Below are 57,671 nucleotides of genomic sequence, written 5' to 3'. Positions count from 1 at the left end.
CTACCAGGGAGTCGCCGAGGACCCGCTGCTGCGGCCGATGTACCCGGAGGAGGATCTGGGCCCGGCCGAGGAGCGGCTTGTGCTGTTTCTGATGCAGTACTGGGGCGGCCCCCGCACCTACAGCGACAACCGCGGCCATCCGCGGCTGCGGATGCGCCACGCTCCCTTCACCGTCGACCGCGCCGCGCACGACGCCTGGCTGAAGCACATGCGCGCGGCCGTCGACGAGCTCGGCCTCTCCGAGGAGCATGAGCGGCAGCTGTGGAACTACCTCACCTACGCGGCGGCCTCGATGGTCAACACCGCTGACTGACCCTGCCCGCCGCCATGGCGGCGGGCAGCGCTCAGCCCCCGTACCCCATACGGCGCGACAGCTCCTCCGCCGTCGCCGTCACCCGCTTGGCCAGCCTGGGCAGTGATTCCTCCTCCATGCGGTACGCGGGTCCGGAGACGCTCAGCGCGCCGAGCACCTCGCCGTCGTGGGCGTACACCGGGGCGGCGACCGCGTTGAGCCCGATCTCCAGCTCCTGGACGGCGAGGGCGAAACCCTGCTCGGCGACCGCCGCGAGCTGCTCGCGGAGCTCGGCCGCGGCGGCCGCCGTACGGTCGGTGAAGCGGGGCAGCGGACCGTCCAGCACGGCGTCGCGGGCGGCGGGTGAGGCATGGGCGAGGAGGACTTTGCCGCTGGAGGTGGCGTGCAGGGGGGTGCGGCGGCCCAGCCAGTTGTATGTGGTCACCGAGGCCGCGCCGCGCGCCTGGGCGACATTGACCGCGGCGTCGTCGTCGAGGACGGCGATATTGACGGTCTCCCCCACCTCGTCGGCCAGTTCACGGCAGAGCGGGGTGCCTTCCTGGGAGAGGTCGAGCCGGACGGCGGCCGCTCCCGCCAGGCGCAGCATGCCCGCCCCCAGGGTGTATTTCCCGCGTTCCCGGGACTGGCTGACGAGGCCGCGGTTCTCCAGAGCTCCGAGCAGCCGGAAGGCGGTCGACTTGTGCACGCCCAGTTCGTCCGCGATCTCCGTGACGCCCGCCTCACCGTGCCGGGCGAGGGTTTCGAGCACGCTCACGGCGCGGTCCACCGACTGCACGGCGGTCCCGGCCCGGTCCGTCGACGCCATCCGCACCCCACATCCCCAGCGCCGTGGCTTTGGCCTCCGCTCGCTTCCGCTCGCAACAGCTCGCTTCCGCTTGCTCGTGCTCGCTTCCGCGTTGCGCATGGCGCTGCCGCATGCACGATGCGCCATGAGCCGCGTCTGCCCCGTCGGGCGCGGCTTAAGCAGGCGCTCGCGCGCTCACGCGGGGCGCACGGGGGTGACGCTGAGCCCGCCGATTCCGTTGGTGCGGACGGCGACCGACCCGAAGGGGGTGCGCAGCCGCAGCCAGGAACCCGAGGACAGCAGCGCCACCGGCACGCCGGGGCGCAGAAAGCCCAGCGACTGCGCGGCGTGCACGGCGCGCAGCGGCAGCCCGGTCGAGCCGATGCCGCGGGACCAGATCTCCCGGCCGATGCGATCGCGCTCCGCGCGGGTGCGGCGCTCGGCGGGCAGCGCCTCGTCGCGCCTGCGGAACTCGGCGACCGCGGCCGTCACCGCCCCGCGCATCTCGGCCACACCGGGCAGCCCGGGCAGCTCACGCCAGCCGCCGCGCGGCGGCAGCACCCCCGCCCACGCCGGTCCGGTGACAGCGGCGGGCACGGGGATCTCCCGGCCGCCGAGCGACTCCAGCAGTTCGCCCGCCGACACGGTGACGTCCAGTTCCACGGGGTGGCTCAGGCGTGCCGTGCGGATCGCCAGCACCTCGAAGGACGGCGGCCGGCCGAAAACGGCGAGCGCGCCGCCCCCGGCCTGGAGGCGGACGGCGGCGGCGCGATCGTAGTGGAGCAGCCGGGCGAGGAAGGCGGACAGGTCCTCCGCCTCCCTCGCGTCGGCGAAGTGCAGACTCTGCACGGGTGCGGTCATGCGGCGAAAGCACCCTCGGCGGCAGCGGCGTCGTCGGCGGCAGCACCCTCGGCGGCGTCATCGACGAACTCCTCCAGGAACGACCGCTCCTCCGCGGAGATCCGGCGGGGCCGCCCGGCCTGCAGGTCGTACGGCACGACGACGGTCGAGGCCCTCACGTACACCTGGTCCGGGTCCTTGATCTCGTACGCGATCGTCAGCGACGCCGCGCCGATCTTCGTCACCCATGACTCAATGGTGACCGGCTCATGCCGGTGGACCAGCGGACGCAGATAGTCGATCTCGTGGCGGGCCACCACGGACCCGCCAGAGAACGACGGACTGCCGTTCCCCGGCGCCAGCCGGAACATGAAGTCGATCCGCGCCTCCTCCAGATAGCGGAGGAAGACGACGTTGTTGACATGCCCGAAGGCGTCCATGTCCGACCAGCGGAGGGGGCAGCTGTAGCGGTGTCTGGCCACGTGGTTCAGCCTCGGGTCAGCTTCTTGTACGTCGCGCGGTGCGGACGGGCCGCGTCCGGGCCGAGGCGCTCGATCTTGTTCTTCTCGTACGACTCGAAGTTGCCCTCGAACCAGAACCACTTGGAGTCGCCCTCGTACGCCAGGATGTGCGTGGCGACGCGGTCGAGGAACCAGCGGTCGTGGGAGACGACGACCGCGCAGCCGGGGAAGTCCAGCAGCGCGTTCTCCAGCGAGGAGAGCGTCTCCACGTCGAGGTCGTTGGTCGGCTCGTCGAGGAGCAGCAGATTGCCGCCCTGCTTGAGGGTGAGCGCCAGGTTGAGGCGATTGCGCTCGCCGCCGGAGAGGACCCCGGCCGGCTTCTGCTGGTCCGGGCCCTTGAAGCCGAAGGCGGAGACATACGCGCGGGACGGCATCTCGACCTGGCCGACGTTGATGTAGTCCAGCTCGTCGGAGACCACGGCCCACAGGGTCTTCTTCGGGTCGATGTTCTCGCGGCTCTGGTCGACATAGGAGATCTTGACCGTGTCGCCGACCTTGATGCTGCCGGAGTCGGGCTGCTCCAGGCCCTGGAGCATCTTGAACAGCGTGGTCTTGCCTGCGCCGTTGGGGCCGATGACGCCGACGATGCCGTTGCGGGGCAGGGTGAAGGAGAGGTCGTCGATGAGGACCTTGTCGCCGAAAGCCTTGTTCAGGTTCTCGACCTCGACGACGACATTGCCCAGACGCGGACCCGGCGGGATCTGGATCTCCTCGAAGTCCAGCTTCCGGGTCTTCTCGGCCTCGGCGGCCATCTCCTCGTAACGGGTCAGACGTGCCTTGGACTTGGCCTGCCGCCCCTTCGCATTGGAGCGGACCCAGTCCAGCTCCTCCTTGAGCCGCTTCTGCCGCTTGGCGTCCTTCTGGCCCTCGACCTTGAGGCGGGTGGCCTTGTTCTCCAGGTAGGTGGAGTAGTTGCCCTCGTACGGGTGGGCGCGGCCGCGGTCGAGCTCCAGGATCCACTCGGCCACATTGTCGAGGAAGTAGCGGTCGTGGGTGATGGCGACGACGGTGCCGGGGTACTTGGCGAGGTGCTGCTCCAGCCACTGCACCGACTCGGCGTCGAGGTGGTTGGTGGGCTCGTCGAGCAGCAGCAGGTCGGGGGCCTCCAGCAGCAGCTTGCAGAGCGCGACGCGGCGCTTCTCACCGCCGGAGAGGTTGGTGACCTGCCACTCCCCGGGCGGGCAGCCCAGGGCGTCCATGGCCTGCTCCAGCTGGGCGTCGAGGTCCCAGGCGTTCGCGTGGTCGAGCTCCTCCTGGAGCTTGCCCATCTCCTCCATCAGCGCGTCGGTGTACTCGACGGCCATCTGCTCGGCGATCTCGTTGAACCGGTCGAGCTTGCCCTTGATCGCGGCGACGCCGTCCTGGACGTTCTCCAGGACCGTCTTGGACTCGTCCAGCGGCGGCTCCTGCAGCAGGATGCCGACGGAGTAGCCGGGCGAGAGGAACGCGTCGCCGTTGGAGGGCTGCTCCAGACCGGCCATGATCTTGAGCACGGTGGACTTACCGGCGCCGTTCGGGCCGACCACACCGATCTTCGCACCGGGCAGGAAGCTCAGCGTCACGTCATCGAGGATGACCTTGTCGCCGTGCGCCTTGCGCGTCTTGCGCATCGTGTAGATGTACTCAGCCAAGAGAAACCGTCCGGCAGATAAGTGAGTGGGCAGAGATACACCCATCTTGCCTGACGCCCGTCCCCTGACGAAAACCGGTTCCGCGCCGGTGGGTGCGGCGCGGCCCCGGCGCGCCTGTGCGGGGCGTGCCGGGGCCGTCACCTTGTGTGCGGGGCGCTTACTCCCCGGCGACCGCCTTCTTCTTGCGGAGGAAGAAGACCGCTCCGCCGCCGGCCAGCACCATGACGATCGCGATGCCCGCGATCACCGGCGTGGCGCTGGAGCTGCCGGTCTCGGCGAGGTTGTCGCCCTGCGGGGCGCCGGAGCCGCCGCCGGCCGTGGCCGGGCTGGGCTGGGACGACGGTGTCTCGCCGCCCGGCTCGGGGGTGCCGGCCGTCTCGCAGTCCAGGACGCCCTTGAACGTCTTGCTGAAGCCGGCCGGGCCGGTGATCGTGAAGTCGTACGCCTGGTCCTCGGCGACCGGGATGGTCACGGTGCGGGAGTCGCCGGCCGCGATGGAGTGCTTGACGCCCATCAGCTCGAACTCGAACGGCTCGTCGCCCTTGTTGGAGGCGGTGATGTCCACCCCGCCCTCGGTGCAGTTCTTCTCTGCCGACAGCGCCGGGATCGGGCCCGTCTTCGCCCAGGTCGCGGTGGCATGTGCGGAGACCGTGGACTGGCTGGACCCGGCCAGGATCTGCGTCTGGCTCTTGGTGACGCCGGCGAACGCCCGGCCCACCGGCACTGAGGTGGTGGCCTGGACCGTCAGCGTCGCCGAGCCGTCGGCCGCCCCGGCGGGGACGTCGAAGTACAGCTTGGAGCCGTCGACCGCGGAGGTGACGGGCTTGCCGGCCTCGTCGGTGACCTTGACGCCGCTGGCGGCGGCGTCGGCGGGAGAAGCCACCGCGACCTGCCCGGCGTCGGTGCTGACCGTCACGGGCCCGAGCCGCTCGCCCGGCTTGCCGGAGACGGCGTTCGGCTCCAGGCTGAGGGAGGCCTTGGGCTCTTTGACCTCCTTGGCCTCCTTCTCCAGCCAGTCGGCGAGCGCCTCGGCCTGCGTGTCGACGGCCGTGACGTCCGCGTCGTCCGAGAAGCGCCAGATGGCCACCTGGGTGCCGGCCGCGGCGGTCTTCTCCGTCAGCGGACCGGTGCCCGCCTTCTGGGCCAGCGCGGCCAGGTCGTCAACCTGCGGGTAGGAGTTCTGCAGGATCCACAGGATCTTGCCCGCGTCGCCGTTGTCACCGAGCGACGTCTGGCTCCAGGGGGTCTCCAGGTACTTCGCCTGGTCCTGGGTGGGGTTGTGGATGTCGATGCAGTACGTCTTCAGCCGGCCGCCGCCGTCCACCGTCATCTCGAACAGGCCCGCGGGGATCTCCTGCGTCTTGCCGTTCGAGTGCAGCTCGGCCTTGTCATAGGTCTTCAGTCCGTCGAGGGTGGCGACCGCCCCACCCTGGTGCTGGACACCGTCGTCAGCGGCGGCAGCACCCGCGCCGCCGAGTATGGAACCCGCCGCAAGGAGCCCGGAGATCAAGGCCCCGGCGGTGCGACGGCGGGCAGAGCTCCGCCTGCGTACACCTGACGCAGAGAACACACCAAACACAGAATTCCCCTCCGGGCGAGGCTTATCACGTATGACGCGTGGGGGGAGTGCCTCGCCAGCAGACTCAAGTGCCCCGTAACTATCGCGAGTACCGCAGGTACCGCGAGTACCGCGGAAATCCTAGAAGGGCGGCACGGCACGGTGGCCAGCCCTACCGTCTGATAACCATTCCGAATCGGAATCGTTATCGCACGCCCCGCGCGATCCCCCCGGGCCTCACTCTTTTCAGCGTTTCCATATCGACAAGTCTCCCCAACTCCCCGTCAGGGAACAGGAGTCGGCTCCACCTCCGTCACCTGGGGTGACGCTCTCTTCACCGGCCGTCGGAAGGCTGCTGTGCCACGCGTCAGATCATGACCGGCCGCGACCGCTTCGATGTCCACGAATGTCCGCAGTCGGCCGTCCCGTTCCTCTTCCCTTACCTTCAACCGTCCGTGTACGAGCAGTGGTTCCCCCACACCGACAGATCCGGCCAGATTCATCGCCAGCGACCGCCAGGCGAAGACCGTATAGAAGCTCGTCGGCCCGTCCGACCAGCTTCCGCTCTGCCGGTGCCGGCGCCGCGGCGTCACGGCGAATCGAAAACGCGCCATCCCCCGGACGCCGTTTCCCGGTACTCCACATTCGTGGCGACATTGCCCACGACCGTCACCATCGTGTCGTTCATGACGCTCTCCCCCGTGCGTTGCGCGTGCTGACGGAGTCCATGCTGAGGCACCGAGGAGAATCGCGCCGGGGCCTGTGGACAGCACGGCGGTTGTGGACAAGTTCGTCACCCGTACGAGGGAGTCGCCCATCCCGGCGTCGCGCATCCGGGAGTTGCCTGACCCGGCGTTGCGCAACCCGGCCGTTCAGCCGGAGGCGCGCGCCATGCCGCTCGGCGCGGTCCCGCGCGCGACCGCCGCCCGGAGTCCGGCCGGCCCGTCCGGGCGTGCACCGGCCCGCAGACCGGGCCGCGCCCCCGGCCCGCCGAGCAGCACCCCGCTGCCGCAGACCGTGCCGTACTGCTCCCGCACCTCCCGGTAGCGCATCAGCTCCGCCGCGACCGGATCGAGCACCCGCGCCCTGCCGCACGCCGCGGCCGCCTCCGTCAGCCGCCGCCGGGCGTCCTGCCCGTACCGCCGCGCGGGCCCCTTCACCGCCGCCGCGCACCCCCATTCGACCAGCGGACCGCCCACGATCCCGGCGAGCATCACCGACACCGGGGCCATCAGCCCCGGTTGCAGCACGCCGAGGATCTGGCCCGTCAGCCAGAGCCCGCCGAAGAACTGAAGAAGCGTCATCGCGGCCTGGACGAACACCGCGGCCGGCCACCACCCGGGACGCAGCGGCCGCCCGCCGAGCCGCGCCGCCTCGCGCGCCGCCAGTTCGTCAAGCGCTTCCGGCAGCCCCCGCGCACCGCGCGCCGCGGCCTCGCGCACCGCGGCGCGCCAGGGTCCGGGCAGTCCGTGCGCCGCCTCGTCGGCGACGGTACGCACCGCGTGCTCGACGCGCTGGCGTGCGGTGAGCTCCTCCTCCACCGGGGCCGTGGAGTCCGGCTGCGCACGTCCGAGCCCGGGCGTGCGCAGCCGCTCGTACCAGCGCCACAGCCGCAGCCAGGGCGATCCGCAGGCCCGGACGGCGTTTCTGCGCCACTCGCGTTCCGCCGCCTCGCCCGCGGCGGCGGCTCCGACGGCCTCGGCGAGCCGGGCGGAGAACTCCTCGCGCGCCCGTTCGCTCAGCCCGGTCCGCCCCTCGGCGACATACGCCCGCCGCAGCCGCGCGGCGGTCGCGTCCACGTCGGCGGCGAGCCGGCGCGCGGGCGCGGTCCGCTCCTGCACAAAACGGCCCAGCTGTTCGCGCAGCTCCGCCACACCCTCGCCGGTGAGCGCGGAGACGGCGTGCACGGCCGCGCCCGGCTCGCCGTGTTCGCCCAGGGCGATCCCGTCCTCGTCAAGGAGCCGGCGCAGATCGTCGAGGACCTGAGGGGCGGCCTCCTCCGGGAGCCGGTCGATCTGGTTGAGCACCACGAACGTGACCTCGGCATGCCCGGCCAGCGGCCGCAGATACCGTTCGTGCAGCGCGGCGTCCGCGTACTTCTCCGGGTCGACGACCCAGATCACCGCGTCGACCAGCGCCAGCACCCGGTCCACCTGCGCCCGGTGCCCGGCCAGGGCGGAGTCGTGGTCAGGCAGATCGACGAGGACGAGGCCGTGCAGCTGCTCGTCGCCGTCGCCGCCCGCCAGCGGCCTGCGGCGCTGCCGCCCGGGGATGGCGAGCCGGTCGAGCAGCCCCGCGGCGCCCTCGGACCAGGTGCAGGCGATGGGGGCCCCGGTGGTCGGCCTGCGCAGCCCGGTCTCCGAGATCGGCACCCCGGCAAGCGCGTTGAAGAGCGTGGACTTGCCGCTTCCCGTCGCCCCCGCGACCGCCACGACGGTGTGCCGTGCGGAGAGGCGCTGCCGGGCGGCCGCCTCGTCGAGGACGCGTCCCGCCTCGGCGAGCGTGCCGTCGTCCAGCCTGGTCCCGGACAGTCCGACCAGTTCACGCAGGGCGTCCAGACGGGTCTTCAGAGGTCCGGCGTACGTTCCTCCGACCGGCTCATGCCGCGCGTCCGGGGCGTCGTCCCGCCCTGTCTCCTGCCGGGCGGCCGAGACACGCCGGGCGATGACCCCGTCGTCCCAACGTCCTTCCTCCTCCCCCGACTCCCTCGACTCCCTTGGCTTCCTCCACTCCCTCTCCTCCCCCGGCGCGTCCCCGGTCTCGTCCCCGGTCGCGTCGCCCGCGTCCTCGACGCCCTCGACGGCGGCTGTCATGACGGTCACCTCTCCTTCTGCAGCAGGGACAGCGCGGCGATCAGCTCGGCCTGCGGCTCCGGGGTCACATCGAGCGCGTCGATCGGCGCGAGACGGCGGTCGCGTTCGCCGTTCAGTACGCGGTCGATGTACGTCGTCGTCAGCTCGCCGCCCCTGTCGCGCAACCGGAGCGCGATCTGCGCCCCGGTCCGCTCGGCGAGCCGCTCGCCCGCGGCGCGCGCCCTGCGCCCGCCGAGCAGGGCGGTGGCCAGCAGCGCGGCGACGGTCTCGGGATCGGGCGCTGCGCCGCGTTCCAGAGTGCGGACCTCTTCCTCGGCGAGCTCCTCCAGCACGCGCCGCCAGCGCCGTACGTCGATCCCGATCCGCTCGGCGGCCTCCGGGTCCAGCCGCCCGCGGGACCCGGCGCGCAGCACGGCGCGCGCGGCCGGTTCGCGCCGCCAGGCTTCGTGCACCCGCTCCTCGGCCGCGGCGACGGCGCACTGGAGCAGCGCGGAGAGGCCCGAGACGAGGGAGTCCAGCAGCTCCGCCGGGGAGCTGTCGCGGGGGAAGGCCCGCCATCGGGTGCGGGCGTCACCGGAGAGCACGACCCCCTCCCGCAACCGGGCCAGGACGCGTTCGCGCTCCCTGGCGTACGCGTCCTCGGCGGCCGCCGTCAGCCGCACGGCGGCTGCGTACTGGGCGGCGGCGGCCCCGGCCAGCTCCGGCATCCGGGTGCTGAGCGAGTCGATGACGCCGTTCGCCGTGCGCGCCACGGCCTGCTGCCGGGCGGCGGGGTCCTGCGCCCGGTGTGCGAGCCAGGAGAACAGCGGGGCGACCGCGGTGTACGGCAGCAGCCCGCTGCCGCCGCCCGCGGACTCGGGCAGCTCGGGGATGGTGAACCGGGGGACGTCCCCCAGACCGGCCTTGGTCAGCAGCGCCGCGTACTGCCGGGAGACCTCCTCGATGACCTGGTGCGGCACCCGGTCGAGGACGGTCACCAGCGTGGCGTCGTACTCCTTCGCCGTACGCAGCAGATGCCAGGGCACGGCGTCGGCGTAGCGGGCGGCGGTGGTCACCATGACCCACACATCTGCGGCGCACATCAACTCGGCGGCCAGCAGCCGGTTCTCGACCACGAGGGAGTCGATGTCGGGAGCGTCGAGGAGCGCGAGCCCCCGCGGCAGGGCGCCGACGGTCTCGATTCGCAGCGTCCGCTGCCCCGCGCCCTTGCCCCCGGCCCTGTCGTCGCCGTCCTCCTGAGCCGCCCATACGCGCGTGAGCTGCGTCAGCACCCGCGCCCCCGCGAACCAGCCGTGATCGTCGGGATGGCAGGCCAGCACTGGGGTCCGTGTGGTGGGCCTGAGCACCCCGGCCTCGCTGACGCACCTCCCGACAAGCGAGTTGACGAGCGTCGACTTCCCCGCCCCGGTGGATCCGCCGACGACCGCGAGCAACGGCGCTCCTGGCTCTTTGAGCCGGGGCACGAGATAGTCGTCGAGCTGCGCGAGAAGCTCGGCACGGGTCTGCCGGGCACGTGGAGCGCCGGGAAGGGGCAGAGGAAGACGCACAGCGGCGACACGGTCGCGCAGGGCGGAAAGTGCGTCGATCAGCTGAGGCCGTGCATCCAAGGTCACCACATGCGAAGAATGCCCAATTTTGAGGGATATTTGAAGCGTATGAGCATCTCTGCGCGCCGATCGGAGCCCCGGAACAGACGGGATGAGTGGGGCGCAGGCATAACGAGTAGACAACACCCGCGACGTGAGACGTGAAAAGCGCTGCGTGAATCGCACCTGCCTGCGATTATCGGGTTCGCTTCACCGAACCTCCACATCGTGCCAGGCAGGCGAAGCAACCGGGCCAAGGCCCACGGAGCCCTATCCTTGTCCCCGGCAAAGGTCACGGACCACCTACCAGGGGCTCCAGGCCACCGAGGCCACCACCGGCCCCCGTAGCTCAGTGGATAGAGCAGGCGCCTTCTAAGCGCTTGGCCGCAGGTTCGAGTCCTGCCGGGGGCGCACCGCGCGCACCACGCGAAGGCCCTCCTCCCCGGAGGGCCTTTTCGCTGCTCAGGGGCAACCTAGCGGGGGCCGTGTCGGGCGCGCGTAAGCGCCGGGCGCCGGGCCGCCGGTTGCGGTGGCCAAGCGCCAAGCGCCTTGCTCACGACGCCCCTGTGACTACTTGCTGGCGGCGAAGCGCATCAGGGCGTGCTCGTCGCCCTGCTTGATCTTCCCCGTCGTGTTGATCACTTCGAGTTTCCAGGCGTCGCCGGCCCGGATCGCCTTGGCCACAGCGCAGCCGTTGTCCTGGGTGAGCAGGCTGGGCCAGATGTCGGCGACCTGCTGGGAGCTGCCGCCGGTCGCGTCGTAGACCTTGAAGCTGACGTTGCGCGCCTTCTGGAAGGAGCTGCCCTTCTTGTACGCGGCGGCGACGAACACGATGGACGTGATGTGCGGCGGGATCCGGGCGAACTCGACGGTCACCGTCTCATCGTCACCGTCCCCGTGGCCGGTCTGGTTGTCGCCGCTGTGGACCAGCGAGCCATTGCCCATGGGGTCGAGTGAGTCGAGACCCGCCAGGCGCACCGGCTCCCCGTCATGCATGGCGATGGCGATCAGGTCGAGGTCGGTGCCCTGTTTGCGGCGCAGCTTGCCCAGCACCCCGCCGCTGCTCCCGGCCGTGGGGTCCCAGGACACGCCGATGGACAGATGGGTCACTCCGTCCAGGTCCGCCGGCCCGTCTTCCTTGGTGAGCGTGATCATGTGTGGGTCATCCCCCTTCGAAACGACTGCAACACGCAGAGTCTGCCTGGTCCCTTGGCGGTTCCCTGCGACGGGGTCCCGGGAGCACGCGTGAGCGGGCCGTCGTCGCGCGGCCCCGGACGCACCCGCCCGTCGCGCACCCGTCAGACGGGCACCGAGACATAGCGCGTGCCCGCCTCGTTCTCGACCACGATCTCCCGGACGTCGGACGGCGCGACCGCCGCCGAGCCGTCGAGGTTGACGCCCTTGCCCGCGCCGTTCTCATGGGCTCCGACCACCCAGCCGCCGGCTGTCGTGCGGACGCCGTCCCCGGAAACCACGATCAGCCGGCAGCGCTCTCCCGAAGGAATTCCGCTGACCGAGGCGTTGACCCGCACCCAGTCGGCGGCCGGAGTGACCTGGACCGTCATCCGGGCCCCGGTGACGGGGTCGGTCGCAGAGGCGACCTTCACCCCGGGCGGCGGGGTCGCCGGAGCGGTCGCGGTCCCGGTCGGCGCGGGCGGCCGGGCGACGTTCGCCGGGCCGTCGTCGCCCGCCCTGGCGCCCAGCCAGAACACCGCGGCCAGGGACGCCGCCGCGGCCAGGCCGGCGACCGCCCAGCGGCGCCGGGCGACGCCGGTGCGCTCTGCGCGCACCTGGCGCAGGGTGCGCTGGAGCAGCAGATCGCCGCCGGGCGGCGGACCGTCCAGAAACGCCTCCTCCGGCACTTCGCCGAGAGCGGCCTCCATCTCGCGCAGCTCGGCCAGCTCCTTTCTGCACCGCTCGCAGTCCGCCAGATGCGTCTGCAGCGCTTCCGCGTCCGTCTCGCCGAGCACGCCGAGGACGTAGGCGCCGAGCAGCTCGTCGTCGTGCTGTCGCATGGTCATGCCGCCACCTCCTGCAGCTTGGCCCGGCCGCCGGTCTTTCCGGATTTCCTTGACTTCTTCGAGGACTTCTTCGAACCGCCCGGCCCTGCGGGACTGTTCGCATAGGCGTCGCGCAGCGCCTTGAGCGCGTAGTGGGAACGGGATTTGACCGTTCCGGCCGGGATGCCGAGCGCCTGGGCGGTCTCCGCCACGGTGTGCTCCCGGAAGTACAGCTCCACCAGCACCTCCCGGTGCTCCGCGGTCAGCTGGTCCAGGGCGCCCAGCACCGCCATCGAGTCCACGACGGCCTCCGCGTGGTCCTCGGCGACCGGCCCGGTCGTCGGGGACTCGGCGACCTCGGCGGGCCGCGCCGCCTTGGCGCGGTACCGGTCGGTGACGATGTTGCGGGCCACGGTGAGCAGCCAGCCGCGTACCGATCCCCTGCCGTTGACCAGCGACTCGGAGTGCCGCCAGGCGCGGATCAGGGTCTCCTGGACCACGTCCTCGGCGGCCGCCCGGTCCCCGGTCAGCCGGGTCGCATACGCGAGCAGCGCCTTGCCGTGTTCCTCGTACAGCGATCTGATCAGCGCCTCGTCCGTCGAGCTCCGCCGACCGCGGGACCATAGTCCGGCCATCCGCCCCACTCCGTCCTCTCCCCTGCTGCGACGTGGCGGACACGGGCGGGAGACCTTGAACGGTTCATGTGATCTGCGTCACATGCCCTGGAGTGTGGGCGTCAGCAGCGGCGTCCGCTGTTCAGGCAGTCCACCACCCGGTTCATCTGCCGCTCCGTCATCACATTGATGAACATGGCGTGATCGGTCCTGGGGTCGTGGAGCTGCTCGGGGAAGGAGTCGACGGCGATGGGCGCGCCCGCCGGCACGTCATACGACAGCGCGATGCGCAGCTGCGGCACCGGGAAGGCGCCCGTGGGGCAGACGCCGTTCCCGGCCGGGTGCACCAGATGCGCGCGATGGCCGGCGCTGTCGGTGTCCAGGCCGTTCCAGCAGCTCGGGAAGGTCAGCGTGCGGGTGACGCGGTCGCCCTCGGGGCACCGGGGATAGCGCGTGGCAGCGCGGTCGGGGGCGCTGGAGCAGCCCCAGCGGGCCCGCACCAGGCTGTCGTCTCCGCGCGTATGCGCCACCGCGTCGCCGGTGACGGCGCGCAGGAACCGCGGCATGGCGACGACATCGCTCACCGGGCTGCCGTGGAACTCGATCCGGGCGGTGGCCGGGAGCAGGATGCGGCCTGCGTTGCCGTGCCCTGCGGCCTTCTCGTAAGGGTGCACGGCGGCCTGGTCCTGGCGGCGCAGGACCGGCCAGTAGTACGCGGAGCGGTCGCCGCCCGCACAGCTGGTGGGGGCGGACGCCAGGCTCTCGTCGGTGGAGAAGGCGGAGGTGGACAGATTGCCCACATGGGTGTGGGTGTGATGGGCGCTGCCGCGGACGCCGGGCGCGATGACCACGTTGTCCTCGTTGTAGTGGCCTTCCTCGTTGCGCCCGCAGCGCACGGTGACCACGCCGGTGGACGCGTCCGGCCCGGCGGCCGGGGGCGGCGGGGCGGCGGGCATGTCCCGCAGCTCGGTGAAGTCCCCGGCGGACGGCCCCTGCACGGCGCCCGCCGCCCGCCGCCCGTCCCCGGCCTTCACGACGGCGGCGGTCAGCCCTGCAGCGAGCAGCGCGCAGACGGCGACGGCGAGCGCCAGCCGCCACGGCCTGACCCGGCGGCGCGGACCGCCTCCGGCCCCCCACGCGCCCCGCGGTTCGGTTCCGCTGTCCCCACTCCCCATGCCGCCACCGTGCCGGGGCGGCCCTCCGCCGTCAACACGGGGTCAGGTGCCCTCGACGGGCTGGATTCTCCAGCCTCGTGGGGGCACCTCCATGGGGGCACCCCCGGACGGAGTCTGGGGGAGGTAGCTGGGGGAGGAGTCTGGGGGAGTTTGGGGCGCGGGGGTCCGGGGGCGGAGCCCCCGGGGAAAGGGCGCCGCGTCAGTCGCGCAGCCCCCGCGCGCGGTTGATCGCGTCCGCGAGGTCGGACACCGCACCGTCCTCCGTCGTCGCCGCCAGCTTCCTCGCGTGCCCCGCCAGGCCGCGCAGGCCGGGCGCGCCGGGGAGGGCGCCGCCCCGCAGCGACTCGGCGAAGTACGCGGCCACCGCGGTGACCTGAAGCCTGGGCGAGACGTCTCCGCGCCACAGGGACGGGGCGATCGCGTCCGTCTCGATGGAACCCGACCGCTCATGCGGGGCGCGGGTCTTCGGGTCGAGCCAGCGTACGGTGGCGGTCGCCACATGGCCGCTCGCACCCTCCCTGAGCCGTACGGCGTACAGCGCGGTCACGGTGTGGCCGGGGCCGACCTCTCCGCCGTCCACCCGGTCGTCGCGGAAGTCGTCGTCGTCGACCGCGCGGTTCTCGTAGCCGATGAGCTTGAACTGCCGCACCGTCTGCGGATCGAACGCCACCTGCGCCTTGGCGTCCCGCGCCCGGAGTTCCACATTCCGGGGGAGCTGGTCGACGAAGACCTTCCGCGCCTCCTCCTCGGTGGAGACATAGGCCGTGTGGCCGTCGCCCTTGTCGGCGAGCCGCTCCATGAGCGCATCGCCGTACTGGCTGCCGACGCCCACCCCGAAGAGGGTGATCCCGAACTCGCCGCGGGCGTCGTCGATCCGGTCGAGGATGGCGTCCGCGTCCGTGCGGCCGGTGTTGGCGAGGGCGTCGGAGAGGAGTACGACACGGTTGGCCGCCCCGCTCCTGCGGCCCTCGACGGCCACGTCGTATCCGGTCGTCACGCCCGCCTCCACATTGGTGGAGTCGGCGGCCTCCAGGCGGTCGATCACCCGGTGGACGCGGTCGCGGCGCTCCCCGAGCCGGGTCATCGGCAGCCGGGTCTCGGCCTCGCCGCTGAAGGTGACGACCGCGATCGAGTCGTCGTCACGGAGTTCGTCGGTCAGGATGCCGAGGGACTTCTTGACGAGGTCGAGCCGGCCCGGTTCGGACATGGAGCCGGAGATGTCGATGACGAATGTCAGGGCGGCGGGAGGCCGTTCACTCGTCCGGTCGGTGGTGCCGGTTGCGAGCCCCACCCGTACCAGTGACCACTCCCCTTCACCCGTATCGCTCTTGATCTCGCCCTCGACCTCACCCTCGGCGTCGGACGCGGCGGTACGCGCGCCGTCGACGGACACGGAGAAGCCGTCCCCCTCGGGCTTGGGATAGTCCTGCCGGAAGCTGTTGACGAACTCCTCCGGGCGTATGTCCCCGGGCCTGGGCAGCCGTCCGTCCCTCAGCGTGCGGCGGGCGTAGCCGTACGACGCGGTGTCCACGTCCAGCGCGAACGTCGACAGATAGTCGGCCGGCGGCCTCGACCGCTCGGACTCGGGGAGCTCGCCGTCCCTGCTCTCGCCGTTCTCCTGCCCCGCCGGCGCCGGGGCGCCGCCCCCGCCGTCCGGGGCGATCAGCCCGGGACCGCGCTGCGCGTTGTCGGCGCCGGTGCGCTCCGGGCCGCCCCCGCCGCCGCTGCACCCCGCGGTCAGCAGCACGCCTCCCGCCAGCAGCGCCGCCAGCGCTCCTCTGTACGTCCTCGCGGTCCACGCGCCCCGTGCGCTCCGTGCGCAGAGTGTCATCCCGGCCCCCTGAGTTGTCGGCACTTGTGAATGTGACGCTCGGCGCGGCGGCCGGGAGCCGACAAAGGTGTTGCGGAAGAATCTCAATGCGGCAACGGAGGCCCCTCCTTGACGGTTCTGGCAAGGACTCGCCACTGCCTGATCAGGCTATTGTCACCATGCGCAGCCGTATGAGTACATGGAGTGGCGGCGGTGGATTGATGCAAGGGGGGTGATCGCCGTGTCGGCAATTCCGGGCTCCGTGCTCGGCGGTGGCGTCGGCGTTGGCGCCGGAACAGGCGTCGGGACAGGCGTCGACAGCGGCGGCGTAAAGGAGATGTCCCAGTTCGTCCTGCGGGACGCGCCGGGCAGACAGGTCCGCGGGGTGGCTCAGGTGCGGGCCGCTCTCAGCAGATTGGTGCGCTCGGCCCGGCATGAGCTGCTGAGCTTTGACGATCCCAGCGGGGCGCTGGGCCACGGCATCCCAGAGCCGTTTCTGGAGTTCGCCGCGTCCTGTGTGCAGACCGCCGGGGACCAGATCCCCGTCGTCCGGCGGGTCGCTCCCCGTCATGGACTTGCCCATCTCCCCGCGCCCTGGCTGTGTCCGGGCGAGGCGCGGGTGACCGACTCCATTCCGTTCAAGCTGCTCGTCGCCGACCGCTCGATAGCCGCCGTCCCCCTCGACCTCGAACTGCACTATCACGGTGTACTGCTGATCCGTGACCCAGTCGTCGTACAGTCCCTCGTCCGGGTGCACCGTGCCTGGTGGGAGTGCGGGGACGCGGTGACGGAGCAGGTCGAGCCCACCGGCCCGCCGTCCCATCTCCAGCCCGTGCTGCATGCGCTGCTGGCCGGTCTGACCGATGAGACCGCGGCGACCCGGCTGGGCATGTCCGGGCGCACCTACAGCCGCCGCGTCGGCGAACTGCTCACCGCCCTCGGCACGACCAGCCGCTTCCGCGCGGGAGCGGAAGCGGCGCGCCGAGGCTGGGTATAGGCCCGCTCGCAAGCCGGGGTGGGGGTGTGAGGCTGCCGCTCCTGGGGGCGGCAGCCTCGCGCGGCTCCCCGCCCGGCGGGGAGCCCCAGGTCAAGAGACGATGTCCTTCCGGGAGAAGTTCCTGAACGCCAGCGCGAAGAACACCAGCGCATAGGTCACCGAGACCGCCGCGCCCTTCACCATCCCGTTCCACTCCAGCTGCGGCTGGAGCGCGTCGATCCAGGCGAACTGCCAGTGCGCGGGAAGCACATCGCGCCAGGAGCCGAGTGCCGTCACCGCGTCCAGGACATTGCCGATGATCGTCAGACCGACGGCTCCGCCGACCGCGCCGAGCGGGGCGTCCGTCTTGGTGGAGAGCCAGAAGGCGAGCCCCGCGGTGACCAGTTGGGAGACAAAGACGAACGCCACCGCCAGCCCGAGCCGTGCCAGAGTGTCCCCGGCCGCCAGAGAGCCGCCGGTGGGCAGTTTCAGCGGACCCCAGCCATAGGCGAGTGTGCCCGTCGCCAGGGCGACCAGGGGAAGCAGCAGCATGGCCGCCGCGCTGAAGCCCAGCGCCACGGTCAGTTTGGACCACAGCAGCCGGGCGCGCGGCACGGGCGCGGCCAGCAGATAGCGCAGGGAGGACCAGTTGGCCTCGGCGGCCACGGTGTCCCCGCAGAACAGCGCCACCGGCACCACCAGCAGAAAGCCGGCCGAGACAAAGAGACAGGTGGCGGCGAAGTTCGCGCCGGACGCGGTCGCGGTGTCGATCAGCGTCACCCGCCCGCCGCCGTCCTCGTCGTCCGGGCCCCCGCCGATGGCGAAGGCGGCGATCAGCACCAGCGGCAGCGCGGCCAGCACCGCACCCATCACCAGCGTGCGGCGGCGCTTGAGCTGGCGCAGCGCCTCGACGCGCAGCGGCAGGGTGTGCCGGGCCCGGTATCCCGGGGCCGCGTCGAGCAGCGGCGGCGGGGCGGTCATGCGGAGCCTCCGATCAGAGTGAGGAAAGCGTCCTCAAGCCGGCGGTGCGGGCCGACGCCTGTCAGCGGCACCTCAAGCCGCACCAGTTCGGCGATCAGCCCGGTGGCGTTCAGGGTCGCGGCCGTGCCGTCCAGCCGTACGAGCAGCCCCCCGTCCACACGGACCGCGGACCCGACCCCCGGCAGCGCGGCGATCTTCTCGACGAGCGGTTCCGCCACCTCCTCGGCGGTGGTGACCAGCAGGGTGTCGCCCTCCCCGGTGATCTCCGCGACCGGCCCGGACTGCACCAGCCGTCCGCGGTCCATGACTGCCAGATGGGTGCAGGACTGCTCGACCTCGGCCAGCAGATGGCTGGAGACGATCACGGTCCGGCCCCCGGCCGCGTACCGGATCATCACCTCGCGCATCTCGCGGATCTGCGGCGGGTCCAGACCGTTGGTCGGTTCGTCGAGGATCAGCAGGTCCGGCAGACCCAGCATGGCCTGGGCGATGGCGAGCCGCTGCCGCATGCCCTGGGAGTAGGTGCGCACCGCGCGGGCGAGGGCGTCGCCGAGCCCGGCGATCTGCAGCGCCTGGTCGATATGGGAGTCCTCGGCGGGGCGGCCGGTGGCCTTCCAGTACAGCTCCAGATTGTCCCGCCCGGACAGATGCGGCAGAAAGCCCGCGCCTTCGACGAATGCGCCGACCCGCGACAGCACCGGCGCGCCCGGCCTGATCGCCTGGCCGAAGACACGGATCTCGCCCTCGTCTGGGGAGATCAGCCCCATCAGCATGCGCAGGGTGGTGGTCTTGCCCGCGCCGTTGGGGCCGAGCAGCCCCAGCACCTGGCCCTTCTCGACGCGGAAGGACAGATCCTGCACGGCATAGCGGTCGGCGGACTTGGCGTAACGCTTCGTCAGTCCGGTGATCTGCAGCGGTACGTCCGCGAGGGACGGGTCGGGGGCGGGTGCGGCGGACCGCCGGCGGGCCGTGACCAGCAGGGCGGCGGCCAGGGCCGCGCCCGCGGCGGGCAGCGCCCAGGTCCACCAGGGCAGCCCGGCGGCCTGCGTCCGCACATCCGGCGCGGTGGGCACGGACAGCGCGCCCGCGCCCACGAGGCCCACGGTGTGGGAGGCGGGCTCGGCCGGGGAGGCATAGCCGAGGTCGGTGGCCGACAGCACCAGCCGCAGCCGGTGTCCCGCGTCCACCTCGTAGTCCACGGCGGGCAGGGTCAGTTCGACCTCCCGGCCGGTCTGCGCCCCGGTGACCCTGACCGGTGCGACCAGCTGTGCGGGCAGCACCTGGGAGCGGCCGTCGGGCCCGACGTCGTACACCTTGGCGAAGAGCACGGCCTCGCCGCTGCCGGAGGCGACCCGGACCCGGACCGCGGGCGATCCGGTGATGCGCAGCGGCTGCCGCAGCGGGGCGGAGTCAAAGCGGGCGTGCTGTCCGGGGAAGTCGAGGGAGAGGCCCACGCCGAGGGAGGAGCCGAGCTGTCCGAGACCGCCGCCGAGGCCGGGCACCGCGGAGACGGCGGGCGGGCTGGCCCCGGCCGGGCGCTGGAAGGTCTGTTCCCGCCCGGTGAGCGTGATCTCCCGGACGCCGTCGGCGAGTCCGGGGTAGCGGTCGGCGACGGCGCCGCGCAGCAGCGCCCGCCCATCGGTGGAGTCGACTCCTCCGGTACGGCTCACCCGGAAGGCGGGCCCGGCGCCTGCGGAGACGTCCTCCTTGAGATAGCGGTCGAACCACTGCCCGATACGGGCCTCGATACGCCCGCTCTCCCGGTCTCCGCCGTCGTGTCCCCCGGCGATCCAGTCGACCGCGACGGGCGCGCCGTTGGCGCTGATCCGCCGGGCCATGGCGTCGGCGTGCCCGAGCGGGAAGAGGGAGTCGGTCTGGCCTTGCACGATCAGGGTCGGGACCTTGATGCGCTCGCCGACGGCGGAGGGGCTGCGGGAGTCGAGCAGTTCGCGGGCGGCCTGATCGGGCCGTCCGGAGACGGCGACGCGTTCGTACATCGCGCACAGCTGCCGCTCGAAGGTGTCGCAGCCGCCGCCCGCAGTGAAGAAGATCCCGGCCCAGAGCTTTTTGAACACGCCGTCGGGGAAGAGGGCGTCGGCGAGGTTCCAATAGGTGATCCGGGGCGCGATGGCGTCCACGCGCGGGTCGTGGCCCGCGGCGAGCAGGGAGGCGGCCCCGCCGTAGGAGACGCCGCTGACGCCGACGCGCGGATCGCCCGCGCCGTCGAGCCGCACCTCGGGGCGGTCCGCCAGCCAGTCGATCAGCCGGGAGACGTCCTTGACCTCGTGTGCCGGGTCATTGAGGCCGATCTTTCCGGTGGAGTCGCCGAAGCCGCGGGCGGACCAGGTGAGCACGGCGTATCCGTCGCGGGCGAGCCGCTCGGCCTGGGCGCGGACGTCATCCTTGCTGCCGCCGAAGCCATGGCCGAGGAGGACGGCCGGTCTGCGCCCGCCGCCCTCCGCGACAAAGTAGGAGGTGTCGATCTCCGCGCCGGGCATCCGCTGGACGCGGTCCTCGCGCCGCACGGCCGGCGCGCCGTCGTCGGCGACCGCGGTCCAGGTGCCCGCACCGGCGAGGACGGCCAGCGCGGCCGCCGCCGCGATCCAGCGTCCGCGCGCCCGGGACGGCAGGGACGGCCGGGGGAGTCGGATCTGCATGGGACGACCCTAAGCGGAGGGCGGCGGCGGCCCGGCTGCCGCCGGTCGGAATTCGCGGGCCTCCTTGAGGAGTACGTACTGAGGTCGCCGTACACCAGATGCGGTACGCGGGAACGGGAAGCGGTACGCGGGAATCTGGTGCTGGTCGCCTGCGGGGACGACGGCGTCGGCCGGGCGCCTCACCCGGCGGCTTCCGGCGAAGGACCCTGCCATCCGGCGGTGACCAGCCAGAGGCGGGCGACGAGCCGGACCCCGTCCGCGGTCTCGTAGGAACGGAAGAGGTCGGTAGCGGCGGTGCGCGCCCGGGCGAGGGCGGCCGGGTCGGCGTCGCTCAGCCAGTGCCGCATCGGGCCCATCTCGAAGAGGAACTCCGCGGCCGCTTCCGCGTCCTCGCCCCAGTGCTGGAAGGTCTCCAGTTCGCTGATGTCAATGCCCGTGTAACCGGCGGCGCCGAGCACGCGCCGGGTGCGGTCGGGGTCGGCGAAGGACGAGGGCCCGGTCGGCGGCTCATCGTCCTTCGGCTCCTCGTCGAGGGCGGGCAGCGGCACATGGGCGGCGATCGCCTCGAACACCGCCGAGTGGTCGAAGCGGGCGAATTCCTGCGGGCAGACGAAGGCGAGCCGCCCGCCGGGCCGCAGCGCCCAGCCGATATTGGCGAACGCGGCGACGGGATCGGCGAAGAACATGATCCCGAAGCGGCTGAGAGCGGCGTCGAAGGAAGCCTCCTCGAAGGGGTGCACCTGGGCGTCGGCCTGGACGAAGGAGACATTGCCGATCCCCTCCGCCTCGGCCGTGGCCCGCGCCTGCTCCAGCATCGGCCCGGACAGGTCGACACCGAGGGCGGCGGCGCAGCGGCGGGCGGCGAGCCGGGTGAGATGGCCGTTCCCGCAGCCGATGTCGAGAACCCGGTCACCGCGGGTGAGGCGCGCGGCGTCGAGGAGCGGGGTGTTGGCAGGGTCGTTGAGAGCGTCGTACCGGTCCGGGTGGGCGGCCCAGTGCCGGCCTTCGTATCCGTTCCAGGCCTCGGCCTGGTGGGGGTTCGCGATCTGGGGGTTCACCATGGGTCCATGGTGACGTGGGGAACGGGGGTGGCGCAGCAGGCCGGGAGGGGCTTTCCCCCACCCTCCCCCTACGCCCTGGGGGCGTGGGGGCACCCCCACTTCCCGTAACTGTGGGCTCCGCCCCCAGACCCCCTCCGGGGGGGGAGGAGCTGCGGGGCTGGCGCCCCGCGCCCCCTGTCGGGCGGCAGCTTCGCGCCGCCGCCCCCTGTACGGCCTGAAGGCCGTGTCCTCAAGCTCCCCAGCTGCCTCCCCCAGCTACTGCTGGGAGGTGCCCCCAGGGGTACGCCCACGGAGGTGCCCCCCAGCAGGCTGAATTGGCTGCGCCACATCCCAGCCCCGCCGCCGTTGAAGGCTCACATCCCAGCCCCGCCGGTGATTGGGGCGCGGGGTCCTGAAACCCAGCCCCGCCCGCGATTGAGGCGCAGGAACCAGAAACCAGCCCCGCCGGCGATTGAGGCGCAGGAACCAGAAACCAGCCCCGCCGGCGATTGAGGCGCGGGGGGTGCGGGGGCCGAGCCCCCGGGGAAAAACCGGTGGCTTCGGGGTGGCCCGCCGGGGTCTACTGGGGTCCGTCGGGCGTACGCGCCACGGCCCGTACGGAACGGGGGTCCGTACGGGCCGTTTTCGTCCGCGCACCCGGCCGCGGCGCATGCGCGCTCAGTCGTGGCGGGGGAAGCCCAGGTCCACCCCGGCCGGCGCCTCCGACGGGTCGGGCCAGCGGGTGGTGACGACCTTGCCGCGGGTGTAGAAGTGCACGCCGTCGTTGCCGTAGATGTGATGGTCGCCGAAGAGCGAGTCCTTCCAGCCGCCGAAGGAGTGGTAGCCCACCGGCACCGGGATCGGCACATTGACGCCGACCATGCCCGCCTGGACCTCCAGTTGGAAGCGGCGGGCCGCGCCGCCGTCGCGGGTGAAGATGGCGGTGCCGTTGCCGAAGGGCGAGGCGTTGATGAGGGCCACGCCGTCCTCGTACGTCGCGGCGCGCAGCACGCACAGCACCGGGCCGAAGATCTCGTCACGGTAGGCGTCGGAGTCCACGGCCACCTTGTCGAGCAGCGACAGCCCGATCCAGTGGCCGTCCTCGTAACCGTCCACGGTGAATCCGGTGCCGTCGAGGACGACCTCGGCGCCCTGGGCGGCCGCGCCGGTCACATAGGAGGCGACCTTGTCGCGGTGGGCCTTGGTGATCAGCGGGCCCATCTCGGACGCCGGGTCGTCGCCCGGTCCGATCTTGATCTTCTCGGCGCGTTCGCGGATCTTCTCCACCAGTTCGTCGCCGATCGCGCCGACCGCGACGACCGCGGAGATCGCCATGCAGCGCTCGCCGGCGGAGCCGTACGCGGCCGAGACCGCGGCGTCCGCGGCCGCGTCCAGGTCCGCGTCGGGCAGCACCAGCATATGGTTCTTGGCGCCGCCGAGCGCCTGCACGCGCTTGCCGTTGGCGGAGGCGGCAGTGTGGATATACCGCGCGATGGGCGTGGAGCCGACGAAGGACACGGCGGCCACGTCCGGGTGGGCGAGCAGCGCGTCGACGGCGGCCTTGTCGCCGTGCACCACATTGAGCACGCCGTCCGGCAGCCCGGCCTCCGCGGCCAGTTCGGCCAGCAGATTGGCGGCGGAGGGGTCCTTCTCGCTGGGCTTGAGGACGAAGGTGTTGCCGCAGGCGATGGCGAGCGGGAACATCCACATCGGCACCATGGCCGGGAAGTTGAACGGGGTGATGCCGGCGACGACGCCCAGCGGCTGGCGGATGGCGGCCACGTCGACCCGGCTGGAGACCTGGGTGGACAGCTCGCCCTTGAGCTGGGTGGTGATTCCGCAGGCCAGCTCCACGATCTCCAGTCCGCGGGCGACCTCGCCCAGTGCGTCGGAGTGCACCTTGCCGTGCTCGGCGGTGATCAGCGCGGCGATGTCGTCGCGGCGGGCGTCCAGCAGCGCGCGGTAGCGGAAGAGGATCGCGGTGCGCTGGGCCAGCGAGGAGAGGCCCCAGGTCCGGTACGCCTCCTTGGCGGCGGCGACGGCGGCGCCGACCTCCTCGGCCGAGGCGAGGGCGACCTGTGTGGTGACCGCGCCGGTCGCGGGGTCGGTGACGGGGCCCCAGTTGCCCGACGCGCCCTCGACGGTCTTGCCACCGATCCAGTGGTTGACGGTCTTCATTGCTCGTGCTCCTTCACAGATGGCGGCGTCGGGCGGTCACAGATGGCGGCGACGTGCGGCGACGTGCCGTTCGTACTCCTCCCGGGCCTTGACGGCCGACGGGCGGGTCGCGGTCTCGGCCACCGGAACATCCCACCACGCCTGTGCCGGGGGCGGGCCCGACACAGTGTCTGCCGTTTCGGTCTCGATGTAGACACCTGCGGGGACCTTCGCGGCGCGCACCTCGGCGAGGGCTTCGCGCAGCTCGCCGACGGTCTTCGCACGGATCATGCGCAGGCCGAGGGAGGCGGCGTTGGCGGCGAGGTCGACGGGGAGGGGGTCTCCGGTGTAGCTGCGGTCGGCGGCCGACCGGTGGCGGTAGGCGGTGCCGAAGCGCTCCGCGCCCACCGACTCGGACAGCCCGCCGATCGAGGCGTATCCGTGGTTCTGGACGATGACGACCTTGATCGGGATGTTCTCCTGGACGGCGGTGACGATCTCGGTCGGGTTCATCAGATAGGTGCCGTCGCCGACGAGCGCCCAGACGGGCCGGCCGGGGGCGGCGAGCGCCACGCCGATGGCGGCGGGCAGCTCATAGCCCATGCAGGAGTAGCCGTACTCGACGTGGTACTGGTCCGCAGCGCGCGGCCGCCACAGCTTGTGCAGATCGCCCGGAAGCGACCCGGCCGCGTTGATCACGATGTCGTCGGCGGTGACCAGCGCGTCGAGGGCGCCGAGCAGCTGCGTCTGGGTGGGGCGGGCCTGCGGGTCCTCGGCGGCGTACGCGGCGGTGACGCGCCGCTCCCAGTCTGCCTTGCCCTGCGCGTACTGGCGCTGGTAGCTCTCCTCGACGCGTGCGCCGAGGGTGCGCAGGGCGACGGTCAGCTCGTCGAGCGTGGTGCGCGCGTCGCCGAGCAGGGTCTGACCGGACATCTTGTGGGCGTCGAAGGCCGTGATGTTGAGGTTGAGGAAGCGGACGTCCGGGTTCTGGAAGAGGGTCGAGGAGGCGGTGGTGAAGTCGGTCCACCGGGTGCCGACGCCGATGACCAGATCGGCGGCGCGGGCCAGTTCGTCGGCGACCGCGGTGCCGGTGTGGCCGATGCCGCCGAGGTCGCAGGGGTGGTCATGGCGCAGCGCGCCTTTGCCCGCCTGGGTGGTGGCGACGGGGATGCCCGTGGTTTCGGCGAGCACGCGCAGCGACTTCTCGGCCTCGCTGTGGCGTACGCCGCCGCCCGCGACGATCAGTGGGCGGCGGGCGGCCCGTATGGCGGCGACGGCCTGGGCCAGCTCTTGGGCGTCGGGCCGGGGGCGGCGCACGGTCCACACCCGCTGGGCGAAGAACTCCTCCGGCCAGTCGTACGCCTCCGCCTGCACGTCCTGCGGCAGCGCGAGGGTGACCGCGCCGGTCTCGGCCGGATCGGCGAGCACCCGCATGGCCGCCAGGGCGGCCGGGATGAGCGCCTCGGGGCGGGTGACGCGGTCGAAGTAGCGGCTGACGGGCCGCAGCGTGTCATTGACCGACACATCGCCCGCGGAGGGGACTTCGAGCTGCTGGAGCACCGGGTCGGCGGGGCGGGTGGCGAAGGTGTCGCCGGGCAGGAGCAGCACGGGCAGCCGGTTGACGGTGGCCAGGGCGGCGCCGGTGACCAGATTGGTCGCGCCGGGGCCGATGGAGGTGGTGACGGCGTGGGCGGACAGCCGGCGGGACTGGCGGGCGTAGCCGACGGCCGCGTGCACCATGGCCTGTTCGTTGCGGCCCTGGAAGTACGGCATCTCCGTGCCGGATTCCAGCAGCGCCTGGCCGAGCCCGGCGACATTGCCATGGCCGAAGATGCCCCAGGTGGCGCTGATCAGACGGTGGCGGCGGCCGTCGCGCTCGGTGTACTGGCGGGCGAGGAAGGCGAGGAGGGCCTGGGCGACGGTGAGCCGCCGGGTGCCGTGGGCTGGGCTTGCTGCGTGCAGGGAGGTCATCGGGGGTTCTCCTCGCTGTCGGGTCCCGCGGCCGGGTACAGGGGGAGCCGGGGGTCGACGGGCTGCGACGGCCAGGTGTCGCGGATCCAGGCGTGGTCGGGGTGGTCGCAGATGAGCCACTGCCGCTCGGCGGCGGGCCCGGCCATCACATTGAGGTAGTACATGTCCCGTCCGGGCGCGGCGATGGAGGGGCCGTGCCAGCCGTCGGGGATCAGCACGGCGTCGCCGGTGCGGACTTCGTCGAGCGTGTCGGCGCCGCCGGGGCGGGACGGGGAGACCCGGTGGTAGCCGAGGCCGTCGTCCGCGATCTCGAAGTAGTAGATCTCCTCAAGTGCGGACTCGACGCCCGGCCGGTGCTCGTCGTGCTTGTGCGGGGGGTACGAGGACCAGTTGCCGCCGGGGGTGAGGACCTCGACCGCGATCAGCTTGTCGCACTCGAAGACCCCGGCGGCGGCGAAGTTGTTCACCTGGCGGGAGCAGACCCCGGCGCCGCGCAGTTCGACGGGAACCTCCGGCGCGGGGCCGTAGCGAGCGGGGAGTCGTCGCTCGCACCTCGCTCCTGCCAGGGCGAAGCGGCCCCCCGCGCCGGAGGCGATCTGGGCATGGGCGTCGCGCGGCACATAGGCGAAGTCGCTGACCCCGCTGAACACGCTGTCTCTGCCCTGCAGTTCAAAGATCCCGTCATCGACGCGCACCGTGCAACCGCCGCTGAGCGGCAGCACGATCCACTCACTGTCGCCGGTGGCGAGGGTGTGCGCGCCGCCGGGCGCGAGGTGCAGAATCCGGAGCGCGGAGTAGCCCCAGCCGGCGTCCTCAGGGTCGATGCGCAGCGCGTAGGGCGGGTCGGCGGCCTGGCCGGCGGCCACATAGGGCGGGCGCGCGGTGCGCTGTTTCATCTCGTGGTGGTCCATGGTCTGTGCGTACCCCCTACAGAAGCCCTACGGCGGTGTCGACCGCCGCGGTGACGTCCCCGTCGACCGGATAGAGCAGCGAACGTCCCACCACAAGGCCCTGCACGGTGGGCAGTTGCAGCGCGCCGCGCCACTTCTCGTATGCGCCTTCCTGGTCGTCGCCGATCTCGCCGCCGAGGAGCACGGCGGGCAGCGTGGAGCTCTCCATCACCGCCGCCATGTCGGCGGGCTCGTCCGTGACGGGCACCTTGAGCCAGCTGTACGCCGAGGTGCCGGCCAGGCCGGAGGCGATGGCGATGGAGCGGGTGACGGCTTCCGCGCTGAGATCGTTGCGGAGGCGGCCGTCGGCGCGGTGACAGATGAACGGCTCGATGAAGACGGGAAGCTGACGCTCCGCCATTTCGTCGACGGCGCGGGCGGCGGAGTGCAGGGTGTCCAGGGAGCCGGGGTCGTCGTAGTCGATGCGCAGCAGCAGCTTGCCCGCGTCAAAGCCGAGACGGGCCAGGTCCTGGGCGCGGTGCCCGGTGAAGCGGTCGTCCAGCTCGAACACGGCGCCGGAGAGGCCGCCGCGGTTCATGGAGCCCATGACGACCTTGTCGTCGAGCGCGCCGAGGAGCAGCAGGTCGTCGAGGATGTCGGCGGTGGCGAGGACTCCGTCGACGCCGGGCCGGGAGAGCGCGAGGCAGAGCCGCTCCAGCAGGTCGAGCCGGTTGGCCATGGCGAAGCGGCTGTCGCCGACGGCGAGCGCGCCGCGGGCCGGATGGTCCGCCGCGATGATCATCAGCCGTCCGCTCTCCCCGATGAGCCGCGGCCGCCTGCGCCGCCGCGCGGCCGCCTCCGCGACGGCCTCGGGATGCCGGGTGCGGATCCCGACGAGCTCTCTGATGTCAACGGCGCTCACACCGCACCTCCGTGGGTACGGGCCCCGCGCGCCCCAGGCCCGCCAGGGCCCGCCCCCCGCAGCACTTCCCCGCCCTGCGGCCCGGAATGCCCACGGCCCGAAACCGCACCGGACACGGCACCGCCCACACCGGCGTCCGGGACCGAACCGGCCGCGCCATCGGCCGTACGGGAGCCCTGCGGCCCACCGAGGCGGTGTACCTCTACGGGGCTGGGGGCCTGCGGCCCGACGCCCTCTGGGGCCTGACGGGCCGTTGCCTCATCGCCGCGGCGGGGGCGCTGGCGTCCGGCCGTCACGCCGTCGGCATCGTGGGCCGAGCCCGACTGCCCCGGCGCAGCCGGAGGCGGCGTGGACGGGGTCAGGCGTCCAGCCACCCCGGGCGCGGCGGCCTGGCCCGGCGTGTCGGGTCCGAACGGGCCGGGGGGCGCGACGGAACTCCCCTGGGGGACGGCCGGCTCGCTGTCGGCTCCGCCCGCCGCCTCGGGCGCGGATGGAGGCCGCGCAGCGGACGACCCGGCGTCGCCAGCGGCCTCCGGGCCAGCGGGCGGCGGGGCTTCCGGTGAAGCACCCGGCGGGACGCCGCCCGTCGGGGGCTGCGGGGGGACCGGGCCGCCGGTGAGGACCTGGGTGACTTCGGGGGCGTACGGCATGGCGGAGGAGCAGGCGAGGCGGGAGGCGACGATCGCGCCCGCCGCGTTGGCGTAGCGCATCACCTCGGGCAGCTCCCAGCCGGCGAGCAGGCCGTGGCAGAGCGCCCCGCCGAACGCGTCGCCCGCGCCGAGGCCGTTGACCACGTCGACCGGGACCGGCGGGATCTCCGCCTCCGTGCCGTCGCGGTGGACGGCCAGCACGCCCTTGGGGCCCTGCTTGACCACCGCGAGGTGCACGCCCGCGGCGAGCAGCGCGCGGGCGGCGGCCCGCGGTTCGCGCTCGCCGGTGGCGACCTCGCATTCGTCGAGGTTGCCGACGGCGACGGTGGCGTGCGCCAGCGCCGCCGCGTAGTGGGGCCGGGCGTCCTCCGCCCCGCCCTTCCAGAACATCGGCCGCCAGTCGAGGTCGAACACCGTGAACCCCTCGCCGGGTGTGCGGGCGCGCAGCGCCAGCCGCGTCGAGCTGCGGCTGGGCTCCGCGCACAGGCCGGTGCCCGTCATCCAGAAGACCCGGGCGGCGCGGATCGCGTCCAGGTCCAGCTCATGGTGGTAGATCTGGAGATCGGGGGCTCTGGGGTGCCGATAGAAGTAGAGCGGGAAGTCGTCCGGCGGGAAGATCTCGCAGAATGTGACCGGGGTGGGATACCCGTCCACGGGCGTGACCCACCGGTCGTCCACTCCGAACTCCCGCAGCGCCTGGTGGAGATAGTCCCCGAAGGCGTCCCGGCCGGTGCGGGTGACGACGGCCGTCCGGCGGCCGAGCCTGGCCGCGGCGACCGCGACGTTCGTCGCTGAGCCGCCGAGGAACTTCCCGAACGTGTCGACCTGTGCCAGCGGCACCCCCGTCTGCAGCGGGTAGATGTCCACACCGATGCGTCCCATGGTGATCACGTCGTACGGCTGCGGCATATGCGTCCCTTCGGCTCGACGACGGTCGCCGGCTGCCCTCAGGTCTAGTCGCCCCTGCGGAACCCTGTCAACATTTTGTCCTTACATTCGGACGAAGGGTTGACACCTTTCTCCGGCGGCCGGAAAAGTGGCGGCCATGACCTCCTCCTCCCCCGCCCTGAACCGCATCCGGGTCGGCTCAGCCCCCGACTCCTGGGGGGTGTGGTTCCCCGACGACCCCCGGCAGGTCCCCTGGCAGCGCTTCCTCGACGAGGTCGCCGACGCCGGCTACGAGTGGATCGAGCTGGGCCCGTACGGCTATCTCCCCACCGACCCCGCCGTCCTCGCCGCCGAGACCCGAAGCCGCGGGCTGAAGGTCTCAGCCGGCACCGTCTTCACCTCCCTGCACCACGGGCCCGCCGTCTGGGACCGGACCTGGTCCCATGTCTCGGACATCGCGGCGCTCACCCGGGCCATGGGCGCGGAGCACCTCGTCGTCATTCCGTCCTTCTGGCGGGACGACAAGACCGGCAAGGTGCTGGAGGACAGCACGCTGACGGCGCAACAATGGCGCGATCTCGCCGCTCAGACCGAGCGCCTGGGCCGTGAGGTGCGCGAGCGGTACGGTCTGAAGATCGTCGTCCATCCGCACGCCGACACCCATGTGGACACCGAGGAGAACGTCTGCCGCCTCCTCGACGCCACCGACCCCGATCTGGTCTCGCTCTGCCTGGACACCGGCCACTACGCCTACTGCGGCGGCGACAGCGTCAAGCTGATCGAGACCTACGGCGAGCGGATCGGCTATCTGCACCTCAAGCAGGTGGACCCGGAGATCCTCGCTGAAGTGGTCGCGGACGAGGTGCCGTTCGGACCGGCCGTGGCCCGCGGGGTGATGTGCGAACCGCCCGCAGGCGTCCCGGCCCTGGAGCCCGTGCTCGCCGCGGCCCAGGCGCTGGACGTGGAGCTGTTCGCCATCGTCGAGCAGGACATGTATCCCTGCCCGCCGGACAAGCCGTTCCCCATCGCCGAGCGGACCCGGCGCTTCCTGCGGTCCTGCGGCGCCTGACGCCCCTGCGCACCTGCCGCGTCTGCCACCGCGTCTGCCGCCGCGTTTGTCCCTGAGTCATCACAGTTGTCGCTGTTTCGCGGCCCTTCCGTCACAGCCGGTCGACATCCCCGCCCTGCAGGATCACCCCGTGCCCGTCCCGGGGCACAGGCTGAGTGATCTCAGTGATCGCCGAGCGTCCGCGCCGCAGCTCCCCCGACGGCCCCCCGCGCCGCCGCTGCGGCGCACGCAGGGAGGTGCCCACAGATGGCCGACAGAAGACTCTGGTCGTACAAGGAGATCGCCGCGCATATCCGGGTGCAGCCGGACACCGTCCGCTCGTACCGCAAGCACGGCCACCTGCCCACGCCCGACCATGTGGAGGGCGGCAAGCCCTACTGGTACGCCGACACCATCCGCTCCTGGGTCGCCAACCGGCCGGGGAACCGCAACCGCAGGGACTGACCCGCCCCCGATCCGAACCCCAATCCGACCCCCGACCGAACCCCGATACGACGACACGGCCCATACGGCCCCGGGCCCCGCTCCGGCGGGGCCCTTCACCATGATTCACCGGCCCCGGACGGCCGGGCGGCGGCGGCACGCTCCCGCTCCCCCGCCGCCGCCCGGCACTTGAGCGCAAGCAGCGGGAACACCAGCACCGACACCATGCCCGCGCCGACGAGCGCCGCCGACTCCCCCGTCGTCATCGCCCCGGCGTCGAGCGCCAGCGTGGTGATCGCCACGATCAGCGGCAGCGCCGTGGAGCCGTACAGCACCAGCGCCGCGCGGTCCCGGCGTACGAACTCCCGGGGAGCCAGCAGCCACAAAGGCGCCCCGCGCACCAGCAGGAAAAGCGCCACAAAGCCGGGGACGAGCAGCAGTTCCCGGCCGCCGGCGAACAGCGCGTCCAGATCGAACCCGATGCCCGTGACGATGAAGAAGACCGGCACCAGAAAGCCAAACCCGACCGCTTCCACCTTTCCCAGCACCTCGCCGCTGCTCTCCGGGGCCGCTCCGGTCAGCACCAGCCGGGTGATCAGTCCGGCGGCGAACGCCCCCAGCAGGACGTCCAGGCCGAGCGCCTGCGCCGCCCCGAGCATCAGCGCGAGCAGCAGGAACACCAGCCGGACGGCGAACTGGCCGCTGGTGTGCAGCGTCTTGGCGATCAGCCGGGAGAACCACGGCGGCCGGGGCCGCAGCGCCCAGAACACCGCCGCGGCCGTCAGCGCCGCGAATGCCGCGAGCAGCACCGTCGACTGCCCCGGCTTGCGTCCGCTGAGCAGCAGCGCCATGGCGATGATCGGCCCGAACTCCCCCACCGCGCCGAACGTCAGCATCACCGGGCCGAACGGGGTTCTCAGATCGCCCGCGTCACGCAGCACGGGCAGCACGGTGCCCAGCGCCGTGCTGGTGAGCGCCGTGCCGACGTAGACGCCCTTGCTGAAGCCGCCGCCCGCCAGGAGGACGCCGACCGCCAGGCCGGCCGCCAGGGTGATCAGCCAGGCCCAGAGGGAGCGACGCCGGATGTCCCGGCGGACCCGGCCGAAGTCGGTCTCGTACCCGGCGAGGAAGATCAGCATGGCCAGGCCGAGTTCGGAGAGGCCGTCGATCAGGGGGCCGGTTTCGGCCCAGCCGAGGACATCGGGTCCGATCAGCACGCCCAGCAGAATCTCGAAGATGACGAGCGGGACGGGCAGCCAGCGCCCGACGCCATAGGCCAGCAGCGGCGCGAGCACCGCGATGGACATGATCAGGATCAGCGTCCCCGAGTGCGACATGGGAGGTATCTACCATGTCCCAAGGCCCGGAGCGGGGACCTGTAGACGGCCGGGCAGGGGTTCGCATCTATACCCCCTAGGGGTATAGAGTCAAAGCCATAGGCAGCACACAGCGCCACCACCCGAAGACCCGAGACCCGAGACCCGAAGACCTTCAGACCCGAAGAGGAGACTCGTCATGACCGCCGAGACGAAGACCGTCACCACCGTCTACCAGGTCAGCGGTATGACCTGCGGCCACTGCGAGGGGGCGGTCACCAGCGAGCTGTCCGCGCTCAAGGGCGTCGTCTCGGTCCAGGCCGTCGCCGCCACGGGGCAGGTCACTGTGGTCTCCGACGCCCCGCTGAACGAGGCGGCCGTGCGCGAGGCGGTCGACGAGGCCGGCTATGAGCTGACGACCGCGGGCGCCTGAGAGCCCATCGCCTTTCCCCATGGCGGGCCCCGGCCCGCCATGGGGAAAGTTTTGCGTTTGCGTCACTACAACTGGGTCACAGGACCTTCACAAGGAGACCTAGATCACAGATATTTGGGGGTAACCATTCAGGCTCATGGCGAGTCTAAGTGGGCGATGCCAGGAACGTCTTGGGGGACGTTCATGGGATGTCTTGGGGGACGTCCCAGGCAAGCGTAAGCCGGGGCACGTGCACCGGGGAGCTTTGAGCGGCCCTCCCGTCCGTACGTACCCCGGCAGACCGCGCGCGGAGCTTCCGCGCCCGGCTAGACGCCCGGCCGGATCCCGTGGGGGGAATCCGCTCCGGGATATGGAAGCGCCCCGCCCGCCGACCCGTGGGGGGATCGGCTTGCGGGGCGCTTTCCGTCGTTGAGCGGGCCTGTGACCCGGCAACGGACCTGCGGCCCGGCGAGCCTGCGGCTCAGCGGGCCTGCGGCTCAGCGGGCCTCGACCGGGACGAAGTCGCGCAGGACCTCGCCGGTGTAGATCTGGCGCGGACGGCCGATGCGGGAGCCCGGCTCCTTGATCATCTCGTGCCACTGGGCGATCCAGCCCGGCAGCCGGCCCAGCGCGAACAGCACGGTGAACATCTCGGTCGGGAAGCCCATGGCGCGGTAGATCAGACCCGTGTAGAAGTCCACGTTCGGGTAGAGGTTGCGCGAGACGAAGTACTCGTCGGAGAGCGCGTGCTCCTCCAGCTTGAGCGCGATGTCCAGCAGCTCGTCGGACTTGCCGAGCGCGGAGAGGACATCGTGCGCCGCCGCCTTGATGATCTTCGCGCGGGGGTCGAAGCTCTTGTAGACGCGGTGGCCGAAGCCCATCAGCCGGACGCCGTCCTCCTTGTTCTTCACCTTGGAGATAAAGGAGTCGACATCGCCGCCGTTGGCCTGGATGCCCTGGAGCATCTCCAGCACCGACTGGTTGGCCCCGCCGTGCAGCGGACCCCACAGGGCGCTGATGCCCGCGGAGATCGAGGCGAACATGTTCGCCTGCGAGGAGCCGACCAGACGGACCGTGGAGGTGGAGCAGTTCTGCTCGTGGTCGGCGTGCAGGATCAGCAGCTTGTCCAGCGCGGAGACCACGACCGGGTCCAGCTCGTACTCCTGCGCGGGGACCGAGAAGGTCATCCGCAGGAAGTTCTCCACATACCCGAGGTCATTGCGCGGGTAGACGAACGGGTGGCCGATCGACTTCTTGTAGGCGTACGCCGCGATCGTCGGAAGCTTGGCGAGCAGCCGGATCGTGGACAGATGGCGCTGCTTCTCGTCGAACGGGTTGTGGCTGTCCTGGTAGAAGGTGGACAGCGCGCTGACCACGGAGGACAGCATGGCCATCGGGTGGGCGTCACGCGGGAACCCGTCGAAGAACCGCTTGACGTCCTCGTGCAGCAGCGTGTGCTGGGTGATCTCGCCCCGGAACGCGGAAAGCTCGTCGACCGTCGGCAGCTCGCCGTTGATCAGCAGATACGCCACCTCGAGGAAGGACGAGCGCTCCGCGAGCTGCTCGATCGGGTAGCCGCGGTAGCGCAGGATGCCCTGCTCGCCGTCCAGGTAGGTGATCGAGGATTTATAGGCGGCCGTATTGCCGTATCCGCTGTCCAGGGTCACCAGACCGGTCTGGGCTCGGAGCTTCCCGATGTCGAAGCCCTTGTCGCCGACGGTGCTCTCAACCACCGGGTAGGTGTACTCACCGTCCGCGTACCGCAGTACTACAGAGTTGTCGCTCACGTCATCCCTCACCGACGTAGTGCCTCTTCTTCGAGGTGCCCTGACTGTCTCTACCATCCCCCATTTGGCTCAGGAGAGTGCACTCGGGGTCGACCATTGGGCCAATTGGCGGCACTGAGTGCCGTCAACCTGCTCATCTTGCCCCGTTCGCCCTGGTTCCGGAACCCGGGGGTGGCGTTTGCCACCCCTTGGGGGACCGTAGGGGGTCGCCCGGGCGGCGGGGTATGCGCCCCTCAGCCGGCCGAAGTCGCCGCCGCCCGCGCGGGTGCGGGCCCCGGCGCGGACGCGGGCGCGGCCAGCCGGCTGTCCAGCGCTGTAAACCGTCTACCCGCAGAGACGGTGCGCACCGCCTGTCCTATCGCCTTACGTGAGCCGACCAGCACCACAAGCTGCTTGGCACGGGTCACGGCCGTGTACAGGAGATTGCGCTGGAGCATCATCCAGGCCCCGGTGGTGACCGGGATCACCACGGCCGGGTACTCACTGCCCTGCGAGCGGTGGATGGTCACGGCGTAGGCGTGCGCCAGCTCGTCCAGCTCGTCGAAGTCGTACGGCACCTCCTCGTCCTCGTCAGTGAGCACGGTCAGCCGCTGGTCATCGACGCTGAGGGAGACAACGACCCCGACCGTGCCGTTGAAGACGCCGTTCTGCCCCTTTTCGTAGTTGTTGCGGATCTGGGTGACCTTGTCGCCGACACGGAAGACCCGGCCGCCGAAGCGCTTCTCGGGGAGCTCCGGGCGGGCGGGGGTGATCGCTTGCTGAAGCAGGCCGTTGAGGGTGCCGGCGCCGGCGGGGCCTCGGTGCATGGGCGCGAGCACCTGCACATCCCGCCGTGGGTCCAGGCCGAACTTGGCCGGAATCCTCCGTGCCGCCACATCGACGGTCAGCCGCCCCGCCTCCTCCGTGTCGTCCTCCACGAAGAGGAAGAAGTCGGCGAGCCCGGTGGTGACGGGCTGCTGTCCGGAGTTGATGCGATGGGCGTTGGTCACGACGCCCGACTGCTGCGCCTGGCGGAAGATCCGCGTCAGCCGGACGCTGGGCACCGGCCCGCCGTCGGCGAGCAGATCGCGCAGCACCTCCCCCGCGCCGACGCTGGGCAGCTGGTCCACATCCCCGACCAACAGCAGATGTGCACCCGGTGCCACTGCTTTGACCAGTTTGTTCGCCAGCAGCAGATCAAGCATCGACGCCTCGTCGACGACCACCAGATCGGCGTCCAGCGGCCGGTCCCGGTCGTATGCCGCGTCGCCGCCCGGCTTGAGCTCCAGCAGCCGGTGCACGGTGGATGCCTCGGCGCCGGTGAGCTCCGCGAGCCGCTTGGCGGCCCGGCCGGTGGGCGCGGCCAGCACCACCTTTGCCTTCTTTGCGCGGGCCAGCTCCACGATCGAGCGGACCGTGAAGGACTTGCCGCAGCCCGGGCCGCCGGTGAGCACCGCGACCTTGCTGGTCAGCGCGAGCTTGACCGCGGCCTGCTGCTCCGGCGCGAGCTGGGCGCCCGTGCGGGAGGCGAGCCAGCCCAGCGCCTTGTCCCAGGCGACGTCCTGGAAGGCCGGCATCCGGTCCTCCTCGGTGCGCAGCAGCCGGCGCAGCTGGCCGGAGAGTGACAGCTCGGCCCGGTGGAAGGGCACCAGATACACGGCCGTCAGAGCGTCCCCGCCGTCGGGGGCGGGGACCTGCTCCCGCACCACCCCTTCCTCCTCGCCGGCGAGTTCGGCGAGGCACTCGATGACCAGGCCGGTGTCCACCTGGAGCAGCTTCACCGCGTCGGCGATGAGCTGCTCCTCGGGGAGGAAGCAGTGGCCCTGGTCGGTCGACTGCGACAGGGCGTACTGCAGTCCGGCCTTGACCCGCTCGGGGCTGTCGTGCGGAATGCCCACCGCTTGGGCGATCCTGTCGGCGGTGAGGAAGCCGATGCCCCAGACGTCGGCCGCGAGGCGGTACGGCTGGTTCTTCACGACCGAGATCGAGGCGTCCCCGTACTTCTTGTAGATGCGGACGGCGATGGAGGTGGAGACGCCGACGCCCTGGAGGAAGACCATGACCTCCTTGATGGCCTTCTGCTCCTCCCAGGCCGCGCCGATCAGCTTGGTCCGCTTGGGTCCGAGGCCGGGGACTTCGATGAGCCTGTCCGGCCGCTGCTCGATGACGTCGAGCGTGTCGACGCCGAAGTGGTCGACGATGCGCTCGGCGATCCTGGGGCCGATGCCTTTGATCAGCCCGGAGCCGAGATAGCGGCGGATGCCCTGGACGGTGGCCGGGAGGACCGTGGTGTAGTTGTCCACGGTGAACTGCTTGCCGTACTGGGGGTGGGAGCCCCAGCGGCCCTCCATGCGCAGCGACTCGCCCGGCTGCGCACCGAGCAGCGACCCGACGACGGTGAGCAGCTCGCCGGAGCCGCGGCCGGTGTCGACGCGGGCGACCGTGTACCCGTTCTCCTCGTTGGCATAGGTGATGCGTTCGAGGACCCCTTCGACCACTGCTGCGTTGGACATGCTCCGACGCTACCGCCGCGCTCCGACACGGCGGGCGGCCTGTGGACAACCAACCAGCCCGTGGACAGCCGCCTGTGGACAACTGAACGACCGGAGCCGCGAGCCCGGCAAGGACAACGGGGCCCGGCCACATGGCCGGGCCCCCCGCCTTCCCCCTCCCCCCACTGTGGCGAGGGTTCCGCCGGATCCCCCCAGATCCACCCCCCGGGAACCTCGCCGACCAGTACGACTCATGTCACGCAGAAAGGGTTGCACGACTGCGGGGAGTGATTTTCGGCCACTTCCCGACGGTGTTCCGCCACGTCCCCGCCAGGCAGCGCACGGAGCCAGGGCGGTGATGTTTCCGCGTGGCGTGTGCGGCGGCCCTTGCCACGGCATTGACCCGGCAGTAATTTTCCGGACACCCGTGAGGCCTGGAAGTTTCCTTCAACTACCTTGTCGCGCAAGGCCGGAAGGAGCACCCGTGCACAGCCGGAACCTCTCCCGACGCACCCTTCTCACCGCCACCGCCGGAGCGGCTTCCGTCGCCGCCGTCCCCGCGCCGCCCGCCGCGGCCGGGGAGCAGACCGGGCGGCGCGGACGACTGGAACGGCTCATCGGCAGGATGAGCCTGGAGGAGAAGGTCGGCCAGCTCTTTGTGATGAGGGTATACGGGCACTCCGCCACCGATCCCGATCCCGCCGACGCCGAGAAGAACCTGGAAGAGATCGGCGTGCGCACCGCGGCCGAGCTGGTCGCCGCGTACCACGTCGGCGGGATCATCTACTTCGCCTGGGCGCACAACACCCGCGATCCACACCAGATCGCCGATCTGTCCAACGGCATCCAGCGCGCCGGGCTCGCCCAGCAGACCCCTGTGCCGCTGCTGCTCGCCACCGACCAGGAACACGGCATCGTCGCGCGCGTGGGCAAGCCGGCCACACTGCTGCCGGGCGCGATGGCGCTGGGGGCGGGCGGTTCCGCGGCCGACGCGCGCCGGGCGGCGCAGATCGCGGGGGCCGAGCTGGCCGCCATGGGCATCCGGCAGAACTACGCCCCCGTCGCGGACGTCAACGTCAACCCCGCCAACCCCGTCATCGGCGTACGGTCCTTCGGCGCCGCCCCCCAGGGGGTGGCCCGTATGGTCGCCGCCCAGGTCCGCGGCTACGAGAGCGGCGGGGTCGCCGCCACGGCCAAGCACTTCCCGGGCCACGGCGACACCACGGTCGATTCGCACACGGGCATCCCGGTCATCACCCACACCCGCGAGGAGTGGGAGGAGTTCGACGCCCCGCCGTTCCGGGCGGCGATCGCCGCCGGGGCCGACGCCGTCATGACGGCGCACATCCAGTTCCCCGCCCTCGACCCGAGCGACGACCCGGCGACGCTGTCCCGTCCCATCCTCACCGGCATTCTGCGCGGGGAGCTCGGCTATGACGGCGTGATCGTCACGGACTCGCTCGGCATGCAGGGCGTACGGGAGAAGTACGGCGACGACCGGGTGCCGGTGCTGGCCCTCCACGCGGGCGTGGACCAGCTGCTCAACCCGCCCGACCTGGCCCTCGCCTGGAACGCCGTGCTCAACGCCGTCAGAAGCGGCGAACTCGCCGTCGAGCGTGTCGAGGAGTCGGTGCTGCGGATTCTGCGGCTGAAGGAGCGGCTCGGTCTGCTGCGCGACCCGTTCGCCTCCCACCGGGACGTCGAGCGGACCGTCGGCGCGCGGTCGCATCTCGCCGCCGCCGAGCGGATCGCCGAGGAGACCACGACTCTGCTGGTGAACGAGGGCCGGCTGCTGCCGCTGGGCCGCCGCGGGCCGCGCACGCACCGCAGAGTGCTGGTCGTCGGCGCCGATCCCGCCTCCCCCTCCGGCACCACCGGACCCCCGACGACCGTCATGGCGGGCGCGCTCAACGAGCTGGGGTTCGACGCGGTCTCCCTGTCCACCGGCACAGCCCCGAGCCCGGCGCGGATCGAGGAGGCGGCAGCGGCGGCGAGCGGCCGGGACGCGGTCGTCGTGCTCACCTACAACGTCACCGCGGGCAGCTCCCAGCGCACCCTGGTGCGGCGGCTGCTGGACACCGGGACGCCCATCGTGGCCCTCGCCGTACGCAATCCGTATGACATCGCCCAGCTGGCGGGGGTGCCCGCGGCCCTCGCCTCGTACGGCTGGACCGATGTCGAAGTGCGCGCCGCGGCACGGGTCATCACGGGCCGTGCGCGGCCCCGCGGACGGCTGCCGGCGCCGGTGCAGCGCGCCGACGACCCGGCGCGGGTGCTGTATCCGATCGGGCACGGACTTTCGTACAGCTAGCGTAGGCAGGCGTATCCCGCGCCCGGGGCGCACGACCCCCATTCGTGCCCAATCGCGCCGAAGCCGCCCGCGTCGCTGGCGTGTGCCCGCGGTGGCGCGCCACGCTGGAGCCGGAGACAGTGATCGGCGACGGCGGTGCGGGTCGGCCGCCGTGCGGGCCGGGGTTCCAGGGGGCGGCGGGATGCGTGGACGGAGCTGGGGGGTGCCGGCGTCGGTTGTGGTTCTGCTGGCCGCGGTGGTGACGGCGGTGCTGTGCACCGGCTGCCAGGAGTCGTCGGACGGCGGGGCGGGCGCCGGTCCCGGCGGCTCCGGCGGCTCCGCGGCACCGGCGTCGTCCGCCCCGGCGACGCCCGGATACGGGGCGGTCTTCCTGGGGCGGGGTGAATGCGCCTCGCGCGGCCGGGAGTTCCACGAGGTGCCGTGCAGCAGCGAGAAGGCAGCGGCCCGCGTCCTCGCCCGGTATGACGGACTGGCCTCGACGGGCCGCGGCGCATGCCCCGAGGCGACGGACTTCGTCCTGCATATCTCGGAGAGCCTGCCGGCCGCGGACGAGGACGGAGACGGCGAGGTGTCCCGCGGCTATGCCTGCATGCGGAATCTGGAACCGCCCCATCCGGGTGATCCGGGCGGGGGCGGCGGCCCCCACACGGTCGTCGGCGACTGCGTCTACACCGCGCGCAAGGGGCAGGTGAAGGAGACCGCCTGCGATGGGTCGGGCGAGCACGCCCCGCAGTACAAGGTGGCCTCGGCGGTGGCGCGGCGCACCCAGTGCCCGCCGTCCACCGCGCTGTTCGTCACGCTCGGCGGGGAGCGGCCGGTGGGCTGCGCCCGCCGTGTCTGACGACGGACGCAGCCCGGCCCCGCACATGCCATACGGGCTTCCGCGGGCCTACGGGCCTGCCGGCAGACCTGCTTACGGGAGGAACGCCGGCATACGGCGGGCCTCCTGCTTGTCGAGCCCGGCGTCAAAACCGGTCAGCCGCTTCGCCTTGGCCGGATTCTCCTGGACGGCCCGCGGCGCGACACCCGCCCACTTGAGGATCGAAGCGGTGGCGCGCGCCCGCTCCGCCTCCTTCAGATCGGCGACCCCGGCCCCGTGGTTGGCGCCGGGCGCGGTGTAGACATAGCTGTCCCGCGCGCCCCAGCCGAGGCGGAACGGCTCCGCGCCCCAGGGGTCGTTCTCCCCGTACACGAACATCATCCGGTGGGCGTTGTGCCGCACCCAGCGGTCGACGTCGTACATCGCCCACGGCTTGAAGCGCATCGGGATCTCCCGCGGCACGAAGTTCCGCGGCGGCTGGTAGCCGTAGCGGACCAGACCGTCCAGATGCGGCTGGGCGATGTCGGGCGAGCCCAGCTCGGTGCCCGCCTGGTAGTAGTACGGCGTATACGGGTCAAGGCCCTGGTCCGTGTAGAAGGCAAGGCCGGAGACCGCGTCGAGGGAGTCGTAGATCTCCTGGTCGGAAGCGGTGGCGGCGGGGAGCGCGGCGCAGTCCGTCAAGTGGCTGTACTGCCAGAACGCCCAGGCGTAGTCGAGGACCACGGCCTCGTACGCCCGGGAGAGGCTGCCGATGGTGGTGAAGGTGTAGCCCTCCTCGTCGGCGAGCTGCCGGTACTTCGCCTCCAGCGCCTCGCGGCGCACCAGGGCTTCACGCTGCACCGCGCCCAGCTTGTCGCGGCACTCCTGGGTGCCGACGCGCGCGAGGAAGCGGTCATAGGCCGAGTCCTCCCAGTTCACCACGTCGTTGGGGGCGACGTAGGCGACGACGCCGTCCATGTCGCGGGGGTAGAAGCGCTCGTAGTACGTGGCGGTCATCCCGCCCTTGGAACCGCCCGTGGAGATCCAGTTCTTGCGGTAGATCTTCTTCAGCGCCTTGAACACCCGGTGCTGGTCGCTGGCGGCCTGCCAGATGTCGAGCTTGGACCAGTCGGCGGGGCTCGGCCGGGACGGCGAGAAGAAGCGGTACTCCAGCGACACCTGGTTGCCGTCGACGATGGCCGTGGGCTCCGCACGGCGGGGCGTGGTGCTCACGTGGTAGCCGGAGGTGTGGAAGACAGTGGGGCGGGCGGTGTCCTTGTGCAGCACGGTGAGCCGCTGCTCGAAGGTGCCCAGGTAGGGCCACCGGTGGTCGACCGGCTGGGTGTAGCTGAGCACGAAGAAGCGGTAGCCGGGATGCGGCTTCTCCTCAATGAGGCTCATGCCCGGGATCGCCAGGATGCGGTCCTTGATGTCCCGGCCGCCGATGTCCCGGCCGTCGTACGGGTCTGCGGCGGCCTGTTCGACGGCGTACGGGCTTATGGCGTGCGGGCTTGCGGCGTACGGATCTGCGGCGGTGGCCGCGTGTGCCGTCGCCGGGCCGCCTGCCACGCCCATGGCGCCTATGAGCACCACGAGCGAGAGCAGCCATCTGAGCGCGTTGCGCATTCACCCTCCCCTGTTTCAAGCGGTCGCGGTGAACCTAGCGGTGGCAACGCGCCTCCCGCCAGCCCCGGTTGAACCGCTCAGCAGAGGAGCCACCCGGTGGACCGGGTGACGCCGGAGACCGAACCGCTCGCCCGGACACAGCGGTTGAGCGCGTGCACGGTGATGGGCCCCGCGTACCGGGTGAACCATCCGGCGTCGACGGCGGCCCGGCCGCCGCGCGGCTGAAGCGACACCCGCATATACCGCCGCTTGCCGGGCTTCTTGGCGAACGTCATGGCGCAGGCGTAGTGGCGTCCCTGGTAGATCCGCAGCTCCCCGGTGGAGAACGACACGATCTTGGCCAGCCGCCCCGTACAGGTCGCGGCGGCGCGGGCCTGGGCGGGGTGGGCGCCGTGGTTCACCAGCGTCAGCAGGACGACGGCGACGACCACGGCGCCCAGGCGCGCGCCGGTCCGCCGCCGTGCCGTGCCGCCGCCGGCGCTTGTCGTGCCCGTCACTACGTCTCCCCGTGTCACTCAGGTCTCGCACGTACGTGTGTACGACGCGGGGTGGGGTGGGATGGTTGCGGCGCGTGTGACTGACCGTCTCCGCGGGTGCGGGTCCTTCCCCACCCACCCGCCCTTTCTGGTGTAGGGGCTTCGCCCCTACACCCCGGCGGCGCTTCGCGCCGTGAGGTTCCCCCGGGCATGCCCCCTCCGCGGGGCGCGGGCTGTCCCGGACCCTCCGCATGCCGGTCTCCGCAGAGCGCGGGCTCCTCGGCCCCCTGGGTGTGCCGGGCCCTTGCCGGGTGCGGGTTGCCCGTCTCATGGGCTCTTGGGGTTCGGGGTCTTGTCTTGGTTCGGGTGGTCGGGGCCCCTCCGGGCTCACCTCCTCAAGGCCGGCGGCGTGACCGCCCTTGCTTCGGGTGACCCCGGTCTTGCCGCCGGTCCTCTGCGGGGGCGACCCTGCACGGCCCCTCCGCCCCAGACGGGCCGACTGCCCCGGCGTCCCCGCACCCGGCAGGGTGCGGGTTCCCCTTCACCCGCGGCTGTCGGGGTGCCGGACCCCCACGCCCCCAGGGCGAAGGGGGAGGGCGGGAGGGACAAGCACCCGCCCCCGCCACGGGCAACCCGCACGAACCGAGTGCCTGACCCCCGGACGCCCCACGCCCGCGCCCGGCGGGGAGCTGGAAACGGGAGGGTGGGTGGGACAAGCACCCGCCCCCGCCACGGGCAACCCGCACGAACCAAGTGCCTGACCCCCGGACGCCCCACGCCCGCGCCCGGCGGGGAGCTGGAAACGGGAGGGTGGGTGGGACAAGCACCCGCCCCCGCCACGGGCAACCCGCACCCCCGCCCCGCGCGCTACACCGCCGCGCCCGCGTCCGCGTCCGCGCCGAGGAACGTACGCCAGAGGTCCGCGTACCGCCCCTCCCCCGCCGCCAGCTCCTCGTGCGTGCCGTCCTCCACCACCCGGCCGTGGTCCATCACCACGACCCGGTCCGCGCGTGCCGCCGTGGTCAGCCGGTGGGCCACCACCAGGGTGGTGCGGCGGCCGGTCAGCCGGTCGGTGGCCTGGTTGACCTGGGCCTCCGTGGCCAGATCAAGCGCGGCCGTGGCCTCGTCGAGGAGCAGCACATCGGGGTCCACCAGCTCCGCGCGCGCCAGCGCGATCAGCTGGCGCTGACCGGCGGAGAGATTGCGCCCCCGCTCGGTGACCTCGTGCAGATAGCCGCCGTCCAGCGTGGCGATCATGTCGTGCGCCCCGACGGCCCGCGCCGCTGCCTCCACCTCCGCGTCGGTCGCGTCGGGCCGCCCGTAGGCGATCGCGTCCCGCACCGTGCCCGCGAAGAGATACGCCTCCTGGGGCACGACGCCGAGCCTGCGCCGGTACGCGGTCAGATCGAGGTCCCGCAGATCGACGCCGTCCGCCGTGACCCGGCCGTCCGTCGGGTCGTAGAACCGGGCGACCAGCTTGACGAGCGTCGACTTGCCCGCGCCGGTCTCGCCGACGAAGGCGACCGTCTGCCCGGCGGGGATGCGCAGATCGACCCCGCGGAGCGCCTCCTCGTCGTCCCCGTAGGCGAAGGAGACGTTCTCGAAGGCGATGTCGCCGCGCAGCGCGGTCACGCCCCGCGGCCGGTCCGGCTCCGCCGTGGAGGTGGTTTCGGCGAGCAGCTGCTGGATGCGCCCGACCGACACCGACGCCTGCTGGTAGCCGTCGAAGACCTGTGACAGCTGCTGCACGGGTGCGAAGAACAGCTCGATGTAGAGCAGATACGCCACCAGCGCGCCCGCCGTGAGGGTGCCCGCCTCCACCCGGCCGGCGCCGACGATCAGCACCGCGGCGGCCGCTGCGGACGACAGCAGCTGCACGAAGGGGAAGTACACGGAGATCAGCCACTGGCCGCGCACCCGCGCCTGCCGGTAGGCGTCGCTGCCGGCCGCGTAGTGCGCCTCGCCGTCCCGCTCGCGGCGGAAGGCCTGGACGATCCGCAGCCCGGAGACCGACTCCTGGAGGTCGGCGTTGACACCGCTGATGCGCTCCCGGGCCAGTTCGTACGCCTTGACGCTCTGCCGCCGGAAGAAGACGGTGCCCACGATCAGGACGGGCAGCGTGGCGAACACCACCAGTGCCAGCTGCACGTCGATGACGATCAGCGCGACCATGATGCCGAAGAAGGTGACGACCGAGACGAACGCGGTGACCAGCCCCGTCTGGAGGAAGGTGGACAGCGCGTCCACGTCCGTCGTCATCCGGGTCATGATGCGGCCGGCCAGCTCGCGCTCGTAGAAGTCGAGACCGAGGCGCTGGAGCTGCGCGAAGATCTTCAGCCGGAGGGAGTAGAGGATGCGCTCCCCGGTGCGGCCGGTCTTGCGGATCTCCCCGACCTGGGCGGCCCACTGCACGGCCACGGTCACCAGCGCCAGCCCGGCGGCCGTCCACACCGCGCCAAGCGCCAGCTCGGTGACGCCCTCGTCGATGCCGTACCGGATGAGCACCGGCAGCAGCAGGCCCATGCCCGCGTCCACGGCCACCAGCGCCAGGCTGATCAGCAGCGGCGGTCCGAAGCCGCGCAGCAGTCCGCGCAGTCCGCGGGTCCGCGCAGGACGCACGGCCTGCGCCTCGTCGACGTCCGGGGTGTCGGCGGCGGGCGGCAGGGCCTCCACCTGGGCGAGCAGTTCGGGTGTCGCGCCCGGTGCGGCCAGGGCGGCGGGCTCGGCGCGCGGGGCGTCCTCCCGTGCCCACAGGCCGGGGGTGATGCCGCGTTCGGCGTCGTACTCGGCCTGCATCTCCTCCCGTACGGTGCGGTCCTCGGGTATGTCGACGGCCATGGCATGCCCGGGCGAGACGCCGCCCAGTTCGTCGGGGTCGGTGAGCAGCCGCCGGTAGAGCGCCGAGCGCCGCTGGAGCTCCTCGTGGGTGCCGATGTCGGCGAGGCGGCCGCCGTCGAGGACGGCGATGCGGTCGGCGAGGCCGAGCGTGGAGCGCCGGTGGGCGATCAGCAGGGTGGTGCGTCCCGCCATGACGGAGCGCAGCGCCTCGTGGATCTCGTGCTCGATGCGCGCGTCGACGGCGGAGGTGGCGTCGTCGAGGAGCAGCAGCCTCGGGTCGGTGAGGATGGCCCGGGCGAGGGCGATGCGCTGGCGCTGGCCGCCGGAGAGGGTCAGCCCGTGTTCGCCGACCTTGGTGGCGTAGCCGTCGGGCAGTTCGGCGATGAAACGGTCCGCCTGGGCGGCGCGCGCGGCGGCGGCGATCTCGGCGTCGGTCGCGCCGGGCTTGCCGTAGGCGATATTGGCGCGGACGGTGTCGGAGAACAGGAAGCTGTCCTCGGGGACGAGGCCGATGGCGGCGCGCAGCGAGTCGAGGGTCAGCTCGCGCACATCGCGGCCGCCGACGAGGACCGCGCCGCCGCTGACGTCGTAGAAGCGGGGCAGCAGCAGGGAGACGGTGGACTTGCCGCTGCCGGAGGAGCCGACGACGGCGACGGTCTCGCCGGGTTCGATCCGCAGCGAGAAGCCGTCGAGGACGGGCCGGCCCTCCTCGTATCCGAAGGTGACGTCGTCGAACTCGACGCTCGCGGGCGCGTCGGCGGGCAGCTCCCTGACGCCGTCCTTCAGGGTCGGCTCGGTGTCGATCAGATCCAGTACGCGCTCCACGCCCGCGCGTGCCTGCTGGCCGACGGTGAGGACCATGGCGAGCATCCGGACGGGTCCGACGAGCTGGGCGAGATAGGCGGAGAAGGCGACGAAGGTGCCGAGGGTGATCTGACCGCGGACGGCGAGCCAGCCGCCGAGGGCGAGCATGGCGACCTGGCCGAGGGCGGGGACGGCCTGCAGGGCAGGGGTGTAGCGGGAGTTCAGCCGGATGGTGCGCAGCCGCCCGGCGAACAGCTTGCGCCCCGCGTCGCGGAGCTTGGCGGTCTCCTGCTCCTCCTGGCCGAAGCCCTTGACGACGCGTACGCCGAGGACCGCGCCGTCGACGACGCCCGCGACGGCCGCCGCCTGACTCTGCGCCCACCAGGTGGAGGGGTGCAGCCGGGTGCGGCTGCGCTTGGCGATGAACCACAGGGCGGGGCCGACGGCGACGGCGACCAGGGTGAGCGGCACGGACAGCCACGCCATGATCACCAGGGAGACGAGGAAGAGAAGGATGTTCCCGACGGTCATCGGGAGCATGAAGAGCAGGCTCTGGATGAGCTGGAGGTCGGTGGTGGCGCGGCCGACGACCTGGCCGGTGGAGAGCTCGTCCTGCCGCCGTCCGTCGAGCCGGGTGATGGTCCGGTACATCTCGGTGCGCAGATCGTGCTGCACGTCGAGGGCGAGCCGGCCGCCGTAGTACCGGCGGATGTACGTCAGGGCGTACACGACGACGGCGGCGGCGACGAGGAGCCCGGTCCAGACGGCGAGCGACCGGGTGCCCGCGCCGATCACATCGTCGATGACGACCTTGGTGATCAGCGGGACGAGGGCCATCACCGCCATGCCGGCGAGGGAGGAACCAAGCGCGAGCACCACATTCCGCCGGTACCGCCAGGCGTAGCCGGTCAGCCGCCGTGCCCACCCTTGCTCTGCCGCCGCCACGTGATGCCTCCCCGGTTGTTCTGGTCTGCCGGAAGGCACCAACGCGGCGAGCTGCGTATTTCATCCCCTGGCAGCGGTCGCCGTACGAAGACCGGTCCGCGGACCTAGGACCGCCGGCCGCGGTCGGCCGTCGCCGCCAGTGTGCGCCAGCGGTGCGGCAGCCGCACGGTGAGCCGGTACAGCCGGGTGATCTGGGCGGCGTTCTGGCTGTCGTCACCAGCGAGGAGGAGCCGGAGGCGGCCGCCGGGGGCGCGCCGACGCGCGGCGAACAGTCCCGGTCTGGGTGCCCGCCGTACGCTGCCGCGGGCCCGCGGCGGTCAGACATCCGTCGACCGCGACGGCGGCGGTCGGGCTGTTAACGTCCCTTGCGGTGAACAGCAGTGTGTACGCGGGCAACGCCGGCCGTGACGCCGCCCTGGACCGGGGCTGGCTGCTCGGCCACTTCAAGGACGCCGCCGACCCGCGGCACAGCGATGCCGTCGAGATCAAGTGGGGCGTCCATCCGCGCGGCGACCGCCGCGCGGAGTGGGTGACGGGCGAGGAGCGCACCGCCCTGCTGGTGCTGATCAGCGGCCGCTTCCGGGTGGAGCTGTCGGACCGCAGTGTGCTCCTGGCCGAGCAGGGCGACTACGTCGTCTGGGGCCGGGGCGTGGATCACTCCTGGTACGCGGAGGAGGAGTCCGTGGTGCTCACGGTCCGCTGGCCGTCTGTGCCGGGGTACCGGGCGTAGCGGCGTTGCCCGGTTCGCCCCAGGCGACCGGTGCGGCCTTCGGCCGTGTCCTCAAACTCCCCCAGACTCCTCCCCCAGCTACCGCTGGGAGGTGCCCCCAGGGGTACCCCCACGGAGGTGCCCCCAGGGGTACCCCCGCGGAGGTGCCCCCAACGGGCTGAATTTCAGCCTCGCCTGGGGGTGCCTCCCCCGGTGCGGCTCAGCGGTGCGTCGGCGCGAACATCCGCAGCGTCGCCGGCAGCACCACCACCGACGGCCCCGCCGTCCCCAGCGCCTTCGCCAGGTGCTCCGTCAGCGACTCCGGCGTCGTCCGCAGCGCCGGGACGCCGAAGGATTCGGCGAGGGCGACGAAGTCCGGGCGGGCCAGCTCCGTGGCCGTCGCCTCCCCGAAGGCGTCCGTCATGTACTCGCGCAGAATCCCGTATCCGCCGTCGTCCACGATCAGCCAGGTGACGTCGAGGCCGTACTGCCGGGCCGTGGCCAGTTCGGCGATCGAGTACATCGCGCCGCCGTCGCCGGAGACGGCGAGCACCGGCCGCGTACGGTCCGCGGCGGCCGCGCCGAGGGCTGCCGGGAAGGCGTAGCCGAGGCCGCCCGCGCCCTGGGCGGAGTGCATGGTGTTGGGGCGGCGGGGGTCGAAGGCGGACCACGCCCAGTAGGCGAGGATCGTCATGTCCCAGAAGCTGGGGGACGCGTCCGGAAGAGCCTCGCGCACGGAGGACAGCACGTGCTGCTCCGTGGTGAGTTCCTGGGAGGCGATCCGTTCACGCACGCGCGCGAGGACGTCCCGGACGCGCTTCTGCGCGCCGGAGTCCGCCCGCTCCCGCACCGTCTCCAGCAGCGCGGACAGCCCGAGCCGGGCGTCCGCGTGGATGCCCAGCGCCGGGTGGTTGGACTCCAGCTTGCCGAGGTCCGCCTCGATCTGGATCATCCGGCCGCGGGGGGCGAACGTGTGGTAGTTCGAGGAGAGTTCGCCGAGCCCGGAGCCGACGACCAGCAGCACGTCCGCGTCCTCAAGGAAGTCGGTGATATGCCGGTCCTCCAGCCAGGACTGGAGGGACAGCGGGTGCTCCCAGGGAAACGCGCCCTTGCCGCCGAAGGTGGTGACGACCGGGGCGTTCAGCTTCTCGGCGAGCGCGCGCAGCTTGCCGGAGGCGTCGGAGCGTACGACCCCGCCGCCCGCGATGATCGCCGGACGCTGGGCCTTCGACAGCAGATCGGCGGCGACGGCGGTCAGTTCGGGCCGCGGCGCGACATCGCGCGGGGTCGCGTCCATGGCGGTGACGGCCGGCAGGGCCGCGGCCGCGAGCAGCACGTCCTGCGGGATCTCCACCCACACCGGGCCGTGCGGCGCGGTCAGCGCGGACTCCCAGGCCGCGGCGATCGCGGACGGGATCTGCGAGGCGGTGCGCACGGTGTGCACGGACTTCACGATGTCGCGGAACGACGCCTGCTGGTCGCGCAGTTCGTGCAGATAGCCGTGGCGGCCGCCGCCGAGCCCGGCGGTCGGCACCTGGCTGCCGATGGCCAGGACGGGCGCGGACGCCGCGGCCGCCTCCTGGAGGGCGGCCAGCGACATCAGCGCGCCGGGCCCGGTGGACAGCAGCAGCGGCGCGGCCTCCCCGGTGATGCGCCCGTACGCGTCCGCCGCGAAGCCCGCGTTGTTCTCCACGCGCAGCCCGACGTAGGTCAGGGAGGAGCGGCGCAGCGCGTCGAACATGCCGAGCGCGTGCTGCCCGGGCAGCCCGAACACGGTGGTCGCGCCGAGCCCCTGGAGGGTTTCGACGACGAGGTCGCCGCCGTTGCGGACCATGGACGCGCGGCGCTCTGCGCCTCCTTGAGGGGTGGTGGCCGGGCGACGGGTGGGCGGGTTCAGCGCGGCCTCCGTCTGCGCGGGCGTCGGCCGCAGCACGAGGCCGTGGTCGTGGGTCACTTGCCGCGCGCCTCCGCGATCTGGCGGGACATGATCGTGGTCAGCTCGTAGGCGGTGTGGGACGCGGCGACCGAGGTGATCTCGGCGTGGTCGTAGGCGGGGGCCACCTCGACGACGTCTGCGGAGACCAGGTTGCAGGAGGCGAGGCCGCGCAGGATCTCCAGCAGTTCGCGGGAGGTGAGGCCGCCGGCCTCCGGGGTGCCGGTGCCGGGCGCGTGCGCCGGGTCGAGCACGTCGATGTCGATGGAGATGTACAGCGGCCGGTCGCCGATGCGCTGACGGAGCTGGTCGGCCACCTCGTCGACGCCGCGCCGCATGACGTCGGCGGAGGTGACGATGCCGAAGCCCATCTTCTCGTCGTCGTCGAGGTCCTGCTTGCCGTACAGCGGGCCGCGCGTGCCGACGTGGGAGAGCGCCTCGGTGTCGAGGATGCCCTCCTCCACGGCCCGGCGGAACGGGGTGCCGTGGGTGTACTCCGCGCCGAAGTAGGTGTCCCAGGTGTCCAGGTGGGCGTCGAAGTGGAGCAGGGCCACCGGGCCGTGCTTCTTGGCGACGGAGCGCAGCAGCGGCAGCGCGATGGTGTGGTCGCCGCCGAGGGTCATCATGCGCGCGCCGGTGGACAGCAGCTCGTCGGCCGCGGCCTCGACGGTCTCGACGGCCTCGTTGATGTTGAAGGGGTTGGCGGCGATGTCGCCGGCGTCGGCGACCTGCGCGAGGGCGAACGGCGAGGCGTCCTGAGCCGGGTTGTAGGGCCGCAGCAGCCGGGACGCCTCGCGTATGGCGTTGCCGCCGAAGCGTGCGCCGGGGCGGTAGGAGACCCCGGAGTCGAAGGGGACGCCGACGACGGCCACATCGGCGCTGCCGACCTCGTCGAGCCGGGGCAGCCGGGCGAACGTCGCGGGTCCTGCGTACCGCGGGATACGGGACGAGTCGACGGGGCCGCGCGGCGTGTCGTTGCTGCTCATAGTGGTCTGCCTTCTTTCATACGCTTCATTGCGATTCTTCGTGTTTTCGACTTTAGCGGTGGACGGAGGCCGGCTCGGCCCCCGCCGCCTGCTCCTGGGCGGTTCCGGGACCGCCGCCCGCGAGCCGCCGCCGCCAGTTCTCCAGGACCGCCTCGTCCGTGGGCGAGGTGGCCAGACTCACGATCACACAGGCGGCGAGGGAGGCGAGCAGCCCGTAGTAGATCGGCTGGTTGGCGAGGCACCACGCCCGTGATGAGCCCGGCCCGGCCGCCGTACCGCAGGTCGAGCATCTCGGAGACGGTGTAGACCTTCAGCCGGGCGATGCGGGCGGAGAAGAGGACCGACAGGGCCAGCAGCCCGAGGCTGATGGTGAAGACCATCCAGGCGCCGGAGAGCCCGTACTTGTAGCCGAGGCCGACGCCGCCGATGGTGGACGCGCCGCCGAGGACGATGGCGGCCATCGTGCCGGAGTACATCCACGGGCCGAGCCGGCGCCCGGCGACCAGGAACTCGCTCTTGGACTTGGCGCGGCGCATGCCCCACCAGCCCATGCCGAGCATCCCGGCCAGATACGCGACGATCACTGCGTGATCGACAGCCATCGGCTTCCTCCGTCTCGTTCCCCCGGGGTCCACGGGTGGTGTTGGGAGTCGACGGTAGGTGGCCGGAATGCGACGCTGAAGTGTACGTTTCCTGCACTCTGCCGCCCGCGAATGGATAAACCATCCATGCCTGCCTCTGCGCCCGCACCCGCGCCCGCCCCGCCCACTCCGCCGATCCCCCTGGCGGCGCTGCTGTCCGAGCCGGAGCTGGGCCTGCGCCAGCTCGCGGGCCCGTCCGCCGAGGGCGACCCGCCGCCGGTGCTGCACTGGGTGCACACCTCGGAGATGGCGGACCCGTTTCCGTATCTGCTGGGCGGGGAGCTGCTGCTGAGCGCCGGGGTGCTGCTCAAGGACCCGGACGTGTATGTGTCGCGCATCGTGCAGGCGGGGGCGGCGGCGCTCGGCTTCGGGCTGGCGCCGGTGTACGACACGGTGCCGCGCGGGCTGGTCGAGGCATGCGACCGGCATGGGCTGCCGCTGCTGGAGGTCCCGCCGCCGACGCCGTTCACGGCGGTGGCCCGTGCGGTGTGGCGGCTGATGGAGCAGGCCCGCCACCGGGAGCTGCGCCGGGTCACCGAGGCGCAGCAGGGTCTGGCGTCGGCGGCGGCGCGGCGGGACCCGGTGCCGGCGGTGCTGAAGCAGCTGGCGTCCCGGCTGGGCGGCCGTGCGGTGCTGATGGCGCGGGACGGCACGGAGCTGCATACGGCGGGACGCGCTCCGGGTACGGGCGAGGCGCTGCGCCGGCTGACGGAGGTCGTCACCCGCGCGGCCCCCGGCGCCCCGTCCTCCGCCTCCGACGCCCACGCGGGCGTCCATCTCGCCGCCTACGCCCTCGGCGGCGGCCAGGGGCTGGCACTGGGCCTGGCCACGCCGTCCCGGGAGCCGGGCGACCGGACCATCGCCGGGGTCGGAGTCGTCCTGCTGTCCCTGCTGACCGCGCCGCGGCCGGGCGCGGACGCGGCGGGCCGCGACGCCGCCCTCGTACGGCTGCTCCTCGGGGCGGCCCCGGCCGATGCCGCCCGGCTCCTGGGCGCGGACCGCTGGACCGTCGTACGCGCCCGGGGCGACGCCGCCGCGCCCTTCGCCGCCGCGGCCCTGGGCGCGGCCCTCGGCAGCGCGCTGATCGACCCGGACGCGGGCGCGGGCGTGGGCGTGGGCGACAGGGGCGGGGACGGGGACGGGGACGGGGACGTGCGCATCCTGCTCCCCGCCGACCGGGAGCCCGCCGCCCAGCCGGGCTGGACGCTCGGCGTCAGCGCCCCCGCCTCCCTCACGGACCTCCGGGCGGCCGACGCCCAGGCCGCCCGCGCCCTGCACCGCGCCATCGCCGCCCGCACCCCCGTGGTGCGCCACCGCGAGCCGGGCCTGACCTCTCTGGTGCCCTCCGAGGAGGCCGCCGCCTACGCCCGCACCCTGCTCGCCCCGCTGGCCGGCTCCCCCGCCCTGACGGACACACTGCGCACCTGGCTCTCCCTCCACGGCAACTGGGACCGCACGGCCGCCGCCCTCGCCGTCCACCGCAACACGGTCCGCCAGCGCATCGCCCGCTGCACCCAGCTGCTGGACGCCGATCTGAGCGACCCGGACGTGCGAATGGAGCTGTGGTTCGCGCTGCGGCAGGCGGTGTGACGCCAGTGACGTCCGCCAGCTCTGGACAGGCTTGCCAACCGCCGGGTAACTTAGCCTGAGCAAGCGCTTAGTCCAGCTGTCAAGGACGCCCACACGCATTCACACGCCGAGGAGAGTGGCTTCCGTGCGCCGTACCGTCTACAACGAGGATCACGAGGCGTTCCGGGAGACCATCCGCGCCTTCATCGAGACCGAGGTCGTGCCCGTCTACGACGAGTGGTACGCGGCGGGGCAGGCGCCCCGTGACTTCTACTACAAGCTCGGCGAGCTGGGCATCTTCGGCATCAACGTCCCCGAGGAGTTCGGCGGCGCGGGCCTGGACACGCATAAGTTCGAGGCCGTGCTGTACGAGGAGACCTCGCGCGCGGGCGTCAGCTTCGGCGGTTCCGGCGTGCATGTGCTGCTCGCCCTGCCCTACATCAAGATGCTGGCCGACGACGAGCAGAAGAAGCGCTATCTGCCGAAGTTCGTCACCGGCGAGGAGATGTGGGCGCTGGCGATGACCGAGCCGGGCACCGGCTCCGATGTCGCGGGCATGAAGACCACCGCCAAGCTGAGCGAGGACGGCACGCACTATGTCCTCAACGGCGCCAAGACCTTCATCACCGGCGGTGTGCACGCCGACCGTGTCATCGTCTGCGCCCGGACCTCCGCCCCGTCGGCCGAGGACCGCCGCTTCGGCATCTCCCTCTTCGCCGTGGACACCAAGTCCGAGGGCTACTCCATCGGCCGCAAGCTCGACAAGCTGGGCCTGCGCACCTCCGACACCGCCGAGCTGGCCTTCGTCGATGTCAAGGTCCCCGTGGAGGATCTGCTCGGCGAGGAGAACAAGGGCTTCTACTACCTCGGCCAGAACCTCCCCTCGGAGCGCTGGGGCATCGCCTTCGGCGCGTATGCGCAGGCCAAGGCGGCCGTCCGGTTCGCCCAGCAGTATGTGCAGGAGCGCACCGTCTTCGGCAAGCCGGTCGCCCACTTCCAGAACACCAAGTTCGAGCTGGCCGCCTGCCAGGCGGAGGTGGACGCCGCGGAGGCCGTCGCCGACCGCGCCCTGGAGGCTCTGGACGCCTCAGAGCTCTCCCCCGCCGAGGCCGCGTCCGCCAAGCTGTTCTGCACCGAGGTCGCGCACCGTGTCATCGACCGCTGCCTCCAGCTGCACGGCGGCTACGGCTATATGAACGAATACCCCATCGCCCGCCTGTACGCGGACAACCGCGTCAACCGCATCTACGGCGGCACAAGCGAGGTCATGAAGTCCATCATCGCCAAGTCGATGGGCCTGTAAGCACAGGTGAGCGAAGCACTGGACAGACTTCTCGACCTGCTCGACCTGGAGCGGGTCGAGGAGAACATCTTCCGGGGCCGGTCGCGGTCGGCGATCGTGCCCCGGGTCTTCGGCGGCCAGGTGGCGGCCCAGGCCCTGGTGGCCGCGGGCCGCACCGTGCCCGAGGACCGTACGGCGCACTCCCTCCACTCGTACTTCCTGCGCATGGGCGATCCGGGCGCGCCGATCGTCTACACCGTCGACCGCATCCGCGACGGCCGCTCTTTCACCACCCGCCGGGTCGTCGCCGTCCAGCACGGGCAGCCGATCTTCCATCTCTCCGCGTCCTTCCAGACGTACGAGGAGGGCCTGGAGCACCAGGCCCCGATGCCGGACGCACCGGACCCGGAGACGCTGCCCGCGGCCGAGGAGGTGCTGCCGCGGTACGCGGACCGGTTCGTCGATCCGCGCATCGCGGACCGGATGCTCAAGGCGCGGGCGGCGGTCGATCTGCGCTATGTGGACGAACCGCCCTACGGCTCGGTGGGGCGGCCGCGCGAGCCGCGCTCCCAGGTGTGGTTCCGGGCGAACGGCAAGCTCGCCGACGATCCGCTGCTGCACGTCTGCCTCGCCACGTATGTCTCCGACATGACGCTGCTCGACTCGGTGCTGCTGGCGCATGGGCGCGGCGGCTGGGCGGTCGGCGATGTGGTGGGCGCATCTCTGGACCACGCGATGTGGTTCCACCGGCCCTTCCGGGCGGACGAGTGGCTGTTGTACGACCAGGAGTCCCCGTCCGCCTCGGGCGGCCGCGGACTGGGCCAGGCCCGCATCTACACCCAGGACGGCAGGCTGGCGATCTCCGTCATCCAGGAGGGCGTGGTCCGCGTCCCGCGCGGCTGACGCCCTGGCGCGGGCTTCGAACCCGACGTCAGAGCAGGGTTCGAACCCGACGCCGAAGCCGGGCGTCAGAGCCGGGCGTCGGAACCCGGCGTCAGAGCAGCCCCGCCGCGGCCAGCAGATAGTCCGTCATCGGGTCGTACGCCTGCGGGTCGAGGATGTGGTCGTCCAGCGGGACCGTCACCTGGAGGACGCCCTCCGCCTCGCCGATGAAGAGCGCGGGGTCGTTGCAGTCCGCGTAGCCGACCGCGTCGATGCCGCGCCCGCCCGCGCAGCCCGCCCAGCCGTGGTCGGCGACCACGAGGTCGGGCAGCGGGCGGCCCTGCTGCTCCAGCGCGTCGAGGATCGCGGCCATCGGGGCCGGCGAGTGGGTGTGCCACAGGGTCGCGCCGCGCTCCAGCATCGCCACGTCCGCGAACTGGAAGACCATGCCCTCGTCCGCCGTCAGCCCGCCCGGGATGCGCACGACCTCGCAGCCCGCGGCCCGCAGGGCGGCCGCCGTGCGGGCGTGGACGTCGAGGAGTCCGCCGGGGTGGCCGGTCGCGAACAGCACCCGTTCCCGCCCCTCGGCCGCCTTCCGCAGCCGGGCGGCCAGCCGGTCCAGCGCGGCCGCGGTCAGCTCGGGGTCGATGGTGTCCTGTCCGAAGCGGTGCCCGGGGTCGTCGCTGACCCCGCACCGCTCGGCCATCACGGCCAGCACATCCTGCTCGTCGCTCCAGCGGTCGCCGAGCTCCAGACCCAGCCAGTAGTGCCGGTCGCCGTTGGCGAGCTGGCGGTAGTGGGAGAGGTTGTTCTCACGGGGAGTGGCCACGTCACCGGCGATCCGGTGCTGAACGAGGTGGTCGACGAGGGCGGCGCGGCTGGGTATCGGCATGACTGCCATTGTGCCGTCACACCGACCGTGCGGAGGGCTCGTCCCGAACGCTGGACGTGTCGGCGCGCCGCTGCTCCGGGCCGGGCCCGAAGGGGCCGTCCGGGTGAACCGCCTGCGCGGCCAGCGCTCCGAACGCGCCGTGCGCCAGCCGCCGCAGCAGCGCCTCGGTGGCCGCTCGGCCCGGCTGCCCGCTGCCGTACGAACCGAGGTGCGGGGTGGAGTTCAGCAGCCCGAACACCGCGTGCACGGCCGCCCTGGCCTGCGCCTCGGGCACCTCGGGGCAGCTGTCGCGCACGGCCGCGACCCACAGCTCGACGTACTGCCGCTGGAGCTGGCGCACCTTCCTGCGGTCGGCGTCGCGGAGGCGGTCCAGCTCACGGTCGTGCAGGGTGATGAGGGGGCGGTCGTCGAGCGCGAAGTCGATATGCCCGTCGATGAGCGAGGCGAGGACCGCCCCCGGATCGCCGTCGGCCTCCGCGACCCGGTGCCGTCCGCCGGTGAGCAGCCGCTCGCTGATGCCCACCAGCAGCTCCGCGAGCATCGCGTCTTTGCCCGCGAAGTGGCGGTACAGGCCGGGGCCGCTGATGCCGACGGCCGCCCCTATCTCGTCGACGCCGACGCCGTGGAAACCGCGCTCGGCGAAGAGCCGGGCGGCCTCCTTGAGGATCTGCTCGCGGCGGGTGGGGGCGGCGGTCCTGGTGCTCATGGGAATTCATTCTAGACAGGGCGGTTAGCGGTCGTTAACCTAGTCGAAACAGGTTAACGCTCACTAACACAGAGCGCAGGTCGAGCAAGGGAGCTCGAGCGATGCAGCAGGCACCAGTGCTGGCGAGCGCCGCCGATCCGGCGTCTCAGGCCTGGCGGGCCAATGAGGCGGCGCACCGGGAGCTGGCCGAGGAGCTGCGCGGCAGACTCGCCGCGGCGCGTCTCGGCGGCGGCGAGAAGGCCCGCGCCCGGCACACCGCGCGCGGCAAGCTGCTGCCGCGCGACAGGGTCGACACCCTGCTCGACCCCGGCTCGCCGTTTCTGGAGCTGGCCCCCCTCGCGGCCAGCGGCATGTACGGGGACCAGGCCCCGGCCGCGGGCGTCATCGCCGGGATCGGGCGGGTCAGCGGCCGGGAGGCCGTGATCGTCGCCAACGACGCCACGGTCAAGGGCGGCACGTACTACCCGATGACGGTGAAGAAGCATCTGCGCGCCCAGGAGGTGGCGCTGGAGAACCGCCTGCCGTGCGTCTATCTGGTGGACTCCGGAGGCGCGTTCCTGCCGATGCAGGACGAAGTCTTCCCCGACCGCGAGCACTTCGGGCGGATCTTCTACAACCAGGCCCGGCTGTCCGGGGCCCGCATTCCGCAGATCGCCGCGGTGCTGGGGTCCTGCACGGCGGGCGGGGCGTATGTCCCGGCGATGAGCGACGAGGCCGTGATCGTGCGCGGCCAGGGCACGATCTTCCTCGGCGGCCCGCCGCTGGTGAAGGCCGCGACCGGCGAGGTCGTCACCGCAGAGGAGCTGGGCGGCGGCGAGGTCCACTCCCGGGTCTCCGGCGTCACGGACCATCTCGCGGAGGACGACGCGCACGCGCTGCGCATCGTGCGGAACATCGTGGCGACGCTCCCGGAGCGGGGTCCGCTGCCGTGGCCCGTCGAGCCCGTCGAGGAGCCGAAGGCCGATCCGCACGGACTGTACGGCGCGGTGCCCGTGGACTCCCGCACTCCGTACGACGTGCGGGAGGTGATCGCCCGGATCGTGGACGGTTCCCGGTTCGCGGAGTTCAAGGCGGAGTTCGGGACGACGCTGGTCACCGGCTTCGCCCGGATCCACGGCCACCCGGTCGGCGTCGTCGCCAACAACGGCATCCTGTTCGCCGAATCCGCCCAGAAGGGCGCGCACTTCATCGAGCTGTGCGACCAGCGCGGCATCCCCCTGCTGTTCCTGCAGAACATCTCCGGCTTCATGGTCGGCCGCGACTACGAGGCGGGCGGCATCGCCAAGCACGGCGCGAAGATGGTCACCGCCGTGGCGTGCACCAGGGTGCCCAAACTGACCGTCGTCATCGGCGGTTCGTACGGCGCGGGGAACTACTCGATGTGCGGCCGGGCGTACTCGCCGCGCTTTCTGTGGATGTGGCCTAACGCCAAGATCTCGGTGATGGGCGGCGAGCAGGCCGCCTCCGTGCTGGCGACCGTCAAGCGCGACCAGCTGGAGGGGCGCGGCGAGGAGTGGTCCGCCGAGGAGGAGGACGCCTTCAAGGCCCCCATCCGGGAGCAGTACGAAACCCAGGGCAACGCCTACTACGCGACGGCGCGGCTCTGGGACGACGGTGTGATCGACCCCCTGGAGACCCGGCAGGTGCTGGGTCTGGCCCTGACGGCCTGCGCCAACGCCCCGCTGGGCGAGCCGGGCTTCGGCGTCTTCCGGATGTGAGGCGGAGCGACCATGACGATGTTCGACACAGTCCTCGTCGCCAACCGGGGCGAGATCGCGGTGCGGGTGATCCGCACCCTGCGGGCGCTGGGCGTGCGCTCCGTCGCCGTGTTCAGCGACGCGGACGCCGACGCGCGCCATGTCCGGGAGGCGGACACGGCGGTGCGGATCGGGCCCGCGCCCGCGGCGGACAGCTATCTGCGCATCGACCGGCTGCTGGACGCGGCCGGGCGCACGGGCGCGCAGGCGATCCACCCGGGCTATGGCTTCCTCGCGGAGAACGCGGCCTTCGCGCGGGC

The 57,671-nt window shown here is 72.2% G+C and carries 41 protein-coding genes, 1 tRNA gene and 4 pseudogenes (2 of these 46 only partly in view); 14 read left to right on the top strand and 32 right to left on the bottom strand.

Annotated features, from left to right (window positions below; translation table 11 throughout):
• Positions 1–313, top strand: the 3' portion of a protein-coding gene (locus tag OF819_RS14695) for a globin (RefSeq protein WP_323748927.1). It extends 92 nt beyond the left edge of the window; the window shows 313 of its 405 coding nt (coding positions 93–405); the start codon falls outside the window, past its left edge; it ends in the stop codon at positions 311–313.
• Between the two features lie 31 nt (positions 314–344).
• Here the strand turns inward: OF819_RS14695 and OF819_RS14690 are convergent, their stop codons facing one another.
• From OF819_RS14690 to OF819_RS14655, 8 genes and pseudogenes are all read right to left on the bottom strand, one after another.
• Positions 345–1,118, bottom strand: a complete 774-nt coding sequence (locus tag OF819_RS14690; RefSeq protein WP_267243946.1) for an IclR family transcriptional regulator — start codon at positions 1,116–1,118, stop codon at positions 345–347.
• Between the two features lie 174 nt (positions 1,119–1,292).
• A complete protein-coding gene (locus tag OF819_RS14685) occupies positions 1,293–1,958 on the bottom strand; it encodes a hypothetical protein (protein ID WP_267243945.1) in 666 nt (221 codons plus the stop codon).
• A complete protein-coding gene (locus OF819_RS14680) occupies positions 1,955–2,419 on the bottom strand; it encodes an acyl-CoA thioesterase (RefSeq protein WP_267243944.1) in 465 nt (154 codons plus the stop codon). Before OF819_RS14680 ends, OF819_RS14685 begins: the two co-directional genes overlap by 4 nt.
• A 5-nt stretch (positions 2,420–2,424) precedes the next feature.
• Positions 2,425–4,089, bottom strand: coding sequence for an energy-dependent translational throttle protein EttA (gene ettA, locus OF819_RS14675; RefSeq protein ID WP_267243943.1), 1,665 nt, complete (start codon positions 4,087–4,089; stop codon positions 2,425–2,427).
• Positions 4,090–4,246: 157 nt separating this feature from the next.
• On the bottom strand, positions 4,247–5,659 hold the full coding sequence (locus OF819_RS14670) for an LAETG motif-containing sortase-dependent surface protein (RefSeq protein ID WP_267243942.1): 1,413 nt from the start codon (positions 5,657–5,659) through the stop codon (positions 4,247–4,249).
• Positions 5,660–5,931: 272 nt separating this feature from the next.
• Positions 5,932–6,335, bottom strand: a pseudogene (locus tag OF819_RS14665) (single-stranded DNA-binding protein).
• Positions 6,336–6,519: 184 nt separating this feature from the next.
• On the bottom strand, positions 6,520–8,460 hold the full coding sequence (locus tag OF819_RS14660) for a GTPase (protein WP_267243966.1): 1,941 nt from the start codon (positions 8,458–8,460) through the stop codon (positions 6,520–6,522).
• A gap of 5 nt (positions 8,461–8,465) precedes the next feature.
• Positions 8,466–10,076, bottom strand: a complete 1,611-nt coding sequence (locus OF819_RS14655) for a dynamin family protein (protein ID WP_267243941.1) — start codon at positions 10,074–10,076, stop codon at positions 8,466–8,468.
• 308 nt (positions 10,077–10,384) lie between these two features.
• Here OF819_RS14655 and OF819_RS14650 point away from each other — a divergent pair.
• A tRNA-Arg gene (locus OF819_RS14650) sits at positions 10,385–10,457 on the top strand.
• A gap of 159 nt (positions 10,458–10,616) precedes the next feature.
• On the opposite strand, the gene OF819_RS14645 is transcribed toward OF819_RS14650, so the two are convergent.
• The 5 genes from OF819_RS14645 to OF819_RS14625 form a co-directional block, all read right to left on the bottom strand.
• Positions 10,617–11,201, bottom strand: a complete 585-nt coding sequence (locus OF819_RS14645) for a TerD family protein (RefSeq protein WP_267243940.1) — start codon at positions 11,199–11,201, stop codon at positions 10,617–10,619.
• 143 nt (positions 11,202–11,344) lie between these two features.
• Positions 11,345–12,067 (bottom strand): anti-sigma factor family protein, encoded by a 723-nt coding sequence (locus tag OF819_RS14640; RefSeq protein WP_267243939.1) that lies wholly within the window; start codon positions 12,065–12,067, stop codon positions 11,345–11,347.
• Positions 12,064–12,681, bottom strand: a complete 618-nt coding sequence (locus tag OF819_RS14635; protein WP_267243938.1) for a sigma-70 family RNA polymerase sigma factor — start codon at positions 12,679–12,681, stop codon at positions 12,064–12,066. Before OF819_RS14635 ends, OF819_RS14640 begins: the two co-directional genes overlap by 4 nt.
• A gap of 101 nt (positions 12,682–12,782) precedes the next feature.
• Positions 12,783–13,835 (bottom strand): DUF1996 domain-containing protein, encoded by a 1,053-nt coding sequence (locus OF819_RS14630; protein ID WP_267243937.1) that lies wholly within the window; start codon positions 13,833–13,835, stop codon positions 12,783–12,785.
• Between the two features lie 199 nt (positions 13,836–14,034).
• Positions 14,035–15,666, bottom strand: a complete 1,632-nt coding sequence (locus tag OF819_RS14625; protein WP_267243936.1) for a vWA domain-containing protein — start codon at positions 15,664–15,666, stop codon at positions 14,035–14,037.
• Between the two features lie 220 nt (positions 15,667–15,886).
• On the opposite strand from OF819_RS14625, the gene OF819_RS14620 reads away from it, so the two are divergent.
• Positions 15,887–16,642: a DNA-binding response regulator gene (locus OF819_RS14620; protein ID WP_267243935.1), complete on the top strand. Its 756-nt coding sequence runs from the start codon at positions 15,887–15,889 to the stop codon at positions 16,640–16,642.
• Between the two features lie 90 nt (positions 16,643–16,732).
• On the opposite strand, the gene OF819_RS14615 is transcribed toward OF819_RS14620, so the two are convergent.
• From OF819_RS14615 to iolC, 8 genes and pseudogenes are all read right to left on the bottom strand, one after another.
• Positions 16,733–17,602, bottom strand: coding sequence for an ABC transporter permease (locus tag OF819_RS14615; protein WP_267243934.1), 870 nt, complete (start codon positions 17,600–17,602; stop codon positions 16,733–16,735).
• The gene (locus OF819_RS14610; protein WP_267243933.1) at positions 17,599–20,259 is read right to left on the bottom strand and encodes an alpha/beta fold hydrolase; all 2,661 of its coding nucleotides are present in this window, start codon (positions 20,257–20,259) and stop codon (positions 17,599–17,601) included. Before OF819_RS14610 ends, OF819_RS14615 begins: the two co-directional genes overlap by 4 nt.
• Before the next feature lie 179 nt (positions 20,260–20,438).
• Positions 20,439–21,320, bottom strand: a complete 882-nt coding sequence (locus OF819_RS14605) for a class I SAM-dependent methyltransferase (protein ID WP_267243932.1) — start codon at positions 21,318–21,320, stop codon at positions 20,439–20,441.
• 657 nt (positions 21,321–21,977) lie between these two features.
• On the bottom strand, positions 21,978–23,477 hold the full coding sequence (mmsA, locus tag OF819_RS14600; protein WP_267243931.1) for a CoA-acylating methylmalonate-semialdehyde dehydrogenase: 1,500 nt from the start codon (positions 23,475–23,477) through the stop codon (positions 21,978–21,980).
• A gap of 36 nt (positions 23,478–23,513) precedes the next feature.
• The gene (iolD, locus tag OF819_RS14595) at positions 23,514–25,427 is read right to left on the bottom strand and encodes a 3D-(3,5/4)-trihydroxycyclohexane-1,2-dione acylhydrolase (decyclizing) (RefSeq protein ID WP_267243930.1); all 1,914 of its coding nucleotides are present in this window, start codon (positions 25,425–25,427) and stop codon (positions 23,514–23,516) included.
• On the bottom strand, positions 25,424–26,323 hold the full coding sequence (gene iolB, locus OF819_RS14590; RefSeq protein ID WP_267243965.1) for a 5-deoxy-glucuronate isomerase: 900 nt from the start codon (positions 26,321–26,323) through the stop codon (positions 25,424–25,426). Before iolB ends, iolD begins: the two co-directional genes overlap by 4 nt.
• Positions 26,324–26,354: 31 nt before the next feature.
• Positions 26,355–27,239, bottom strand: a complete 885-nt coding sequence (locus OF819_RS14585) for a deoxyribose-phosphate aldolase (protein WP_267243929.1) — start codon at positions 27,237–27,239, stop codon at positions 26,355–26,357.
• 434 nt (positions 27,240–27,673) lie between these two features.
• Positions 27,674–28,798, bottom strand: a pseudogene (gene iolC / locus OF819_RS14580) (5-dehydro-2-deoxygluconokinase); the annotation flags it as partial.
• Positions 28,799–28,934: 136 nt separating this feature from the next.
• Between iolC and OF819_RS14575 the strand changes: the two are divergent.
• Together OF819_RS14575 and OF819_RS14570 are read left to right on the top strand one after the other, a co-directional pair.
• The gene (locus tag OF819_RS14575; RefSeq protein ID WP_267243928.1) at positions 28,935–29,846 is read left to right on the top strand and encodes a sugar phosphate isomerase/epimerase family protein; all 912 of its coding nucleotides are present in this window, start codon (positions 28,935–28,937) and stop codon (positions 29,844–29,846) included.
• A 246-nt stretch (positions 29,847–30,092) separates the two neighbouring features.
• Complete coding sequence (locus OF819_RS14570) at positions 30,093–30,290, top strand: helix-turn-helix transcriptional regulator (RefSeq protein ID WP_267243927.1); 198 nt, start codon at positions 30,093–30,095, stop codon at positions 30,288–30,290.
• Positions 30,291–30,385: 95 nt separating this feature from the next.
• Here OF819_RS14570 and OF819_RS14565 read toward each other — a convergent pair whose 3' ends face one another.
• Positions 30,386–31,606: a cation:proton antiporter gene (locus OF819_RS14565; RefSeq protein WP_267243926.1), complete on the bottom strand. Its 1,221-nt coding sequence runs from the start codon at positions 31,604–31,606 to the stop codon at positions 30,386–30,388.
• Between the two features lie 178 nt (positions 31,607–31,784).
• On the opposite strand from OF819_RS14565, the gene OF819_RS14560 reads away from it, so the two are divergent.
• The gene (locus OF819_RS14560; protein ID WP_267243925.1) at positions 31,785–32,018 is read left to right on the top strand and encodes a heavy-metal-associated domain-containing protein; all 234 of its coding nucleotides are present in this window, start codon (positions 31,785–31,787) and stop codon (positions 32,016–32,018) included.
• Between the two features lie 476 nt (positions 32,019–32,494).
• Here the strand turns inward: OF819_RS14560 and OF819_RS14555 are convergent, their stop codons facing one another.
• Both OF819_RS14555 and OF819_RS14550 read right to left on the bottom strand, forming a co-directional pair.
• Positions 32,495–33,784 carry a citrate synthase gene (locus tag OF819_RS14555; RefSeq protein WP_267243924.1) on the bottom strand — a complete coding sequence of 430 codons (1,290 nt, stop codon included), beginning with the start codon at positions 33,782–33,784 and terminating at the stop codon, positions 32,495–32,497.
• Positions 33,785–34,017: 233 nt separating this feature from the next.
• Positions 34,018–36,276: an ATP-dependent RecD-like DNA helicase gene (locus OF819_RS14550; protein WP_267243923.1), complete on the bottom strand. Its 2,259-nt coding sequence runs from the start codon at positions 36,274–36,276 to the stop codon at positions 34,018–34,020.
• 463 nt (positions 36,277–36,739) lie between these two features.
• On the opposite strand from OF819_RS14550, the gene OF819_RS14545 reads away from it, so the two are divergent.
• Both OF819_RS14545 and OF819_RS14540 read left to right on the top strand, forming a co-directional pair.
• The gene (locus OF819_RS14545) at positions 36,740–38,566 is read left to right on the top strand and encodes a glycoside hydrolase family 3 protein (RefSeq protein ID WP_267243922.1); all 1,827 of its coding nucleotides are present in this window, start codon (positions 36,740–36,742) and stop codon (positions 38,564–38,566) included.
• A gap of 181 nt (positions 38,567–38,747) precedes the next feature.
• The gene (locus tag OF819_RS14540; protein WP_267243921.1) at positions 38,748–39,407 is read left to right on the top strand and encodes a hypothetical protein; all 660 of its coding nucleotides are present in this window, start codon (positions 38,748–38,750) and stop codon (positions 39,405–39,407) included.
• Between the two features lie 72 nt (positions 39,408–39,479).
• Here the strand turns inward: OF819_RS14540 and OF819_RS14535 are convergent, their stop codons facing one another.
• The 3 genes from OF819_RS14535 to OF819_RS14525 form a co-directional block, all read right to left on the bottom strand.
• Complete coding sequence (locus OF819_RS14535; RefSeq protein WP_267243920.1) at positions 39,480–40,991, bottom strand: S28 family serine protease; 1,512 nt, start codon at positions 40,989–40,991, stop codon at positions 39,480–39,482.
• Positions 40,992–41,068: 77 nt separating this feature from the next.
• On the bottom strand, positions 41,069–41,488 hold the full coding sequence (locus tag OF819_RS14530) for a hypothetical protein (RefSeq protein WP_416370536.1): 420 nt from the start codon (positions 41,486–41,488) through the stop codon (positions 41,069–41,071).
• Positions 41,489–42,334: 846 nt separating this feature from the next.
• Positions 42,335–46,054, bottom strand: a complete 3,720-nt coding sequence (locus tag OF819_RS14525; protein WP_267243919.1) for an ABC transporter ATP-binding protein — start codon at positions 46,052–46,054, stop codon at positions 42,335–42,337.
• 370 nt (positions 46,055–46,424) lie between these two features.
• Here OF819_RS14525 and OF819_RS14520 point away from each other — a divergent pair, with 370 nt between their 5' ends.
• Positions 46,425–46,784: a signal peptidase I gene (locus tag OF819_RS14520; RefSeq protein ID WP_267243918.1), complete on the top strand. Its 360-nt coding sequence runs from the start codon at positions 46,425–46,427 to the stop codon at positions 46,782–46,784.
• Positions 46,785–46,983: 199 nt separating this feature from the next.
• Here OF819_RS14520 and OF819_RS14515 read toward each other — a convergent pair whose 3' ends face one another.
• The 3 genes and pseudogenes from OF819_RS14515 to OF819_RS14505 all read right to left on the bottom strand — a co-directional run.
• On the bottom strand, positions 46,984–48,717 hold the full coding sequence (locus tag OF819_RS14515; RefSeq protein WP_267243917.1) for a thiamine pyrophosphate-binding protein: 1,734 nt from the start codon (positions 48,715–48,717) through the stop codon (positions 46,984–46,986).
• The gene (speB, locus tag OF819_RS14510; protein WP_267243916.1) at positions 48,714–49,682 is read right to left on the bottom strand and encodes an agmatinase; all 969 of its coding nucleotides are present in this window, start codon (positions 49,680–49,682) and stop codon (positions 48,714–48,716) included. The genes OF819_RS14515 and speB overlap by 4 nt, the downstream gene beginning before the upstream one ends.
• Positions 49,683–49,921: 239 nt before the next feature.
• Positions 49,922–50,284 (bottom strand): annotated as a pseudogene (locus tag OF819_RS14505) (sodium:solute symporter family transporter); the annotation flags it as partial.
• A gap of 111 nt (positions 50,285–50,395) precedes the next feature.
• Between OF819_RS14505 and OF819_RS14500 the strand changes: the two are divergent.
• The 3 genes from OF819_RS14500 (at position 50,396) to tesB (ending at position 54,077) form a co-directional block, all read left to right on the top strand.
• Positions 50,396–51,913 (top strand): PucR family transcriptional regulator, encoded by a 1,518-nt coding sequence (locus OF819_RS14500; RefSeq protein ID WP_267243915.1) that lies wholly within the window; start codon positions 50,396–50,398, stop codon positions 51,911–51,913.
• A gap of 124 nt (positions 51,914–52,037) precedes the next feature.
• Complete coding sequence (locus tag OF819_RS14495) at positions 52,038–53,195, top strand: acyl-CoA dehydrogenase family protein (RefSeq protein ID WP_267243914.1); 1,158 nt, start codon at positions 52,038–52,040, stop codon at positions 53,193–53,195.
• A gap of 6 nt (positions 53,196–53,201) precedes the next feature.
• Entirely contained in the window at positions 53,202–54,077 is an 876-nt protein-coding gene (gene tesB, locus OF819_RS14490; protein ID WP_267243913.1) for an acyl-CoA thioesterase II, read from the top strand.
• A gap of 91 nt (positions 54,078–54,168) precedes the next feature.
• On the opposite strand, the gene OF819_RS14485 is transcribed toward tesB, so the two are convergent.
• Positions 54,169–54,948 (bottom strand): phosphatase, encoded by a 780-nt coding sequence (locus tag OF819_RS14485; protein ID WP_267243912.1) that lies wholly within the window; start codon positions 54,946–54,948, stop codon positions 54,169–54,171.
• Between the two features lie 118 nt (positions 54,949–55,066).
• Positions 55,067–55,654: pseudogene (locus OF819_RS14480) on the bottom strand (TetR/AcrR family transcriptional regulator); the annotation flags it as partial.
• A 101-nt stretch (positions 55,655–55,755) separates the two neighbouring features.
• Between OF819_RS14480 and OF819_RS14475 the strand changes: the two are divergent.
• Together OF819_RS14475 and OF819_RS14470 are read left to right on the top strand one after the other, a co-directional pair.
• The gene (locus tag OF819_RS14475) at positions 55,756–57,372 is read left to right on the top strand and encodes a carboxyl transferase domain-containing protein (RefSeq protein WP_267243911.1); all 1,617 of its coding nucleotides are present in this window, start codon (positions 55,756–55,758) and stop codon (positions 57,370–57,372) included.
• An 18-nt stretch (positions 57,373–57,390) separates the two neighbouring features.
• Positions 57,391–57,671, top strand: partial view of an acetyl/propionyl/methylcrotonyl-CoA carboxylase subunit alpha gene (locus tag OF819_RS14470; RefSeq protein WP_267243963.1) — the 5' end (the start) only. The gene runs 2,149 nt beyond the window's last position; 281 of the gene's 2,430 nt are visible here — the first part of the coding sequence; it begins with the start codon at positions 57,391–57,393; the stop codon falls past the right edge of the window.

It is taken from the genome of Streptomyces sp. PR69 (assembly GCF_026420845.1).
Taxonomy (GTDB): domain Bacteria; phylum Actinomycetota; class Actinomycetes; order Streptomycetales; family Streptomycetaceae; genus Streptomyces.
Note: the sequence above shows the minus strand (reverse complement) of the source record. Positions and strands in the feature narration are given on the sequence as shown.

Excerpts from the sequence above, each read along its gene's own strand:
- OF819_RS14535 (WP_267243920.1), bottom strand. The coding sequence starts at position 40,991 with ATGCGCAACGCGCTCAGATGGCTGCTCTCGCTCGTGGTGCTCATAGGC.
- mmsA (WP_267243931.1), bottom strand. The coding sequence starts at position 23,477 with ATGAAGACCGTCAACCACTGGATCGGTGGCAAGACCGTCGAGGGCGCG.
- OF819_RS14640 (WP_267243939.1), bottom strand. The coding sequence starts at position 12,067 with ATGACCATGCGACAGCACGACGACGAGCTGCTCGGCGCCTACGTCCTC.
- OF819_RS14635 (WP_267243938.1), bottom strand. The coding sequence starts at position 12,681 with ATGGCCGGACTATGGTCCCGCGGTCGGCGGAGCTCGACGGACGAGGCG.
- OF819_RS14565 (WP_267243926.1), bottom strand. The coding sequence starts at position 31,606 with ATGTCGCACTCGGGGACGCTGATCCTGATCATGTCCATCGCGGTGCTC.
- OF819_RS14690 (WP_267243946.1), bottom strand. The coding sequence starts at position 1,118 with ATGGCGTCGACGGACCGGGCCGGGACCGCCGTGCAGTCGGTGGACCGC.
- OF819_RS14625 (WP_267243936.1), bottom strand. The coding sequence starts at position 15,666 with ATGACACTCTGCGCACGGAGCGCACGGGGCGCGTGGACCGCGAGGACG.
- iolD (WP_267243930.1), bottom strand. The coding sequence starts at position 25,427 with ATGACCTCCCTGCACGCAGCAAGCCCAGCCCACGGCACCCGGCGGCTC.
- OF819_RS14570 (WP_267243927.1), top strand. The coding sequence starts at position 30,093 with ATGGCCGACAGAAGACTCTGGTCGTACAAGGAGATCGCCGCGCATATC.
- OF819_RS14540 (WP_267243921.1), top strand. The coding sequence starts at position 38,748 with ATGCGTGGACGGAGCTGGGGGGTGCCGGCGTCGGTTGTGGTTCTGCTG.
- OF819_RS14550 (WP_267243923.1), bottom strand. The coding sequence starts at position 36,276 with ATGTCCAACGCAGCAGTGGTCGAAGGGGTCCTCGAACGCATCACCTAT.
- OF819_RS14645 (WP_267243940.1), bottom strand. The coding sequence starts at position 11,201 with ATGATCACGCTCACCAAGGAAGACGGGCCGGCGGACCTGGACGGAGTG.
- speB (WP_267243916.1), bottom strand. The coding sequence starts at position 49,682 with ATGAGCAGCAACGACACGCCGCGCGGCCCCGTCGACTCGTCCCGTATC.
- OF819_RS14475 (WP_267243911.1), top strand. The coding sequence starts at position 55,756 with ATGCAGCAGGCACCAGTGCTGGCGAGCGCCGCCGATCCGGCGTCTCAG.
- OF819_RS14605 (WP_267243932.1), bottom strand. The coding sequence starts at position 21,320 with ATGGTGAACCCCCAGATCGCGAACCCCCACCAGGCCGAGGCCTGGAAC.
- OF819_RS14660 (WP_267243966.1), bottom strand. The coding sequence starts at position 8,460 with ATGACAGCCGCCGTCGAGGGCGTCGAGGACGCGGGCGACGCGACCGGG.
- OF819_RS14685 (WP_267243945.1), bottom strand. The coding sequence starts at position 1,958 with ATGACCGCACCCGTGCAGAGTCTGCACTTCGCCGACGCGAGGGAGGCG.
- OF819_RS14615 (WP_267243934.1), bottom strand. The coding sequence starts at position 17,602 with ATGACCGCCCCGCCGCCGCTGCTCGACGCGGCCCCGGGATACCGGGCC.
- OF819_RS14560 (WP_267243925.1), top strand. The coding sequence starts at position 31,785 with ATGACCGCCGAGACGAAGACCGTCACCACCGTCTACCAGGTCAGCGGT.
- OF819_RS14575 (WP_267243928.1), top strand. The coding sequence starts at position 28,935 with ATGACCTCCTCCTCCCCCGCCCTGAACCGCATCCGGGTCGGCTCAGCC.
- iolB (WP_267243965.1), bottom strand. The coding sequence starts at position 26,323 with ATGAAACAGCGCACCGCGCGCCCGCCCTATGTGGCCGCCGGCCAGGCC.
- OF819_RS14610 (WP_267243933.1), bottom strand. The coding sequence starts at position 20,259 with ATGCAGATCCGACTCCCCCGGCCGTCCCTGCCGTCCCGGGCGCGCGGA.
- OF819_RS14500 (WP_267243915.1), top strand. The coding sequence starts at position 50,396 with ATGGATAAACCATCCATGCCTGCCTCTGCGCCCGCACCCGCGCCCGCC.
- OF819_RS14630 (WP_267243937.1), bottom strand. The coding sequence starts at position 13,835 with ATGGGGAGTGGGGACAGCGGAACCGAACCGCGGGGCGCGTGGGGGGCC.
- OF819_RS14485 (WP_267243912.1), bottom strand. The coding sequence starts at position 54,948 with ATGCCGATACCCAGCCGCGCCGCCCTCGTCGACCACCTCGTTCAGCAC.